Source organism: Erythrobacter sp. MTPC3 (assembly GCF_042854385.1).
Classification (GTDB): Bacteria; Pseudomonadota; Alphaproteobacteria; order Sphingomonadales; family Sphingomonadaceae; genus Erythrobacter.
Window position 1 is genome coordinate 514,282 of the sequence record NZ_BTGP01000001.1, and the last position, 43,403, is coordinate 557,684.

Annotated in this window: 49 protein-coding genes and 2 pseudogenes; 34 read left to right on the plus strand and 17 right to left on the minus strand. The window is 58.4% G+C overall.

The genetic code is table 11. From position 1 onward, the window contains the following. Positions 1 to 45: 45 nt before the first annotated feature. From ACGHU1_RS02500 to ACGHU1_RS02510, 3 genes and pseudogenes are all read right to left on the minus strand, one after another. Entirely contained in the window at positions 46 to 1,020 is a 975-nt protein-coding gene (locus ACGHU1_RS02500; protein ID WP_390583058.1) for a copper resistance protein B, read from the minus strand. Next, positions 1,017 to 2,812: pseudogene (locus ACGHU1_RS02505) on the minus strand (copper resistance system multicopper oxidase). The gene ACGHU1_RS02500 and the pseudogene ACGHU1_RS02505 overlap by 4 nt, the downstream one beginning before the upstream one ends. 11 nt (positions 2,813 to 2,823) lie before the next feature. After that, positions 2,824 to 3,096, minus strand: coding sequence for a metal-sensitive transcriptional regulator (locus tag ACGHU1_RS02510; RefSeq protein WP_390583059.1), 273 nt, complete (start codon positions 3,094 to 3,096; stop codon positions 2,824 to 2,826). Between the two features lie 469 nt (positions 3,097 to 3,565). On the opposite strand from ACGHU1_RS02510, the pseudogene ACGHU1_RS02515 reads away from it, so the two are divergent. Beyond that, positions 3,566 to 4,075: pseudogene (locus ACGHU1_RS02515) on the plus strand (DUF305 domain-containing protein). A gap of 128 nt (positions 4,076 to 4,203) precedes the next feature. On the opposite strand, the gene ACGHU1_RS02520 reads toward ACGHU1_RS02515, so the two are convergent. Next, positions 4,204 to 4,605, minus strand: coding sequence for a hypothetical protein (locus ACGHU1_RS02520; RefSeq protein ID WP_390583061.1), 402 nt, complete (start codon positions 4,603 to 4,605; stop codon positions 4,204 to 4,206). Positions 4,606 to 4,967: 362 nt separating this feature from the next. Here ACGHU1_RS02520 and ACGHU1_RS02525 point away from each other — a divergent pair, with 362 nt between their 5' ends. Continuing rightward, the gene (locus ACGHU1_RS02525) at positions 4,968 to 5,216 is read left to right on the plus strand and encodes a hypothetical protein (RefSeq protein WP_390583063.1); all 249 of its coding nucleotides are present in this window, start codon (positions 4,968 to 4,970) and stop codon (positions 5,214 to 5,216) included. On the opposite strand, the gene ACGHU1_RS02530 is transcribed toward ACGHU1_RS02525, so the two are convergent. From ACGHU1_RS02530 to ACGHU1_RS02565, 8 genes are all read right to left on the minus strand, one after another. Beyond that, positions 5,213 to 5,923: a sigma-70 family RNA polymerase sigma factor gene (locus tag ACGHU1_RS02530; protein ID WP_390583065.1), complete on the minus strand. Its 711-nt coding sequence runs from the start codon at positions 5,921 to 5,923 to the stop codon at positions 5,213 to 5,215. The genes ACGHU1_RS02525 and ACGHU1_RS02530 overlap by 4 nt on opposite strands. After that, the gene (locus ACGHU1_RS02535) at positions 5,920 to 7,965 is read right to left on the minus strand and encodes a flagellar biosynthesis protein FlhA (protein WP_390583184.1); all 2,046 of its coding nucleotides are present in this window, start codon (positions 7,963 to 7,965) and stop codon (positions 5,920 to 5,922) included. Before ACGHU1_RS02535 ends, ACGHU1_RS02530 begins: the two co-directional genes overlap by 4 nt. 80 nt (positions 7,966 to 8,045) lie before the next feature. After that, complete coding sequence (locus ACGHU1_RS02540; RefSeq protein ID WP_390583066.1) at positions 8,046 to 8,978, minus strand: lytic transglycosylase domain-containing protein; 933 nt, start codon at positions 8,976 to 8,978, stop codon at positions 8,046 to 8,048. Between the two features lie 81 nt (positions 8,979 to 9,059). Next, on the minus strand, positions 9,060 to 9,380 hold the full coding sequence (locus ACGHU1_RS02545) for a flagellar protein FlgN (protein WP_390583068.1): 321 nt from the start codon (positions 9,378 to 9,380) through the stop codon (positions 9,060 to 9,062). Next, on the minus strand, positions 9,377 to 9,673 hold the full coding sequence (locus tag ACGHU1_RS02550) for a flagellar biosynthesis anti-sigma factor FlgM (protein WP_390583070.1): 297 nt from the start codon (positions 9,671 to 9,673) through the stop codon (positions 9,377 to 9,379). Before ACGHU1_RS02550 ends, ACGHU1_RS02545 begins: the two co-directional genes overlap by 4 nt. Positions 9,674 to 9,758: 85 nt before the next feature. Beyond that, positions 9,759 to 10,268 carry a flagella basal body P-ring formation protein FlgA gene (locus ACGHU1_RS02555; protein WP_390583072.1) on the minus strand — a complete coding sequence of 170 codons (510 nt, stop codon included), beginning with the start codon at positions 10,266 to 10,268 and terminating at the stop codon, positions 9,759 to 9,761. 99 nt (positions 10,269 to 10,367) lie between these two features. Continuing rightward, the gene (locus tag ACGHU1_RS02560; RefSeq protein WP_390583073.1) at positions 10,368 to 10,778 is read right to left on the minus strand and encodes a hypothetical protein; all 411 of its coding nucleotides are present in this window, start codon (positions 10,776 to 10,778) and stop codon (positions 10,368 to 10,370) included. Further along, on the minus strand, positions 10,775 to 11,431 hold the full coding sequence (locus tag ACGHU1_RS02565) for a MotA/TolQ/ExbB proton channel family protein (protein WP_390583074.1): 657 nt from the start codon (positions 11,429 to 11,431) through the stop codon (positions 10,775 to 10,777). Before ACGHU1_RS02565 ends, ACGHU1_RS02560 begins: the two co-directional genes overlap by 4 nt. A gap of 202 nt (positions 11,432 to 11,633) precedes the next feature. Between ACGHU1_RS02565 and flgB the strand changes: the two genes are divergently transcribed. The 14 genes from flgB (at position 11,634) to ACGHU1_RS02635 (ending at position 22,353) form a co-directional block, all read left to right on the plus strand. Beyond that, positions 11,634 to 11,981 carry a flagellar basal body rod protein FlgB gene (gene flgB / locus ACGHU1_RS02570; RefSeq protein WP_390583075.1) on the plus strand — a complete coding sequence of 116 codons (348 nt, stop codon included), beginning with the start codon at positions 11,634 to 11,636 and terminating at the stop codon, positions 11,979 to 11,981. 2 nt (positions 11,982 to 11,983) lie between these two features. Beyond that, complete coding sequence (gene flgC, locus ACGHU1_RS02575) at positions 11,984 to 12,400, plus strand: flagellar basal body rod protein FlgC (RefSeq protein WP_390583185.1); 417 nt, start codon at positions 11,984 to 11,986, stop codon at positions 12,398 to 12,400. A gap of 2 nt (positions 12,401 to 12,402) precedes the next feature. Next, a complete protein-coding gene (locus ACGHU1_RS02580) occupies positions 12,403 to 12,723 on the plus strand; it encodes a flagellar hook assembly protein FlgD (protein ID WP_390583076.1) in 321 nt (106 codons plus the stop codon). A gap of 19 nt (positions 12,724 to 12,742) precedes the next feature. Further along, the gene (locus ACGHU1_RS02585) at positions 12,743 to 13,561 is read left to right on the plus strand and encodes a flagellar hook-basal body protein (protein WP_390583077.1); all 819 of its coding nucleotides are present in this window, start codon (positions 12,743 to 12,745) and stop codon (positions 13,559 to 13,561) included. Between the two features lie 5 nt (positions 13,562 to 13,566). Continuing rightward, the gene (locus ACGHU1_RS02590) at positions 13,567 to 14,307 is read left to right on the plus strand and encodes a flagellar basal body rod protein FlgF (protein ID WP_390583079.1); all 741 of its coding nucleotides are present in this window, start codon (positions 13,567 to 13,569) and stop codon (positions 14,305 to 14,307) included. Positions 14,308 to 14,330: 23 nt separating this feature from the next. Beyond that, complete coding sequence (gene flgG / locus ACGHU1_RS02595; protein WP_390583081.1) at positions 14,331 to 15,119, plus strand: flagellar basal-body rod protein FlgG; 789 nt, start codon at positions 14,331 to 14,333, stop codon at positions 15,117 to 15,119. An 8-nt stretch (positions 15,120 to 15,127) separates the two neighbouring features. Beyond that, entirely contained in the window at positions 15,128 to 15,826 is a 699-nt protein-coding gene (locus ACGHU1_RS02600) for a flagellar basal body L-ring protein FlgH (RefSeq protein WP_390583083.1), read from the plus strand. 11 nt (positions 15,827 to 15,837) lie between these two features. Then, a complete protein-coding gene (locus ACGHU1_RS02605; protein WP_390583085.1) occupies positions 15,838 to 16,935 on the plus strand; it encodes a flagellar basal body P-ring protein FlgI in 1,098 nt (365 codons plus the stop codon). Continuing rightward, positions 16,932 to 17,252: a rod-binding protein gene (locus ACGHU1_RS02610; RefSeq protein ID WP_390583087.1), complete on the plus strand. Its 321-nt coding sequence runs from the start codon at positions 16,932 to 16,934 to the stop codon at positions 17,250 to 17,252. Before ACGHU1_RS02605 ends, ACGHU1_RS02610 begins: the two co-directional genes overlap by 4 nt. Further along, positions 17,242 to 18,579 (plus strand): flagellar hook-associated protein FlgK, encoded by a 1,338-nt coding sequence (flgK, locus tag ACGHU1_RS02615; RefSeq protein WP_390583089.1) that lies wholly within the window; start codon positions 17,242 to 17,244, stop codon positions 18,577 to 18,579. The genes ACGHU1_RS02610 and flgK overlap by 11 nt, the downstream gene beginning before the upstream one ends. Before the next feature lie 3 nt (positions 18,580 to 18,582). Then, entirely contained in the window at positions 18,583 to 19,506 is a 924-nt protein-coding gene (locus ACGHU1_RS02620) for a flagellar biosynthesis protein FlgL (RefSeq protein ID WP_390583091.1), read from the plus strand. Positions 19,507 to 19,533: 27 nt separating this feature from the next. Further along, positions 19,534 to 20,397, plus strand: coding sequence for a flagellar motor stator protein MotA (motA, locus tag ACGHU1_RS02625; RefSeq protein WP_390583093.1), 864 nt, complete (start codon positions 19,534 to 19,536; stop codon positions 20,395 to 20,397). A 1-nt stretch (position 20,398) separates the two neighbouring features. Beyond that, positions 20,399 to 21,295: a flagellar motor protein MotB gene (locus tag ACGHU1_RS02630; RefSeq protein ID WP_390583095.1), complete on the plus strand. Its 897-nt coding sequence runs from the start codon at positions 20,399 to 20,401 to the stop codon at positions 21,293 to 21,295. A gap of 182 nt (positions 21,296 to 21,477) precedes the next feature. Beyond that, entirely contained in the window at positions 21,478 to 22,353 is an 876-nt protein-coding gene (locus tag ACGHU1_RS02635) for an NAD-dependent epimerase/dehydratase family protein (RefSeq protein WP_390583097.1), read from the plus strand. Positions 22,354 to 22,710: 357 nt separating this feature from the next. Here ACGHU1_RS02635 and ACGHU1_RS02640 read toward each other — a convergent pair whose 3' ends face one another. Further along, positions 22,711 to 23,529: a flagellin gene (locus ACGHU1_RS02640; protein WP_390583099.1), complete on the minus strand. Its 819-nt coding sequence runs from the start codon at positions 23,527 to 23,529 to the stop codon at positions 22,711 to 22,713. Positions 23,530 to 23,807: 278 nt separating this feature from the next. Here ACGHU1_RS02640 and ACGHU1_RS02645 point away from each other — a divergent pair, with 278 nt between their 5' ends. The 18 genes from ACGHU1_RS02645 to ACGHU1_RS02730 are packed head-to-tail and all read left to right on the plus strand — an operon-like array spanning position 23,808 to position 38,610. Then, positions 23,808 to 24,986 (plus strand): sigma-54 interaction domain-containing protein, encoded by a 1,179-nt coding sequence (locus ACGHU1_RS02645; RefSeq protein WP_390583101.1) that lies wholly within the window; start codon positions 23,808 to 23,810, stop codon positions 24,984 to 24,986. Next, a complete protein-coding gene (fliE, locus tag ACGHU1_RS02650; protein WP_390583103.1) occupies positions 24,983 to 25,339 on the plus strand; it encodes a flagellar hook-basal body complex protein FliE in 357 nt (118 codons plus the stop codon). The genes ACGHU1_RS02645 and fliE overlap by 4 nt, the downstream gene beginning before the upstream one ends. Positions 25,340 to 25,342: 3 nt before the next feature. Continuing rightward, positions 25,343 to 26,989, plus strand: coding sequence for a flagellar basal-body MS-ring/collar protein FliF (gene fliF / locus ACGHU1_RS02655; protein ID WP_390583105.1), 1,647 nt, complete (start codon positions 25,343 to 25,345; stop codon positions 26,987 to 26,989). Further along, the gene (locus ACGHU1_RS02660; protein WP_390583107.1) at positions 26,986 to 27,990 is read left to right on the plus strand and encodes a flagellar motor switch protein FliG; all 1,005 of its coding nucleotides are present in this window, start codon (positions 26,986 to 26,988) and stop codon (positions 27,988 to 27,990) included. The genes fliF and ACGHU1_RS02660 overlap by 4 nt, the downstream gene beginning before the upstream one ends. Next, positions 27,974 to 28,585, plus strand: a complete 612-nt coding sequence (locus ACGHU1_RS02665; RefSeq protein WP_390583109.1) for a FliH/SctL family protein — start codon at positions 27,974 to 27,976, stop codon at positions 28,583 to 28,585. The genes ACGHU1_RS02660 and ACGHU1_RS02665 overlap by 17 nt, the downstream gene beginning before the upstream one ends. Then, positions 28,582 to 29,928 (plus strand): FliI/YscN family ATPase, encoded by a 1,347-nt coding sequence (locus ACGHU1_RS02670; RefSeq protein WP_390583187.1) that lies wholly within the window; start codon positions 28,582 to 28,584, stop codon positions 29,926 to 29,928. The genes ACGHU1_RS02665 and ACGHU1_RS02670 overlap by 4 nt, the downstream gene beginning before the upstream one ends. Beyond that, positions 29,921 to 30,379: a hypothetical protein gene (locus tag ACGHU1_RS02675; RefSeq protein WP_390583111.1), complete on the plus strand. Its 459-nt coding sequence runs from the start codon at positions 29,921 to 29,923 to the stop codon at positions 30,377 to 30,379. Before ACGHU1_RS02670 ends, ACGHU1_RS02675 begins: the two co-directional genes overlap by 8 nt. Positions 30,380 to 30,381: 2 nt before the next feature. Then, a complete protein-coding gene (locus tag ACGHU1_RS02680) occupies positions 30,382 to 31,632 on the plus strand; it encodes a hypothetical protein (RefSeq protein WP_390583113.1) in 1,251 nt (416 codons plus the stop codon). A gap of 32 nt (positions 31,633 to 31,664) precedes the next feature. Continuing rightward, the gene (fliL, locus tag ACGHU1_RS02685; protein ID WP_390583115.1) at positions 31,665 to 32,249 is read left to right on the plus strand and encodes a flagellar basal body-associated protein FliL; all 585 of its coding nucleotides are present in this window, start codon (positions 31,665 to 31,667) and stop codon (positions 32,247 to 32,249) included. Then, entirely contained in the window at positions 32,246 to 33,139 is an 894-nt protein-coding gene (locus ACGHU1_RS02690; protein WP_390583117.1) for a FliM/FliN family flagellar motor C-terminal domain-containing protein, read from the plus strand. Before fliL ends, ACGHU1_RS02690 begins: the two co-directional genes overlap by 4 nt. Before the next feature lie 17 nt (positions 33,140 to 33,156). Further along, on the plus strand, positions 33,157 to 33,519 hold the full coding sequence (locus tag ACGHU1_RS02695; RefSeq protein WP_390583119.1) for a FliM/FliN family flagellar motor switch protein: 363 nt from the start codon (positions 33,157 to 33,159) through the stop codon (positions 33,517 to 33,519). After that, positions 33,519 to 33,815 carry a flagellar biosynthetic protein FliO gene (locus tag ACGHU1_RS02700; RefSeq protein WP_390583121.1) on the plus strand — a complete coding sequence of 99 codons (297 nt, stop codon included), beginning with the start codon at positions 33,519 to 33,521 and terminating at the stop codon, positions 33,813 to 33,815. Before ACGHU1_RS02695 ends, ACGHU1_RS02700 begins: the two co-directional genes overlap by 1 nt. Next, entirely contained in the window at positions 33,812 to 34,582 is a 771-nt protein-coding gene (gene fliP, locus ACGHU1_RS02705; protein ID WP_390583123.1) for a flagellar type III secretion system pore protein FliP, read from the plus strand. The genes ACGHU1_RS02700 and fliP overlap by 4 nt, the downstream gene beginning before the upstream one ends. 15 nt (positions 34,583 to 34,597) lie before the next feature. Beyond that, complete coding sequence (locus ACGHU1_RS02710) at positions 34,598 to 34,870, plus strand: flagellar biosynthetic protein FliQ (protein ID WP_390583125.1); 273 nt, start codon at positions 34,598 to 34,600, stop codon at positions 34,868 to 34,870. Then, positions 34,867 to 35,649, plus strand: coding sequence for a flagellar biosynthetic protein FliR (fliR, locus tag ACGHU1_RS02715; protein WP_390583127.1), 783 nt, complete (start codon positions 34,867 to 34,869; stop codon positions 35,647 to 35,649). Before ACGHU1_RS02710 ends, fliR begins: the two co-directional genes overlap by 4 nt. After that, on the plus strand, positions 35,646 to 36,779 hold the full coding sequence (locus ACGHU1_RS02720; RefSeq protein ID WP_390583129.1) for a flagellar biosynthesis protein FlhB: 1,134 nt from the start codon (positions 35,646 to 35,648) through the stop codon (positions 36,777 to 36,779). The genes fliR and ACGHU1_RS02720 overlap by 4 nt, the downstream gene beginning before the upstream one ends. 30 nt (positions 36,780 to 36,809) lie before the next feature. Continuing rightward, a complete protein-coding gene (gene fliD / locus ACGHU1_RS02725) occupies positions 36,810 to 38,243 on the plus strand; it encodes a flagellar filament capping protein FliD (protein WP_390583131.1) in 1,434 nt (477 codons plus the stop codon). Position 38,244: 1 nt separating this feature from the next. Continuing rightward, complete coding sequence (locus tag ACGHU1_RS02730; RefSeq protein ID WP_390583133.1) at positions 38,245 to 38,610, plus strand: flagellar protein FliS; 366 nt, start codon at positions 38,245 to 38,247, stop codon at positions 38,608 to 38,610. Positions 38,611 to 38,786: 176 nt separating this feature from the next. Here the strand turns inward: ACGHU1_RS02730 and ACGHU1_RS02735 are convergent, their stop codons facing one another. The 4 genes from ACGHU1_RS02735 to ACGHU1_RS02750 are packed head-to-tail and all read right to left on the minus strand — an operon-like array spanning position 38,787 to position 42,630. Next, complete coding sequence (locus ACGHU1_RS02735) at positions 38,787 to 40,172, minus strand: hypothetical protein (protein WP_390583135.1); 1,386 nt, start codon at positions 40,170 to 40,172, stop codon at positions 38,787 to 38,789. Continuing rightward, positions 40,172 to 42,010, minus strand: coding sequence for a carbamoyltransferase (locus ACGHU1_RS02740; RefSeq protein ID WP_390583137.1), 1,839 nt, complete (start codon positions 42,008 to 42,010; stop codon positions 40,172 to 40,174). Before ACGHU1_RS02740 ends, ACGHU1_RS02735 begins: the two co-directional genes overlap by 1 nt. 13 nt (positions 42,011 to 42,023) lie before the next feature. Next, positions 42,024 to 42,173 carry a DUF5989 family protein gene (locus ACGHU1_RS02745; RefSeq protein ID WP_390583139.1) on the minus strand — a complete coding sequence of 50 codons (150 nt, stop codon included), beginning with the start codon at positions 42,171 to 42,173 and terminating at the stop codon, positions 42,024 to 42,026. A gap of 10 nt (positions 42,174 to 42,183) precedes the next feature. After that, positions 42,184 to 42,630, minus strand: a complete 447-nt coding sequence (locus tag ACGHU1_RS02750) for an SxtJ family membrane protein (protein WP_390583141.1) — start codon at positions 42,628 to 42,630, stop codon at positions 42,184 to 42,186. Positions 42,631 to 43,403: the final 773 nt, after the last annotated feature.

Consider the following 43,403-nt stretch of genomic DNA (forward strand, 5'->3'; position numbering starts at 1 on the left):
GAAAGGACCGCAGGGTTTTGAAGCCTCGTAAAGCCGCGCCTTTCATCAGAACCAGAATTTCACGCCAGCCAGAAAAACAGAGCGGTCGGGATCACCGCCATCCGCCCTTGTAAAGTCGCGCGTTTCGCCGAGGTCGGTTTGATATTCCACCCCGATATAGGGCGCAAATTCGGGTACGATTTCGTATCGCAATCGCAGGCCTGCATCGACGCTGGAGAGGCCAGCGCCAATGCCGAGTTCGGGAATATCCTGCGCCGCAAAGTTCAATTCCGCGCGAGGTTGCAAGATCAGCTGCTGCGTGATGCGAAGATCATATTCCGCCTCCACGCGGGCGGTAAGATCGCCTTCATCCGACAGAAACCCGGCGACATCAATTTCAAAAAGATACGGGGCAAGTCCCTGCATTCCCAGCACAATATGGGACGTGTCAGGCTCCGACGGGCGGTAATCGTAACGCACCCCTGCCTGAAAATCGAACCACGGCCCGATCGCGCGGCTCCACAGCGCCTGGACTTCGGCATCGTCCAGCGAACCTTTAACTTCGCCCTCACCCTCGGTCTTGATCCACAGCTTATCGATGTCGCCGCCGATCCAGGCATTCGCTTCCCAAGCATAGGCATCCGGACCCTCGCCAGATTGCAGTTCCAGCCGGTCAACGTTGAAGAGTGAATTAACCGCCCCGCCCTGCTCCTTGCGAAGCTGTTCGCGGGCGGCCGCCATTTCGGCAGCGGAGAAAAGCGCGTCGGCTGCATGTTCAGGTCCGGAAAACGCCTCTGCTGGCGGGTTGGAGGTGGGGAGCGCCATATCGCCGTTCTCCATCCCCATCATATCATGTCCAGCATGGGGATCGGGTTTGTGGGCATCGCTCTCCTGCATCGCGCTCATGTCGTGACCGGCGTGAGGATCGGCAGGGGTATCCTGCTCGCCCTGCTGCGACATGTCATGACCAGAATGGTCCATCTGCTGTGCGGCGACGGGGAACGGCAGGGCGCAGGCTGCGGCTAATAGCGCGGCCCTCACGCTGCATCGTCTTTCATCGGGCGTACTTTGACCACGTTGAACATGCCTGCGTGCATGTGCATCAGCAGGTGGCAGTGGAATGCCCAGTCACCGGGCGCATCGGCGGTGAAATCGAATTTCACATATCCGCCGGGCAGAACACTGACGGTGTGCTTGCGCGGTTGATGCCCGTCCGCCCCGTTCACGATCTCGAATAGTGCCCGTGAAGGTGGATCGGGTGCGTCATCATGGTGTTGTTCACCAGTTTGACCCGCACACGCTCATCGCGTGCAAAACGGAACGGTTCGACCACTTCGGCAAATCGTTTCCCGTCAAACGACCACATATAGCGTTCCATATTGCCGGTCAGATGAATTACCAGTTCGCGGCTAGGGCTTCGGAGATCGGGATTAGGCTCCAGCGATCGCAGCTGTGTGTAGGTGAGGACGCGGTGGGGCACGTCCTCCAGGCCCAGCCCGCGATCGCCCGTCCTGTCGGCAGGATCAGGCGCAATCATATCGACGCCCGGGTTCATTTCGACACCGGGCGCGTTGGCCGGATCGCGCATGCTCATGTCGCCGTGATCCATAGGAGCCGAGCTGGAGCCAGCCATATCGCCGTGGCCCATCGCCGCGTGATCCACAGCGTCATCGCTGATGGTTGCGGCGCCCATGCCGGCCATGCCGCCCATTCCCATGTCGCGCATCGTCAGGGTCGGGCGCTCACGCAATTCGGGAACGGGCGCTTCCATTCCTAATCGCGGCGCCAGAGTGGCGCGCGCCATGCCCGAACGGTCAATGCTTTCAGCGGCCAGAGTGTATGCCTGATCATCGCGCGGGGTAACGACCACATCGTAAGTCTCCGCGACCCCGATCTGGAACTCGTCCGTTTCAACCGGCTGCACATTTTCGCCATCGGCATTGACCACAATCATCGGCAGGCCCGGAATTCGGACATTGAAAATGCTCATTGCAGAGGCGTTGATGACGCGCAGGCGCACCCGCTCTCCGGGTGTGAACAGGCCGGTCCAGTTTTCGCCGTGGCCGTGTCCGTTGATAAGATAGGTATAGGCCGCTCCCGTCACATCGGCGATGTCTGACGGCATCATGCGCATTCCCGCCCATTCCAGGCGCTGCTTGGCGGTCTGCCCTTCCCCTGAAAGCAGCCCGGCCAGCGTTTGCTGCTGGCGGTTGAAATAGTCTGGCGATTGCTTCAGCCGCCGCATGATTTCGTGCGGGTGCATAAAACTCCAGTCGGACAGCACAATAATATGCTCGCGGTCATACTCGACCGGATCAGCGCCAGCGGGATCGACCACGATCGGGCCATAATGCCCCATCGCCTCCTGCAAGCCGGAGTGGCTGTGATACCAGTATGTCCCGGACTGGATGATAGGAAATTCATACACGAACGTTTCGTGCGGTTTGATACCGGGGAAGCTGACGCCTGGCACACCGTCCATCTGAAATGGCAGCAGCAGGCCATGCCAGTGAATGGACGTGTCCTCTTCAAGGTGATTGGTCACGGCCAAACGGACATTTTGCCCCTCGCGGAGGCGAATGAGCGGTGCGGGGATCGATCCATTGACGGTCACGGCATGGCCGGTTTTCCCGCCGACAGAGAATGTCGAATTGCCAATGGAAAGGGCAATATCCTCACCAGTCAACGTCGCGCCCGTTTTCGTCGCCGGGCTGTGCGCCAGACCTGTGGGAGACGCCCAAGCAGGCATCATCGACTGGAGGCCGAATACCCCGCCGACAGCAAGGGAGCCTTTAAGCAGATTACGGCGGGTTGGATTGGTGTAAGAGTTCATGGCCATCGCGATTACCGGTTCACCTTCCCAAACAGCTCGACAAGGTCGGTAAACTTTTCACGCTGCGCCTCGGTGTCGCCGCTTTCTATCGCGTCCTGTACGCAGCAACCGGCATGGATGGAAAGCACCTTTTGCTTGGTCGCTTTCAAGGCCGCTTCCATCGCCTGCATCTGCTGAAGGATGTCAATGCAATACCGGTCCTCCTCCATCATCTTGGCGATACCGCGTGCCTGACCTTCGATGCGTTTCAGCCGGGCTATTTCTTTCTGGAACTTATCGCTCACAATTTCGTGTCCTGTAGGCAATGGTCAAAATACCCTCTAGGGGTATAGTATGAAGGAAAAGATAGATCGATTGAATATGACAACAAGGGTTGAACAGCAAAAAACTTCACCCGAACCGCGCATCGCTGTTTTCGGCGGCTTAGCCGCACTTGCAACGGAAATCTGGCAGATGCCGCTTTATCGAACCTGTCCGAAGTATACCCCTACTGGGTATCAGGCTAGCGCCAGCCTGGATTTGGCTCGCCATACTCTGCGCGCATTGGCTTTTATATGGCGCAGGACACCTAGAATCAGACAATCGAATAGACAGCGTAAACTGCAGCCATCACGAATTGGAAGGAGTAAAGCCGAGCGGTGCTACGCAGCTGTCGGTTGAAGTGACTGTTGCGCAAATAATTTATAGCAATTCGGGCGGTGAACTCGCTCTCGGCCTTGACCATCTCAACTTGAATCCGAAAGGGGCGCTTTAATGAGTTACGGAAGATTTGCGGCCATGATCCTGGCCTCGACAGTCATCATGTATGGCCTGATGTATTTGAACAGCTACGAAATCGGTCACGTGTTCTTTAGCGAGACGCGGGCATAAATGGCGCTGTATATGGGCGCGATGATGGCCATCATCATGCTCGCCTTTATGCTTGGCATGTACAAAAAGACAGGCGTGAACATCGCGATTTTCGCAGGCTCTGCTGCTGTTTTTGCTGGCTCGCTTTATCTTGTACGCAGTCAGGACACGATTGCCGATGAAGCTTGGATGAGCGCGATGATCCCCCACCACTCCATCGCTATTCTGACCAGCGAACGCGCAAATATCGAAGACGAACGTGGCCGCGATCTGGCCGATGAAATCATCAAGGCGCAGCGCCGCGAAATCGACGAAATGAAATGGCTGCTGGATGACATAGAGGCGAATGGCCGCGCGACGACAGAGGCTGAGGCCAATGCTCGCCCCGTGCCGGAATTTAAGGGCGAACTTTAAAACGATACGGCGCCGTTAGCCGGCTCGAACAACGCCTCACTCGGAAAGCGACCGTTTCGTGGGCAGACAAGAATGAAGGGCGGCCAAAACTGGCCGCCCTTCCCAATTCTCGTAGTGGTGAAAGCGCCTTACTCGCCAGCCATCGGCGTGACCGTAACTTCTTCACCGGTGTCCGAAACCGCGGTGAACGAACCATCTTCAGCAGGCTCACTTTCTGTCCAGCAAGCGCCATCGACGCCCTCGGTGGACGGCGTGAAGCAGGTTTTGCCATCGACAACCGCCCATGTCCCTTCGGCCACAATTCCACCGTCGGCGTCCATGTCCTGGAAAGTGCCATCGGCATTTACCCGTGACATGCCTTGCGGACCATCAGCACCCATAACCTCGGCCATCATCGGAGTTACAGTGCCATTCGCAGTGGTAAGCACCGCTGTTTCGATTTCTTCAGTGACTTCGGTTTCTTCGATTTCAGCTTCTTCAGCACAGGCAATAAGCGCCAAAGGTGCCGCCAGAATAATCAACTTATGCATAATAAAATCCCCCGTCAGGTTAGCGAACCCTAACGCACAGTGGAGCAAAAGAGCGGGCAATGCACATCAATTGTCTTCTGGAAGGGATTTGGCAGGGGAGGAGAGAGCTGCGTTTCTATAATAAGCGGTTCTTATTGCGAACTTTTTCCCTCTTTAGTCCGCGCGATACTCCCACCTCTACCCTCATCTGCGCCGAACCGTTTTTAAATCTCTTTAAGCCGCTGAAAATTAGCAACATAGCTTGTGCAGTACGATCCTGCTTCCATGCCTGCCTCGCGCCACAAGGCCGGACGTTGCCATTCAACTTGAGAATGTCAGAAAGCCGAGGGCAGAAACGATGGTGAGCTTAAAATACCGTCGCGATGATCGAAATGATCACGAATACCCACGTCAAGAGATCCAGCTGTTTACCAAATTGCCGCCTCGGCGCCCAGACCGAAAGCAGGCTTACTGCAAAATTGCCCGGAAATTTCTGCCAGCCGCTGACCCCACTTGGTGATCTGCGCCACCGCATCGCCTTTGGAATCATCGCTAAACCTTGCGGTTCCCATCTTGGTCTGCTGTCCGCACCTTTGGGCCAGACAACGTCCGAGAAGCTAGAGGCTATTTAGAGCTTGGCTTTAAGTTTACCCAATGCCTGCGCCCGCAATTGATGGACGCGCGGCACGCTGACCTCCAGAATTTCAGAAATCTCGGTCAGATTCAATTCTTCGACGAAGAACAATTGCAGGACGAGTTGCGATCGCTTTGGCAATTCCCCCATCGCCAAAATTAGCCGCTCGCGGTCATCCATGGCGGATAGCACCGCAAACGGATCAGGTGCTTGATCGGCAAACGCAGCGTCGCTATCGTCATAAGAGTCGTCAATCGAGGTAAGCCGCGTTTGCGAAGCCTCTACCTCGCGTAGCTCTTCCTCGCTAAATCCAAGCTTTTGCGCCAATTCTTCGGGCAGCGGCATACGGCCCAATTCAGCCTGCAATGTATCGACGGCCAAATCGTATTTCTTGCGACGCTCCACAACCCGGCGACTGTCCGGCATTGTTTTGCGTACCAGATCAAACATCGCACCCCGAACGCGCATTTTCGCATAGGCAGCAAATCCATCCTCGGTCGGTCCGGCATGACGCCGGGCAGCCTGAGTAAGCGCAATCATCCCCGACTGGACCAGATCCTCAATCTCCAAACCATCGCGGCCCATTCCGAAAATATGCCACGCCGCGCGCTGAACCATGGGCACAAATGCACGCACGCGGGCGTCTACCTCAGCGGGATCGCTATAGGCTTCGGCAGCCGCAAAAGGGGTTTGATCGTGTTTCATGCCGCAACGCTTTCTTGCTCAAGGCCTGCTTCACCCGCCGACAGTGGGGGGATTTCAAGGGCAGAGCCTGTGTCCTCACCAATCACCGCAAGAACCTCTATCGGCTGCGTCGCAGGCAGCTCATTGATCGAAAGCACCATCGCCTGCGGCACACGGCTGCGCAGGAGCGCGGCCATAGACCGGCGAACCGGCGGCTGGACCACCAATGCGACGACGCTGCCGCTGTCCTGTGTGAGAGCAGCCATACGGCCTGCGATCATGCTACCGCAGTCCGGCTCTATCAAAGGTTGTCCGGTCGCCGGGTCCGTCATCCCGCCGAGGATCGCCCCTTCGAGTTTGGCATCCAGCGTAGCCACTTTCAGCGGTGTGTCCGGCGCGCAGACCTGCCCCACCATCCAGCCGCCCAGATCAGCACGGATGTGATCCACGAGCTCCGTGAAATTCTGCGTAGTCTGCAGGCCCAGCGCCAAGCTGGAGAAAATAGGCTGCGGATGCCCGAGGCCGATGCCGTCGGCGATGAGCGCGCGGAGCAAACGGGTAAGCGCCGCAAGCGACATGGGCTCGGGATGGATTGCTTCAACCAGACCAGGCGATTTGTCCCGCAAGGCATCCAGTAAGGTGCGGACCTCTTCGGGGCCAAGCAGCGCTTCGGCGCGGACCTGAAGCAGCTGGTTGAGATGGGTCGCAATGACAGTGCTGGGGTCAACGGTTAGATACCCTTCGGCAATGGCCAGTTCGCGCTGATGCGGTTCTATCCAGAGAGCGGAACAGCCGAAGCTTGGATCGGTGGTGGCAATGCCTGAAATGGTTTTCACCGGACTGACATCGCCAGTGTCGATAGCCATGACCTTGCCGGGCAGCACTTCGGACTGGGCCAGAACCACGCCGCCCAGCATCAGGCGATAGGCGTTTGCATCAAGCTCAATCGCGTCCCGCACGCGGAACTGCGGCAGGACAAAACCGAACTGGCGCGACAATTGTTTGCGGATTCCGGTTATGCGCGAGACCAACGGCGAGCCTTTTGCTTCATCGACAAAGTGGACGAGGCCAAAACCAAGCTCGACGGAAACCAGCGTTTGATCGGTGACTTCGTCGATCCCAAACTGGTCCGGCGATTTCGACTCCACAGCCAATTCCGGTGGGGTCGGTTCGCTGGCCTTGCGCCGCAGAAAATACCACAGCCCGCCCGCAATCGCGGCTGCGGGTAGGAAAAACAATTGCGGCATATCCGGTATCAAACCAATCGCGCCCAGCACAATGGCAACAGGCAGCCAGCCGCGCGCATCGGAAAACTGACTCCCGATCTGGCCGAACAAATCCTTGCTATCCGAAACACGGGTGACGATTGCCGCGGCTGCAATCGACAGCAGCAATGCAGGCACCTGCGCGACAAGAGCATCGCCAACCGCCAGTGTTACAAAACGCTCTCCGGATTCGGCGGCGGTCAAACCGTGGCTGAACATCCCGAGCGCAAATCCGGCGATCACATTGACGCCAAGGATCAAAAGCGCCGCAATCGCATCGCCTTTCACAAATTTGGAGGCACCGTCCATCGCGCCATAAAAATCGGCCTCAACCGCGACGTCCGTGCGGCGCTGGCGGGCTTCGTCTGCGGTCATCAGGCCAGCGGCGATATCGGCATCAATCGCCATTTGTTTGCCGGGCAACGCATCGAGTACAAAACGCGCAGAAACCTCGGAGACGCGACCTGCGCCTTTGGTAATCACGACCATATTTATGATCAGCAGGATCACGAAAACGAACAATCCGACGAGGAAATTGCCTCCGACCAGAAATGCGCCAAACGCGTTGATCACCTGACCCGCGGCAGCGCCGCCTTCGTGACCGTTGACCAGCACAATCCGGGTCGAGGCGACATTGAGCGAGAGGCGGAGCAAGGTCGCGAACAGCAGCACTGACGGGAACGACGAAAAATCGAGCGGGCGCGCGGAGTTAAGTGCGGTAGTTAGCACCGCCAGCGACAGCGCGAGATTGAGCACGAAAAACGTGTCGAGCAGCGCGGTAGGGATCGGCAGGACCATCAAAGTAATCAGCGCGAGAATGCCAGCTGGCAACGCAAAGGCACCTGGCACACCGCTCAGCGATTGGTTGAAACGCGCGATCACAGTCCAAACGCTTTCAGTTGGTCATAGGCTCGGCGTGCGTGATCACCCGCAGAACCGGATGACTGGCCAACCGAGAGATTGAAACTCGCGCTGAGAAGATCGCTGATCTTTGGCAGGTTCGGCAGAGGCGAAAGCCGGGGCGCTGGAGCGCGGGCCATGGGCTGGGATGCGAAATTCCCCGAGCCAAAATCGCGTTCCGCGTGCGCGAAAGCTGATTTCGCTGACGCAGACGATCCCGCTGCGAACGCGGCTGTTTTCTGATTAGCACCAAAGCCTGAATGCTCACCCGGCATGGCCTCTTCGATCTTTGCTCGCATCAGGTCCATCACGCCTTGCAAGCTGCGTGGCGCGCCGGATTGGGTGTAGAATATGGATCGATTAGCAGCGGCAGGTTTGGGGAACAGAGTCGCCGCCGGAGCGTCAGGGTTGCTCTGCAAGGCGGATAGAAATCGGCTTGCCCCACCGCTGCCGAGGAAATGAGCCAGATACAGCTCGCCTGCATCCGGATCTCGGCCCAGCACCCCTTGAAGAACCGCGCTGTTATCCCGCGCAAGGGCGCCCGCCATTAGAGATGCGGCCTGCGGATCGTTGCGTAAAGCAAGGATTTGTCCGCGAAGCAGCGGATCGGCGACGTGCGGCCCGCGCGGACCGCTGGAAATAGCAGAGGCCTCTGCGCTGTAACCGAGGGCCGCACCGTGGCGTTGAACTGTCGAAAGCCAAGTGGAATCGATAAACTGGAACAGACCGCTTGCGCTTGAAGTGCGCGCCTTCGCGTCGGCATCAAGGCTGGATTCAACTTGCGCCTGAGCCAGCAAATAACCGAAATCGACATCGAGTTCGTCCGAGGCGCGCGCGATCGCCTGCTGCACACTGCCCGGTTTTTGCGGGGCGGCGTGGGTTGTGGCCAAAATGGGAGTCGTATCGCTCAAGGGGTTTTCCTTGCTTCAAACCGGTAGTGGTTCTGCTGCAGCAAGGGGCGTGCCAAGTGGGACGCCATCGGAATGTGACGGTTAGAAATTCGAAGCCTTTGGCAGACGATATGCGGCAGACGCCCCGGACAAGGCATCTATCCGCGCTGCTACGTTCGTAGCCAGAAGATTGCGCACACGGCGGTTGACCTCGTTCATCTGGCGTGCGGTTTCCAGGAGGCTGCGGCATTCCTCGTCGACCTGGTCGGCCGGTTCGGCGTCAATCCCATCGCACAGGGCCATTTTGGAACGGCTGGTCACCATCAGACCATCCAGATCAAGCGCGGCAAGAGATTGCCGTTCTTCTTCCAGCACGGCAACCATTTGCCGCAACTGCACGCTCAATTCATCGCGATTGCTCATTCTGCATATCCCAGCATAAGGCGCGCTGCGATCAGCGCATCGGCAATCTCTGAAGGAACGATCGGGTAGCTGCCGTCTTTCAAAGCATCGCGAATTTCGGCGACACGGGTGCTATCAACGATCGGCGAACCTGCATCAGTTGTGCCGCGCACTTCTACACTCACACCTTGCTCGGGAGCGGGTGCCGGGCGCGCATTTGGCGCAGCGTGCGGTCCGGTTTCCGGTTTCCCGCCAGCCCCGATTGCCGAGGACGCGGTAATCGCTGAAAGTCGTTGAATATCGAGCGGTGACATGGGTCTTTCCTATCCTTTTCCAAAACCTAGAACGGCGCAGTCGGCGAAAGTTTAAGCGGGCACCGACATTTTTTGGCGGGACCGGCTAGTCAGCGCGGATTTCCACGAGGCCCGGGCGGACAATAAGCGCCTGCACCGCACTAGCTTTACGATCAGCCCGGACTTTGATCCATTCGCCGACCGCGCCCGCTTCCTGAGCTTCCCCTTTTTGTTGGATGCTAAAACCCCGTCCGCGCACCGCAATGGTGACGGTTTCACCGCGCGCGATGACTTTCGTTGCTTCTTGCGGTGCTGCCTCGCGCAGCAGATTGACGTAAATCCGCCAGCCATCCGCGCCGATACACTGCACCTCAACAACGCGGCCCGGCTGCCCGTACCAATCAAGCGCCAGCGCCTGATTGCACGCCCGGAGACGCAGCCTCGGGTCAACAGGCTCGCGAGCGCCGCCAGTGCTGCCAAGAGTGCGTCCGGTAAAGCTTTCGACCAGCCTGTCGATCTGGCTAGTGTCGACAAACCGTGCATCTCTGGCGTGGGCAGCGTGGGGAAGACTTGAGAGTGTAGCGGCGGTCAGAGCAGAAGCAATCATTCGGATCATATCGCGTATCCTTTGCGAAAGAGGTGTACGCAGCGCACAGCAATTCGCGTGCCAAGTGTCCGCAATATTCCGATTACCACGACACGGGGCCGACCAAAGTCAGCGCGGCAACTCCGCCCCCTGCTCCACCGCATCAAACGCCGCCGCCGCATGGATGGTGCTGCGGTCTGATAATTGCAGGATAATTCTCGCCTGCCACCCCGCTTGCTCCGCTTGCGAGGCAAACAGGCCTGCTCGCTCCCACACTTCCTCTCGATCTCCGGGTGCATAACTGGCAAATATTGTCAGCTGGCTGCGCGGGTCATGCCCTTGCAATTCCAGCCATTCGTCAAACGCTGCAATAGCGCCGGTCTCGCGAAACAGGGCCTGAGCCTGCGCAACAAATGGTTCGGCGGGCCGGTCCGCTTCCCGTTCGCGCAAAGCGATAAAACCTGCCAGCGATGTCAGAAACAGGATTAGCGCAAGATCAGCCAGAATAACCTGCCAGGATGATGGCAATCGAACTGTCATGCCGCGTCTCTTTGGACCGCATTTTTCGTCGGGCAGGCAGGCTTCAACTGATTGACGAGCCACATGGTCAGCTCTTCGCGTTGCTTCTCTTCGGACTTGGCACGCCGTTCAATCGCGCTGGCGAGCGGGTGCCAGACCAGATGGGCGAGTAGCAACCCGTAAAGGGTCGAGACGACAGCGCTGGACACCGATGCCATCACCGCGCCCTCGCCCGCCAGATCGGTGCCGGGCAGCTGGCTAAGCGCCAGCAGGGTTCCGGCAAGCCCGAGGACCGGGCTAAGCTCGCCCGCGCGTTCGAGAGCCTGAACCGCTGTTTCGAGCGAGGCATGCCGGAGCGCACGGTGACGCTGATGCTCTGCGACCATGGCATCGGTCGACCGATGGTGGATTAACGCGGCTGTTGCATCGGCAAATTCGGGATCGGACACGGCGCCCACACTGCCTCTGAACACACCGTTTTGGCGCATTTGCTCAACGCGGCTGGCAAGCTCTGCCCGCTGCCGCGCCAGATTGAACGGACGGCGGGTGAGCCGTGCAAGATGTCGCACGGTTTCCATACTGCTGCTTCGCCCGGTCCGAACAAAAGTGACGGTCAAGGTGCCCAGCAGCACAAAGCCCGCAACGCCCACATCAATCAATTGCTGAAGATCCACTGCCCATCCTTTCTTGACCTCATCAAGAACGGCGGGCGCGTGCTGGGATTAAGGGTGGCGCTGCTTTGCCGGTTATGCGGCAAGGGATTGCCGCCGGCGCATCAGAAGACCCCTCAACCATATATTTTTCAATACTTTAGGCAAACTTGGCATGGTCATTGCTCTACGCTGTGACAAGAAACTTCTGCCGAAAGGAAGGACGATGAGCGAACGACTGTTTGGCATTCACGGTGCAGCGTTAGAACTGCGTTCGCAGCGCATGGGATTGCTGACTAGCAATATCGCCAACGCTGCAACGCCAGGATACAAAGCGCGTGATATCGACTTCGCATCGGCTCTCGCCGCGCGCACGAATGGCGCCGCCACCGATCAGGCCTTGGCCGCCAACACCCTTTATCGCATCCCAACAATGGACGCCGCCGATGGCAACACGGTGGAACTCGCAAACGAACAGCTCGCCTTTGCTGAAAACGCCGTCGCCTATTCGGCCACTCTGTCTTTTGTGCAGAGCAAGGTCGATTCGGTGAAACGCGCGCTGAAGGGCGAATGAACATGCCGCAAAGCAATTCCGGCCAGATGAACATCTTCACTCTCGCGCAGCGCGGAATGTCAGCGCAGATGGTGCGCATGAACGCGGCGGCATCCAACCTTGCCAATGCCGGTTCTGTCGCTGGCAGTGCGGAAGACGCATACCGCCCGCTACGCCCGACATTCGAGGCGGAGCTGGACCGCGCCTCCGGCCTCACCGGCGTGCGCGTTACCAGCGTCACCCCGTCAGACATCGAAGCCATTCGCCGGCACGATCCGGACCACCCGCTCGCCGATGAAAATGGCGATGTGTGGGAGGCCCCGGTCGATGAAACGGGCGAGATGATCGAAATTATGGAAAGCGCACGGCAATATCAAAACCTTGTCGAGGCGCTCCAGACAGCCAAGCAATTGATGCTTGAAACCATGCGGAGCAAATGACCATGAGCGATAGTTTTTCCCCTCTCACCCCTGGCGCGGCGAACGCGCTGAATGCACTCAACGCCCCCGGCAACGCGCCCGCCAGCAATGGTGAAAATGCGCTGGGTCAAAGCGATTTCCTGCGCCTGCTGACCGTTCAATTGCAGCAGCAGGACCCGCTTGAGCCGGTCGATAACAAAGAGATGCTGGCACAAATGGCGCAGTTCTCAGGCCTCGCCGCGACCACCGAAACCAACGCATCTCTGGGAGAGATTTCAGCAAAACTCGACGCGCTGATCGAAGCGCAACGTCAGGCCATTATCCCGGCCCAGCCATCCACCTAACCTCAAGAGGACATGAATTATGAGCAACTTTTACACATCGCTTAATGGGCTCAAAAATGCCGAGACAGACCTCGGCGTTATCGCCCACAACATTGCTAACGCGGAAACCACCGGGTTCAAGAAATCGAGCACGCAATTTGCCGATATCATGACCAATGGCTCTGCTGCCGATCCGCGCCTTTCAATAGGTATCGGTGCGACTGTCAGTTCGATCGACCAGAATTTCTCGCTCGGATCGCTGGAACAGACCGGGCGCAGCCTTGATCTGGCGCTGGACGGCGATGGCTTCTTCGCCACGCGGAACGCGGAAAGCAATGAGACAACCTTCACCCGCAACGGCAATATTCAGATCAATTCGGCCGGCAATCTGACCGATGCGTCAGGCAACCGTCTACAGGTGTTCGAAACGGACACTGCGGGCAATGTGATTAGCACCGCCGCAACCATCGACGGTGTGGTGCCGATCACCAACGCTGCCGGAGCCGATCTGGCAGGCGTAACAGTCCAGAAAAACGGCGTTGTCTTTGCATCCTATGCCGATGGCACCAGCGATGCGATTGGCCGCGTGGCCGTGGCCAATTTCACGTCGCCAAACGGACTAAAGTCAATCGGGCAGACCAAATGGGAAGCAACCGGACTATCGGGTGCGCCAAACTTTAACTTGCCAGGCATCGGCAATGCCGGACAATTGTTCTCCGGCGCGCTGGAACGCTCAAATGTCGATCTCGCGGAGGAAATGGTTTCGCTCATCACGGCGCAGCGCAATTTCCAGGCCAACGCCAAAGCGATCGACACCGCCACCCAAATTTCGCAGACCATCATTAACCTGCGAACCTGATCGCTATGGACCGCCTGATATACACCGCCCTTTCGGGAATGGATGCGGCCATGAACCGGCAGCGCGCAGTGGCGAACAATCTCGCCAATGTCAGCACGCCCGGTTTCCGCGCCGAAGAATTCTCGGTCGAACCCGTGACCATCAAGGGCGAGGCGATGCAAACGCGCAGCCTCGCCCAGGGGCTGGTTCGTGGGGCCAATATGGAAGGCGGCACAGTGACCCAAACGGGCCAGCCGCTCGATATCGCAGTGGCGGGCAACGCCTTGCTCGCGCTGCAGGCTGGCGACGGGTCCGAAGTGTATTCACGCCGCGGCGACCTGAACGTATCCGCCACCGGCGTGTTGCAAAATGGCGATGGTTTGCCGGTCATCGGCGAAGCAGGGCCAATCACTCTGCCTACCGGATCGCAAATCAGTATCAGCGATGATGGCGGCATATTCCTGCGTGATCCCGCCACGCCAGAGGCCCCGCCCGAACAGATTGCCCGCATCAAACTCGCCAATCCCGATGGCAGCGCAATTGTGAAGGATATTGACGGGTTTCTGCGCGTGCCGGGCGGAGGCATCCTCCCCGCCGATCCGACAGCGCGCGTAATGACCGGCGCAATCGAAGGGTCAAACGTCGATACCGCGACCACACTGGTGCAAATGATCGAGGCCCAACGCAGCTTTGAACAGCGTACCAAAATCATCTCCACCGCAGAAGACATCGATCAGGCAGGTGCCCGGTTGATGAGCTTGCGCTGAGCCATTCTTAAGGGAGCCAAACTATGTCCACATCCGCCCTACACGTCGCCCGCACCGGGCTTGAGGCGCAAGATACGCGTATGCGTGTCATCGCCAACAATCTCGCCAATATCGGCACAACCGGCTTCAAACGCGACCGTGCCGATTTCGAAACGCTGGCCTATCAGGATACGCGGGTCGCAGGACAGCGATCCACCAATGAAACCGCCTATGCCGTCGGACTCAATCTCGGCAACGGTGTGGCGGTGCAAGGCACCAGCCGGATCGAAACGCAGGGCACGCTGAACACCACGGGAAATGCCTTCGACCTCGCATTGAACGGTCCCGGCCTGTTTCAGGTTGAACTGCCGGGCGGCCGCCTCGCCTTTACCCGGGCAGGCAATTTCACACTCAGCGCAGAAGGCCAGCTGGTCACGGCGCAAGGATACGCCGTCCAGCCCGCAATCCAGATACCGCAAGGGGCGCAATCCGTCACCGTCGCACCCGACGGCACCGTCTCTGCCACGCTTGCAGGGGATGCCGCGCCGGCTGAACTGGGTCAAATCACCATTGCAAGTTTCCCCAACCCCGCCGGACTGCAAGCCATCGGCGACAACTTTCTGGTCGAAACCGCAGGCAGCGGCGCAGCCGAAATCGGCGCAGGCGGCATCGAAGGGCGAGGTTCGATCCGGCAAGGCGCACTAGAGGCGAGCAACGTCAATGTCGTCGAAGAGCTTGTCGAGATGATCGAGGCGCAGCGCGCTTACGAGATTAATTCCAAAATGATCAGCAGCGTCGATGAGATGCTGCGCAACGCCAACCAGACGCTGTGAGAAATTTTATGATGGCCCGAAACACTTTTATTCTGCGCGGCCTATCCGCACTCGGATGTCTTACCGCTCTGGCCGCTTGCGGGTCCGACGGCGTTCGCCCGCTCGAAGGGTTTGGCCCGCCTCCAGTGGCCGCAGCGGCGCAATCTTTCGAACCGGAACCGGCCGCTTTCAGCGACGGCGCAATCTACCGCGCCAGCGCAGGCTATGCCGCACTTCACGAAGGGCTTCGTGCCCGCAATGTCGGCGATATCGTCACCATCGTGCTGGTCGAAAACATCCTCAGCAACAAGAGCACATCATCGCAAACTGCGCGCGGCGGATCGGCGTCTTTGACCCCGCCCACCTCCGGCCCGCTGTCCTTTCTGAACCCCAATGCCCTTAAAGCTGCGGCGGACTCGTCGTTCAAAGGAACGGGCAATGCCGCCCAGCGCAGCACTTTGAACGGGGCCATCGCGGTCACCATTACGGAAGTGCGTCCCAACGGGACCGCGCGCGTTATTGGAGAAAAGCACATGGCGCTTAGCCAGGGAAAAGAATTCGTGCAGTTCGCCGGTATGGTGCGCCTCGCCGACATCGACGGCGATAACCGCCTGCTGTCCACTCAGGTTGCCGATGCACAGATCCTATACTCCGGCAAAGGCGCAATCCAGCGGGCGAGTAAGCCCGGCTGGCTGTCCAGCTTCTTCGCCAAAATTTCACCGTTTTGAGGGGACAAGCCATGCACAAACTTCTCTTCATCATCATCGCAAGCTTTGCCCTGCTGGCACCGCAAGGTGCACATGCGGAACGTATTCGCGACCTTGGATCATTTCAGGGTCTGCGGGCCAACCAGCTTACCGGATACGGCGTGGTCGTTGGACTGCAAGGAACAGGTGACGATAATTTTGAATATCTCACCGAGGCGATGCGCGGCATTTCGGGCCGTCTGGGTTTGCAATTGCCGCCTGGCGTTTCACCCGGTCTCAGAAACGCAGCGGCTGTGATCGTCACCGCTGAACTACCGCCATTTGCGAAACCGGGCCAACGGATCGACATCACGGTATCCACCCTTGGGCGGGCGAAAAGCCTGCGCGGCGGCGCACTTATCCTCACTTCACTGGTCGGTGCAGACGGGCAGGTTTACGCCATGGCTCAAGGCAATGTTGCAGTGGGCGGTCTGGGCGTATCGGGCCGCGATGGATCGCAGCTGACCGTGAACGTTCCGACAGTGGGCCGGATCGCAGACGGAGCCAGCGTGGAACGCGCGGTCGCCACCGGTTTCGACCGCGAAGGTCGTCTGCGTTACAACCTGCATCAGGCCGATTTTCTCACCGCCAGCCGTGTACGCGATGCCGTGAACCGAAGCTTCCCCGGCTCGGCAACTATCGTGGACGGGGTGACGCTCGAGTTTGTGCTGCCGTTTGGCAACAATGAACGATCCGCCATGCTGGCCCAGATCGAAATGATTGACATTGTTCCGGCACCTCAGGCTGCGCGCGTTATTGTGAACAGCCGCACGGGCACCGTCGTCATCAATCAGGCTGTGCGGCTCCAACCTGCCGCGATCAGTCATGGCAAACTGACAATCCGCATTGATGAAGCCCCTCAAGTCGTGCAGCCAGCACCGCTTTCTGACGGGGTCACTGCGGTTGAAGAATCTAGTGTAATCTCGGTTGAGGACCAGTCCAGCAATGTCATCGCAATGCCGGGCGCTGCCTCGCTTTCGGAAATTGTCGATGCGCTGAACCTGCTCGGAGTTGGCGCATCCGATCTGGTTGTGATCCTTGAAGCGTTAAAACAAGCCGGCGCATTGCAAGCCGAAATGGTGATCCTGTGACCGGTCCGGCGGTCTCTTTCCCCGTTTCCGGCGACGCCGCGAAACCTGCGCTATCGCCCGAGCGACTTGAACTGCGCGAGGCTGCACAGGCTTTTGAGGCTATCTTTGTGCGCCGCCTGCTCGCCTCTGCCCGCGCCAGCTCAATTGCCGACCAGACGCCATTCACCGGGCCAGGTCTGCAGCAATTTGAAACCATGCGTGACGAACAGGTGGCGAAAATCGCCGCAGATACCGGAGCTTTCGGGCTTGCCGACCAGATCGAGCGGCAGCTTGCATCAATGGTCGATCAGAGACGGGTGAGCGGCGATGGCGTCTGACCTCATACAGATTGGAAAAAGCGGCACTCTAGCCGCGCGTTCGGCGCTAGATCTTACCGCGCAGAACATCGCCAATGCCAACAACGAAGACTATTCGCGCCGGACAGTTGGCCTTGCCGAAGTAACTGCAACCGGCAGTATCGCATTTTATTCGAACAGCGCGCTTTCCGGCGTGCGGGTGGATCAGGTGCGCCGCAGCGACTCCCTGTTCCTGCAAAATCAGGCGCGCAGCACCAGCAGCGATTTGGCGCGGGCCAATGCCGAACTTTCGGGTCTGCGCAATGCCGAAGCCTCAATTGAGCAATCCTCGCTGTACCCCGCCATCGTGGAATTTGAAGCCTCGCTTTCCGCACTGCGTTCTGACCCTCTGGATGGGTCACTGCGCGCCGCTGTGCTCGAAAACGGGCGTACGCTCGCGCAGACACTCCAGATCGCTGACGGCGCTCTCGATCTGGCAGGCGAACAGATCCGTTTTGAGGCTGGCACTAACGTAGATTCCGCCAATCTTGCCGCAGCCGAGTTGGTGCGTATCAACACAGCGATCGTCCGTACGCAGCCCGGCACTTCCAGTCATGCGACATTGCTTGACCAGCGCGATGCGCAACTGCGCGATCTTGCGAGCCTGGTCGGCATTTCTGTCAGCTATGAACCCAGCGGCGCGGCCAATGTTCAATTAGGCGATGCTTCCGGCCCCGCTCTCGTTCAGGGAACGCAGGCCGGAACGCTGGCGCTTACAAGCCTAGCCGATGGCACAATCGGCCTCGCGTTGAACGGTGCAGCCGTCAGCCCGGCCAGCGGTGCTCTGGCAGGGCAGGTCCAGGCATTGGTAGCGCAGCGCGATATCGGCATTGAACTGGACGGGTTGGCCGCGCAATTGATCAGCGAGGTTAACAATGCGCAGGCAAATGGGGCCGCGCTTGATGGTTCTACAGGACAGCCGTTTTTCAGCGGGAGCGATGCGAGCGACATCGCCGTCGCCATTACCACCGGCAATGCTCTGGCGACAGCGCCTGCCGGATCGCCAGCAAACAGCCGCGATGCCGCCAATCTTGATGCATTGCGAAGCGCGCTCGCCAATGGCGGGCCGGCATCTGAGGCGGACCGCATCCTGTTCGAACTGGCCAATGCCGTATCCAGCCGCAGCACCACGCGCGATGCACTTGGCTCCATTGCAGAAACAGCTCAACTGGCCCTCTCGCGGGAAACCGCCGTCGATCTTGATGCCGAGGCGGCCAACTTGATCCGGTTCCAGCAAGCGTTTCAGGCCTCGGGCCGCGTGATCCAAGTCGCCAGCGACATCTTCGACACCATTCTGGGGATCCGTTGAGCCATGCCGTTTGATCCCGTCACCAATTCTACCGCGGCTTTCTTCCGCCGGTCGCAAGTGCAGATGGATGCGCTGCGAGCAGAGGCAGAGTCGCTTCAGCTTCAGGTTTCGACCGGCCAGCGGTTGGAACGGTCATCCGACGATCCGGTCGCCTCCTCGCGGCTGCGCGGATTGGCGCGGGCGGACCGGCTGGCCGAAGTTGAGGCGGGTAATTCATCTCGCGCGAAAGAGGAAATCATCGGGGCTTCCAACCGCATGGAAGACATCAGCAACGCTTTGATTCGCGCCCGCGAATTGACCGTGCAAGCTGCCAGTGATTCCACTTCGCAGGAGAGCCGGATCGCCATTGCGAACGAGCTTGAGGCATTGCGCGAAACAGTTTTTACTAGCTTGAACGCGGTCGGCAGCACTGGACGTTACCTATTTGGCGGTGACAGCACATCGGCGGCTTACACTCTCGATGCAGCTGACAATGCAATCTACACAGGCGGCAGCGAAAGCGGGGCATTGGCGATTGCAGACGGCGTGAATGTCGAACGCGGCATCACCGGCCCCGCCATCACTGAATTCACGTTTGATGGCGCACCTGCGGACACGCTGGCATTCCTGCGCACCGTGGCGGAGGGCGTGCGCGGCGGCGCGGCCGATCCGGCGCAGTTTGCGCGCGAAGCAATGGCTGGACTGGATTCGGCCCTCGACACTCTCAATCGCGGGCAAACGGTTCTCGGCGTGCGTCTTGCTTGGATCGATACCGTCGACCAATCCCAGCAATTGCGAGCCGAAGCCCGCGCACAGGAAGGCGGCGAGATTGGCGGGACCGACTTGGCCAGCGCGATAACCCAATTGCAGCAGACCTTGACAGTACTCGAAGCGAGCCAGGCCAGCTTTGTGCGCCTCGCCTCGCTCAGCCTGTTTGATCAGATTTAGCGCCTTCGGGCCGAAAGGACACGAGCAATGTTTGCAGCAGCCGGGATAGTCATCCTGCTTATCATGGTGTTCGGCGGGTTTGTGCTCGCGGGCGGTTCGCTCGGGCCGATCCTAGTCGCGCTACCGTTCGAGATTATGATCATTGGCGGCGCAGCCATCGGCGCAATGGTGATCGGTAATTCCCTGCACGAACTGAAACTGATCGGCGGCGGCTTTGCAAAAGTGTTCAAAGGGCCGAAATATTCCAACGAAGATCACATCGATGCCATCGCGCTGTCGAGCAAGCTGATGAAAGTGCTGCGCTCCGATGGAGCGGTGGCGTTAGAAAGCCATGTGACCGAGCCGGAAAATTCCGCGATCTTTTCCGAATACCCCAACCTTCAATCCGACCCGGTTGTGGTCAACCTCATCTGCGACGCATTGACCCTGATGGTCGTCTCCAGCGGCACATTGGAAACCCACGCGGTCGAGGATGTCATGGACAGCGCTATCAAAGCGCAGTTGCATGAAATGGATGAGCCTGCCCATGCGCTTCAGACCTTGTCTGATGGCCTGCCCGCACTTGGGATCGTGGCCGCCGTCTTGGGAGTGATCAAGACGATGGGTTCGATCAATGAACCGCCCGAAGTGCTGGGCAAGATGATCGGCGCAGCGCTGGTGGGCACGTTTTTGGGCGTGCTGCTGGCCTATGGTTTGGTCGGCCCGATGGCGGGGCGGCTGAAACAGGTCAATGCGCACGACGCGCAGATTTTCCACTCAATCAAACAGGTCATCATCGCGAGCCTCCACGGCTATCCCCAGCCGCTCGTGCTGGAGGCTGCGCGCAGCGGATTGCCGCCTGCGCACCGGCCCAAGCTGACCGAAATGCTCGATATGATGCGGGGCAAATAAGATGGCGACCGCGCCTGTACCCACCGCCGATCAAGACGCCCCGCCCGCCGCCTTGGCACCGATTATCGTGAAGAAAATTACCATACAGGAAGCCGGCCACCATGGCGGAGCTTGGAAGGTCGCCTATGCCGATTTCGTCACCGCGATGATGGCGTTCTTCCTGCTCTTGTGGCTGCTTGGCGCGACTACAGAGGACCAGCGCAAAGGCCTCGCCGATTACTTCACGCCGACCCTCGTCAAATTGAAAGAACAAAGCGCCGGGTCGGACGGAATGCTGGGCGGGTCGTCCATCGTGGATGCGGACAATTACCCCAACGCCGCCGGACAAACCGGAAATCAGGCCATCACCATCCCGCGCTCCGCCACCGGAGGCGCGCATAAAGACGGCGCGCCGTCCGCTGCGGAAAAGGCCGCTCAGGCCGAAGCGCGCAGGCGGGCGATGAAGGAAATGATCGAGCGGAAACTGCAAGAGAAAGAGCGGCTGCGCAAACTCATCCGGCAGGTCCGCGTGATGCGCACGCCGGAGGGTGTCAGGATTGATCTGGTCGATGATGCCGATTTTTCGATGTTCGCGCTGGGCACAACCGTACTCGTCCCCGAGGCGCGTGAGCTGATCGGAGTTATCGCCGAGACGCTGGGATCGGGTGGCCCCACAAACGGCGCCGCGCTAATCGTGCGCGGGCATACCGATGCGCTGAAATGGAAACCGGGCGTGAAGGCAAACAACTGGTCGCTAAGCGCAGGCCGCGCCGAAGCCACCCGCCAGGAGCTGATGCGCCAAGGCCTACCCGAGCTACGCTTTGCCCGCATCGAGGGCGTAGCGGACAGGGAATTGCTGGTAAAAGACAACCCGGCCGATCCCAGGAACCGGCGCATTTCGGTGTTGATTTTGGATTAGGGGATTGGGGGATTTAGGATATCGGAAAAAAGGTCCCCCTCGCTGGTTCATTCCCCTGATTGTCGACTGTCAGCAGGCGACCCAATTGCGGTCGCTCGCAGTATGGTCGCAAACGTGCCGCATTGGTTGTACTTGACCCCTAATTGCGGCAACGTAAATCCCAAGAAAAGGGTAAGAGATCGATGAAAGCTCTGGTCATTGGTGGAACTCGCTTCATCGGTGCCCATGTGGTTCGGGCACTTAATGAAGCTGGAGCCGAAGTCACAGTCTTTCATCGCGGCAAAACCGCAAATCCATTATTGCCGGATGTAACACACTTCACCGATCCTCTTGCAGCGTATCCCATCACGAAATTTCCCGCTTCGCTCCAGACCGATTGGGACGTAGTGGTGCATATGGTCGCGATGGGTGAGGCTGACGGGAGGGCTGCAGCCGCGCACTTTGCCGGTCGGGCGGGCAGACTTGTGATGGTCTCGAGTGCCGACGTATATCTTGCCTATGGTCGTCTGACCAAACGAGAGCCGGGCCCCGTTGAACCGATGCCACTGACCGAAGCATCGGCGCTTAGGACGATCATGTTTCCCTACCGGGGATACGAGGAGATGCTGGGCGCGTGGGCGCACAATTACGAAAAGATTTTGGCAGAACAAGCCATTCGGGCAGCGACTGATCTCGATTGGACTATCTTGCGCTTACCGAAGGTCTATGGCCCGGAAGACAACAGCGATCTTTCGACTGTTTATGGCTTTAGAGCCAACCCAGAATGGCGGTGGACGCACGGTCATGTGGAGAATGTTGCAGCAGCGATCACATTGGCCGCACGACATCCCGGCGCGCGTTGCTCCATCTTCAATGTTGGCGAGGCAAATACGCCAACAATGGGTGAACGGCTTTCATGGTTACCCAAGAGACAGCCGGGCGAGGCAATTCCACCACCTTTCGAATACCAACAGCAATACGCGGTGAAAACATCGAAGATCAGGGAGGAACTTGGCTACGCCGACGTAGTCGATGAGAAGCTATCGATGATCCAGCTCGCCTCTTCAGTTGCGGGCTGAGCTACGATCGCGCCATAGCCGACCTTCTGGAATCCACCCCAATTGCGGTCTTCCCGTTGGTAAGGGCCAATTTCCGATTGAAGTCATTCCAATTACAGCGTTCTGACACGGCCTAGGGAGCGTTGAAGCTGTCCTACGAGCCCGTACCGCCGGCGGCCACGATCAGGCACTTGATGGCTGAAACGAGGCCATGTCGTGTCTCGGCCAAGCAGTCGGCACGCGCCGCCGCTGCTGACGCTTCCCGGGCGGCTCCACCAAATACAAGCAGACATGGAAGCTTCGCCTAAACCACAAAACCCGGCATCCCTTTTCAGGGATACCGGGCCTCGGAGGTCTCCAGTTAAGGAGAATTGCGTTTTAACGCAGCAGTGAGAGTACGTTCTGGCTGCTCTGGTTGGCCTGTGCCAGCATCGCGGTGGATGCCTGGCTCAGGATCTGGGACTTGGCGAGAGCGGTAGTCTCGGCCGAGTAGTCCGTGTCCATAATGCGCGACCGAGCGTCAGACAGGTTGGTCGAATTCGTGGTCAGGTTGCTGATCGCGGATTCGAGGCGGTTCTGACCGGCACCGAGCGAGGCGCGGGTTGCGCTCACTTCATCCAGCGCGCTGTCGACGTTCGTAATGGTGGTCGTTGCAAGCGCCGCCGTGTTCACATCGAGCGCAGTCGCGCTGATATTTGTGCCATCAATGGCAGAGCTGGTGAGCGTGACGGTTTCGGTCGCGCTGGTAGCGATGTCGACTGTAACGTCGGTGCCAGCCGTGGTGCTGAACAGAGTGACGCCATTAAATTCGGTGTTCGCGAGAATATCGCCAATCTGCGCCTGCAGCTCGTCAACTTCCGCATCCATATATCCGCGGTCGGTCGCATCATAAGTGCCGGTGCGTGATTGCACCGCCAGTTCACGCACGCGCTGCAGCATGTTGGTAACCTCGTCCAAAGCGCCCTCTGCTGTCTGCGCAAGAGCGATGCCATCATTCGAGTTGCGAATGCCTTGGTTCATCGCGCGGATGTCGCTTGTCATGGTGGTCGCAATGGCGAGGCCTGCCGCGTCGTCTTTTGCGCCGTTGATGCGCTGACCAGTGGAAAGGCGCTCCATCGCGACGCCCATCATACGGTTGGCTTCACCCGATGCGTTCGCTGCTTTGAGGGCGCTGATATTGGTGTTGATTACAGTCATGTGTGGTCTCCTGAATTGTTACCGCAGCCCGTTTCGAGTTGCGGCTGCCACAAACCAGAACGGGGGCTCGCCAAAATGTTTAAGCGGCAATCGGGGCCGAAGCCGGATCAGGGGTTAGGTATTCATACGAAGGCTTAAATTACCGCAGCTTTAGACGTTGAAGGCCGATCTCGCTCCCCACGACTTGTGGTTAACAGGGGGCACTGATGAGCCAGCATTTTACAACTCAGAATGCGCAAAAAAAACATGCACTGCTTTTCAATAGGGTCGCGCCTGTCATGGCGAACCCGGCGAAAACAGGCGGATTGCACTGGATCGATGCAGACGAAGGCGATGTGCCGCACCGCCGCGATGACCGCGTTGTGATTGCTGCGCAGGCCGACACACCTGCTTTGACACGGATGGGCCCAGCCAAGGTGCATCTCACATACAATCTCGATGATCTCGCGTCAGCGAGCGCAGCTTTGCTGGCTAGCTCTGCCGCAGCCGGAATGCCGATTGCCGGCGATAACGAAACACTCGCGCTGCTCGCGCTGGCAGAGCAAGTTGCAGCCAGCACGATCCCGGTTCTGGTTGAGGGGCCGACGGGCACTGGCAAAGAAGTTCTCGCACGCTACCTGCACAACACCAGCCCGCGCTGCAGCGGACCGTTTATCGCTGTCAATTGCGCAGCCATGCCCGAAGCCATGCTGGAGGCCCTGTTATTCGGCCACCGCAAAGGCGCGTTCACCGGAGCGAGCGAAGCGCATGAGGGGTTCTTCCGTGCAGCCGACGGGGGCACGCTGCTGCTCGACGAGATCGGTGAAATGCCAATCGCGCTCCAATCGAAATTGCTACGCGCCCTGCAGGAAGGCGAAGTGGTGCCTCTGGGCGCGACCAAACCTGTTCCGGTTGATGTGCGCATTATCGCCTGCACCAACCGCGAACTGCCGCACGAAGTTGAACAGGGCCGTTTCCGCGAAGATTTGTATTACAGGCTGAATGTCTTCCCACTGACGCTGCGGGCTTTGCGGGAGCGGCCCGGAGATATTGCGCCGCTGGCGTTTGGCATGTTGCTGCGCCACAGCGAGGCGGATCGGGGTCCACGCTGGATCGCATCCGATGCTCTTGCTCAGCTGAAGCGCCATCCGTGGCCCGGCAATGTGCGCGAGCTGGAAAATGTCATGCGCCGCGCCATCCTGCTCGCCGGTGATGCGCCTTCGATTGAGGCGGAGCATATCCGGTTTGATCGGCCTGCGCGGATGGTTGAGCACGCGGAAACGCTGATCGCAGACGACAAAAGCCTGTCAGATATTGCTTTTCGCAGCGAAGCGAATGCGATCCTGCGCACCCTGGATGAATGCGGCGGCAAGCGCGGCGCGACCGCGCGCAAGCTGGGCATTTCGGAACGCACATTGCGCTATCGCCTCGCTGATATGCGCGATGCCGGTCTGGCCGTTGCTGGGGCCGCATCATGAACCCCGTAGGATCAGGTGCAGGCGTGCAGGACATCATTGCACTGCGTCAGCAGATACTGGATCGCAGCGACACGCTCAAATCGCTTCGCACGCCGGACGGCGGCGCAGCAGCCAAACCGGCGCAGGCCGGACAGCCGGACTTTGCCGGGACGCTCAAATCCGCCGTTCAAGAGGTGAACGCCGCGCAGTCCCGTTCAAGCGAACTCGCCGCCGCTTATGAACGCGGTGAAGTGACCGATATCGCTCAGGTGATGCTCGCGCGTCAGGAATCAGGCGTCGCGTTCGAGGCAACCTTGCAAGTCCGCAACAAGCTGCTGTCAGCCTACCAAGACATCATGCGGATGGGGGCCTGATAAATGGCCGAAGCCCAAACTTCTGATTTGCCCATAAAATCCGGACCCACGCTGGAGCGTCTGACCGATGGCGGTCTGGGCGGCAAATTTGGTGCATTTATAGATCAACCCGCGCTGCGCAAAAGCTTGCCCGCGCTGGCGGGGCTTGGCGCGATTGGTCTGGCGGGCGCGCTTTATCTTGGCCTATCATCCGGACCTCAGCGAGTTTTGTATTCATCGCTTTCCGACGGCGAGCGCGCGCAAGTGGTCGAAACTCTCGAAACGGGCGGTGTGTCATTCGACATTGACGGCGCGACCGGCACCTTGATGGTGGCGGAAGATGATCTTTACCGCGCCCGCATGCTGGTCGCGAGCAATGGCGCGTTGGCCGTTCCTGAAACCGGCAGCGATATGCTGAACAATATTCCGCTCGGCGCAAGCCGCACCTTGGAAGGGGAGCGTATGCGTCTCGCGCGCGAACGCGAACTGACCACGACGATTGCCGAAATTGATGGAATAGAAGCTGTGCGCGTGCATCTGGCCACGCCAGAACGCAGCGTGTTTGTGCGCGAAAATTCGGCGCCGAGTGCATCGGTCATGCTGCGGCTCGCGCGGGGTCACAATCTCGACAAAAGTCAGGTTGATGCCATCGTGAACCTGGTGGCGGGGTCTGTGCCCGACTTGTCATCTGCGGATGTCCGCGTGGTCGACCAAAACGGGCAATTGCTTTCGGAAACCGGCAAAGATGACGGTAGCGGGCTGACATTGCAGCGCGAGTTTGAAGGCAAATTCCGGGATCAATTAAGTAAGCTGCTTATCCCGATGCTGGGCGCGGGCAATTTCTCGACCGAAGTTCAGGTTGCACTCGATATGCAGGAAAGCACTTCGGCGCGGGAAAGCTACGACAAAGAAGGAGCACTGCGTAACGAGGCGGAAACGCTTTCGGTGCGCGGGGCCGGTCAGCAGGTTGGCGGCGTTCCAGGTGTGCTCGCCAACACTCCCCCGGAGCCTGCCGAGCTTGTCAACGAGGCGCCAGCGGGTGGAGAGGCTGAGCAAGCCAACGAAGCCAGCGACACAGAAAGCAGCGCGCAGCGTAGTTACGCGCTGGGCCGCGAAGTCGCCGTTACCAGCACACGGCCCGGCGGCATTGCGCGGCTATCTGTCGCAGTTGCCGTCAGCGAAGAAGCTTTGCAAAAAATCGCGCCCGCCGATGAAGCGAAGCTACAGCAATTGATTGAAACCGCCGTCGGCGCGGATCCTGATCGCGGTGACACTGTCACTGTTTTGGTTGGCGCTTTCCCGCCTGCGGTAATCGCGGATCTACCGTTCTACGAAACGCGCTGGTTTTCGATGGCGCTTCGATATGGCGGCGGTCTGATCGCCTTGCTGCTGGTCTTGCTGTTGGGCGTAAGACCGCTGCTTGCGATCCTGCGCGGCGATAAGAAGGGCGCTTCAGAAGGTGCAGCTGACGAAGCGGAGCAAGACCTCGATCCTGAAACAGGCGAAATCATCGCAGCGCCGGTGGCTGGATCACAGGCCCAGCTGGCCGCGCCGGAGAATCTGAGAGAACAGGTCGCGCTCGCCCGCCGATTGGCGACAGAACAGCCTGACCGCGCCGTTTCTGCGCTTCAACGTATGCTAATCAGCCCCCAAAACGGCGGCGCGCGATGACCAGCTATTCCCCGCTCACTACGGCAGAATGCGCCGCCGTTTTCCTGATGCTGCTCGAAGATCAGGAAGCCGCGGGCTTACTTGGGCAGTTGCAGCCGGACGAACTGCAGCTGGTGGGAACAACGATGTGCGCGCTTGGCGAGATTGCTCCGGGCAAGGTCGCCGATGCGATCGCCGGCTTTGTCGCGGAGGCAGAAATCGAAGGTCTGCCTTTGGATGATCGGCAGCAAAGGGTCAGCGCGCTGATTTCGCAAGCGGTTGGCCCTGTGAAAGGCGAAAGCCTGATGCAGCGCATCGCGCCCGATGCCATGCCGCGCAGTATCGAAATCGCCCGCTGGTTGTCTCCCGCCATCCTGTTCAGCCTGATTGAGGAAGAACAACCTCAGGTAATCGCCATCCTGCTGTTGATGCTGGAGGCTGAAACCGCCGCGCAAATTCTCGCAAGCCTTGGCGAGGAAGTCCGTCCACGCGTGGTTGAACGGATCGCGCGCATGGGCCAAATCTCTAGCGATACTGTCAGTATGCTCGACCAACTGCTCGCCGAACGTATTGCCAACCGGTTTGGTACCGCCGCGCTTACTCTGGGAGGCGCGCGCGAGGCCGCCAATCTTATTAATCTCGCCGCCCCCGATGTGGGTCAGCAAGTCCTGCCCGCAATTGAGAAACGCGATGCGGACCTTGCGCGCGCTATCGAAGCGGAAATGTTCACGTTTGAAATGCTGCTCGAACTGGATGCCAAGGACATGGCCCGCCTACTTCGAGACGTCGATAACCAGCATCTCGTCACCGCGCTTAAAGGACTGGATGAGGAAGGGCAGGAACCCTTCTTTGCCGCCATGTCGAGCCGCGCCGCCGATGGTGTCCGCGACGAGATCGAACTTCTGCCGAAACTGCGCCGCAGCGATGTAACGGACGCCCAAAAAACAATCATCGATCTCGCCCGCAAGCTAGCGGATGATGGCGAAATTTCAATCGGGGCGAGCGATGGCGAATTTGTCTGACCTCTCCGCCGAAACCGCACCCCCGCCAATCCCCGATTGGATTGGCAACCTTGAGGCAAGCCAGGGTTTCATCCCCCACTCCGGCTTGCCTCATTTCCCTTCCACGCAGCAAACCGTGCCAAACCCCGCAGAAACACAAGCGGATGCGATTGCAGACGCATTCTCGCGGGGCGAAGCGGCTGGCCGCGTTGCAGCAAACGAAGAACAGCAACAGCAAAACCGCGATAGGCAGGTGCTTTCGTTGGCCTTCACGCAGTTAGATGAAGCCGCGCAAGATGTGTTGCGGCAGCAGCTGGCCGAAATGGTCGTGCGCCTTTGCACGCAGGTAATCGAACCGCATTTGATTGAGCGCGCCGCGCTGGAACAAAGATGCGCTGAGGCCGTCGCAATGCTCGCAGAAGCACCAGCAAAATGCCGTCTTCACCTGAACCCTGATGACATTGATTTACTAGACGAAACATTTGCAGCCCAATGGGCAATTGAGCCTGATGCCGATCTGAAACGCGGGGCATTACGATTGGAAGGGCCGGATGGATTGGTCCGCGACGGCCCCGATACATGGCGCAGCGCCATTATTCAGGCCCTCCGACCATGATGGGACTGCTCGAACACGAGTTGCGCAAAATGGAAAACGCGCGGATCAACATTGATCCTGTGCGATTTGGCCGCGTCATTTCATGCGACGGCGGCCTGATCGAAGTGTCCGGATTGCCCGCGCCGATTGGCACCCTGTGCCGGATCGAAGCCGATAGTGGAGAAGCTGGCGAAGACGCCGAATGCACCGCCGAAATTATCGGTTTTCGCGCCGGGCGCAGCATTATGATGCTGCTCGGCGATACAGTCCTGCTCCATCCGGGCGCAAAGGTGCGCGCAACGGGTGAACCGGGCATGGTACATCTGGGAGACGCTCTGCTGGGGCGCGCTCTGGATGGCAGCGGGCGTCCGATTGACGGCAAAGCGAGGCCGCGTTGCAATACATTCTGGCCGCTTGGCGGACGGCGGGAGCTCGCGCTTGAGCGTAGCTCTGTCGCTGAACCATTTGATTGCGGTGTGCGGGCAATGAACGCGCTGACCACGATGGGTATCGGGCAGAGGCTCGGTATTCTCGCCGGTTCTGGCGTCGGTAAATCCGTGCTGATTGATATGATCGCAGGCGGATCGCAGGCCGATGTCAAAGTCATCGCCCTGATCGGAGAGCGCGCCCGCGAGGTTTCCGATTTCGTGCGCCGCCATATGCACGGGCCAGATGCGGAGCGCACTGTCCTGATTGCGGTTCCTGCCGACAATGCGCCCAATTTGCGGCTACGCGGTGCGCAGTTCGCCTGCGCAATCGCAGAATATTTCCGCAACCGGGGGCGGCGTGTGCTGCTCATCATGGACAGCTTGACACGTGTTGCCCATGCGGCCCGAGAGATTGGCTTTTTGTTGGGTGAGCCCGGCGCAGCGCGCGGTTATCCCCCGTCCGCGCTCGCCGCGATCACGCGGCTGGTTGAGCGCGCAGGCAATTCGGCCACCAGCGGCGGCGCTATCACCGGGCTCTACACTGTGCTGGCCGATGGTGATGATCAGGATGATCCGGTCGTCGATACCGCGCGTGCAATTCTAGACGGGCATATCGTGCTGTCCCGCGATCTCGCGCAGCAGGGGCACTTTCCCGCGATTGACGTTCCCGCCTCGCTCAGCCGCGTCATGGACCCGTTGATCGCGCCGGAACACCGGACAGCGGCGCGCGCACTGCGCTCGCTTATCTCGAACTATCAGGCCAATCGCGATCTGGTGCTGATGGGAGCCTACCGCGAGGGTGCCGATCCCCAGCTCGATACCGCAATGGCGCTCAAGCCGCATCTTGATGCATTTTTGCGGCAAGACGCCGATGACGTGATCGGGCTTGGACCCTCTATTGCATCGCTTTTGGAGCTGATGGGCGATCATGGTTGATCAGGCGAAGCTTGCCATGTTTGGCCGGTTGAAGCGTCTTCGCACGGTCCAGCGCCGTCTGGCGTTGGCGGCCCTTGCTGGCGCGCAGAGTGAAGATCGCAGGCTAACCAATCTTGCGAAGCGCAGCGAAACGATGGCTTCCGATTATTCGGCGCTGAACCATCAGATGACCGCCGATGATCTGGCCGCCCGCGCCCACTTCGGCAGCCAGATTGCGGCGCTTGCGCGCTCTGCAGAGGCAATGGGCGATCAAGCCCGCGCAGCCACCGAAGCGGCAACCGACAATTTTGCTCAGGCCAATCGCAGCCTTGAGACCGCCAGCCAACGATATCGCGAAGCACGAGTGCTTGCCATTTCCAAAGCGGAGCAACGCATAGCCTCCACAGCCACTAGTTTGGCACGAAGGTTGCAGAACGAAGAAGACACCGCAACTGGCCAAACCGGGGAATAACCTTGAACATTTTTGCACTTGATGGAGCGCGCGGCCCGATACCTCCCAATTCCGGAGAGGCTGCATCAATTTTACCCCAAGATATCGATACAAAATCGTTTTTCTCAATGCTTTTAAGCGATGCGGAGGGTGAAGAACCAAGCGGCGAAGCACAGCCTGATCCGCTTGGCTCGCCCGTTCCCGTTGGACCAGACGGCAGTCTTTTGCCGGATCGTGCCGCACTCATTGAGCTAAGCGGCAAATCCTTGCCGCCCGCGTTGATGGACGGATTGCCGGTATTTCAGGATGCCCGCCAAGCGCCTGAAACCACGGTTACGATACCGAGCGAGCAATCGCCTGATCCAGCCAAACCGGACCTCCAGTTCAATGCGCGTCCCGGACCCGAAAATCGCCATCCTGACGCTCACAAACCTGCAAGAAACTTTCCGCAAAAATTTGCAAGCGGGGCTGCATCTACCGAAGCGGCTGCCGTGCTCAAAACCGCCGCGCCGCAAAGTAACGAGATTGCCGTACCCTCACCCCTGAATGCCGCAGAGCCTTCCGAAGCGCAAAACAGCACGAACGCCGCCGCGACCCCAAGGTTCGTCATGCCAAGCGATCAATCAACGCAGCAGCGAGCCATGCCGGAAGCGGCAAAGCAGCTGGCGCAAGCGAACGCAGCAGCAAGCTCACGTGCAGCAGAACCGGCCCCAATTGCCCCTGCCCGCGCCGAAAGCGCGCCTCATCATTCCGTGGAAATCGCGCTGACAGCTTCAACGCCGGCACCCAACTCCCCTTCCCCAGCATCCCCCACCTCCGCGTTGATCGACACGGCGCGGCCATTGGAAACCCTGATCGACAATCTTGTGCAGGCACGTGAAAACGGCCGGGCTGCGCGCGGCGATATGATCCTGAGGCATGCAGAATTCGGTGCTGTTGCGCTGCATATCGACCGATCGGATGCGGACGTGAAGGCGGTGGTGAGCAGCCGCGATCCCGGCTTTGCACCCGCCGCGCAAGCCGCCCTCGCCGAGCGGGCGCAAGCAGTACAGCACGTGCAGAATGCATCGCAAACTGAACAATCCCAAACCTCTGGGCATGGGCGCGACGGACCATGGTCGCATAATGGCGAACACGGCGAACACGGCGGACGTGGAGAACGCGGTGAGCAAGAACAACAGTCCGATCCGCGCCGCAGCCAGGACGGGATGATCGATCAACCACATCACGAACAACATCCCCAGTCTCCAAGTGAGCGCGGCACGTTCGCCTGACTTGGCATAGAAACAAAACGGACTTTTGAAACATGGCAAAATCGAAACCAGAAGAAACCGAAGATGCAAAACCCAAAGGCGGGAAGGTCAAGATTTTGATCGCCGCTGTCGTGCTACTCGGCCTGGGGTCAGGGGGCACCTATGGCGCATTTGCGGCGGGCCTGATCGGATCGGCTGAGGAAAAAGCAGATCCAGATCTGCCGAAACTCGTCGCAAAGGGAGAGGATGATCCTTACGCGCCTCCATCCGACGACAAAGGCTCCGGCGCTGGCATAGTGCACGGCGAAGGCGGAAGCGATTACCGCACACTCTATTACAATTTTGAGCAGAGCTTCACATCCAACCTCAAGGATTCGTCGGGCCTGATCCAGTTAAGCCTCGCCGCCTCGACCCGCCATGACGGTCGCGTCATCCAATGGCTCGAAGCGCATGAACTTGCGGTGCGATCGGCGATACTTGTGGTTCTCGCTTCAACGCCGGAAGACGATGTCTACACCGTCGAGGGCAAGAAACGGCTGAAGGACAATCTGGCTAAAGCCATCAATGAAGTGCTGACCGAGCAAGAAGGCTTCGGCGGCGTCGATGCTGTCCACTTCCAGACATTTCTGATCCAATGAAAAGCGATCAGGAATTTACGGCCGAACGGCCCGCTGCGCAGCATTGCGCCGAACTGTTGGCCTTTGCGCAAAAGCAAGGCGACGATGGCGAAGAGGCGCAAGATTTCATCGCCGCAGTTTGCCGGGCGCTACCGGATCGCATGCAATCGTTGTTGATTGGCAAACGGCTGCGCATTTCATCCGAACCCGGCAAACCTCTTACGGGGAAAACCGTATTGCAGGCAGTCAATACGAACCATGCGAATTATATCATTACCTCCGATACCGGGCTGCCGGGCGCGCTGTTGTCGATTGACCTGCCCACCAGCGTTTCTCTGACAGACCGGCTGTTTGGCGGCGACGGTGATCTGGAAGGTAGCGTTCCGGAAAGCCTGCCCATGTCAGCTGCGATTGCACTGAAGCGAGTGGCTGATGCGGCAGGTCAGGCGCTGTGTGCAGCGGCAGAGATGCAAAACGCCGCCATTTCTGTCGAACATAACGTCGATCTCAGACGCCATCCGCCATTCGCACACACAGACAGCTGTGTCTCATGGACAATCAAAGCCGAACAGGAAGGCACAGAGCCTTGGAGCATGCGGCTGGCTTTGGTGGATAGCGATCTCAAACTCCTTTGTGCAGGTGCGATCTGTGCGGGAAGCCCCGCCCCTAAAGCAGAGCCGGAAGTTACTTCAGGCAGCGCCCCTTTCTGCGATATTCCGCTGCCGCTCCATGCGGTGCTGGCAGAGATGCAAATGCCCCTTTCTCGTCTTACCAATCTGTCTCCGGGCGACGTTCTGCCCATCGCCCCTGCACGGAAAATACCGCTGCGGCTGGGCGACGAGACCATCGCGCACGGGGCCATTGGCACGATCGATGAACGGATCGCGCTGCGCCTCTCAGACATTTCATGATCGAAGGTAACCGGATAATGACTACGCAACCCAACACCTTTCAGATACTCGGCAATGTAACGGTCTGTGTGAGCGTCGAACTTGGCCGCACACAAATGCTCTTGCGCGATGTTCTGGCTCTTGGCGAAGACAGCGTCGTACCGCTCGACCGGCTAACGGATGAGCTGCTCGATGTGATGGTCAATGGACGCCAAATCGCCAAGGCCGAGGTCACGACGCAGGGCAACAAGTTCGCTTTGCGCATTGTGGAGCTGTTGTCCGACGCTGACAGCGCAGGAGCCATCGCGTGGCCAGCGCAGGAAAGCGCAGAGGCTTCATCCCCAAAAGCATCTAAAGCGGCTCCCGCAACGGCTGCCGAACCCGGCGCGAAGGCAACCTGATGATTTGGTATCTTGCCAAAATGGCTTTGCTGTTGCCGATCCTTGGTCTGCTGATCTGGGGTAGCTTAAAACTGACAAAGATGATGCAGCAGCGCCTTTCCAGAGGCGAAAGCAATCAGCGGTCCATCCGGCTGGTGGAAACGTGTTTCCTCGGCCCCGGCATGCGGGTCGCTGTGATTGAATTTCGCGGCCGGGAAATCCTGCTCGGATGCACAAAACAGGGCCTCACCCGCCTGGGCGAAGTCGCCGCGCCGATGCCAAAACCTGCGCCTATTGAGCTGGAGAACAGACCATGATCCGGCGCCCGTTTCTGGTCGCGGCAATCGCCGCTCTGACCGCCGTAGCGATGCTCTTACCCGATACTGCACAGGCGCAGCCGGGTCTGGGCGATGCGGTAGAGCGTGCCTTTAGCGATGCGGCGGGCGGCGAAGACCAGCCGCTATCGCTGTCTTTGCAAATCTTGCTGCTCATGGGCTTGCTGACGATGCTGCCCGCGCTGGTTCTGATGATGACCAGTTTCACCCGAATTTTGATTGTGCTGTCGATTCTACGTCAGGCGCTCGGCCTGCAACAAAGCCCGCCCAATCAGGTTCTAGTCGGCCTATCGTTGTTTCTGTCCTTCTTTATCATGGCGCCCACTTTGGCCGATGTGAACACCGCCGCCATCATCCCCTACGCCGCAGGGACTATTGGCGCAGAGCAAGGCATCACGATTGCTGGCGATCAATTTCACAGTTTCATGCTGCGCCAGACGCGCGAGGCCAATCTTGCGATGTTTGCCGATATTGCCGGGGTCAGCGCGTTCAATTCCCCTCAGGATATTCCGCTCTCGATCCTGCTGCCGTCATTCGTCACCAGCGAACTGCAAACGGCGTTCCAAATCGGATTTATGCTGTTCCTGCCGTTCCTTGTGATCGACCTTGTGGTGGCCAGCATCCTGATGTCACTTGGCATGATGATGCTCAGCCCGACGATCGTGTCGTTGCCGTTCAAATTGCTGCTGTTCGTGCTGGTCGATGGCTGGGCCCTGCTGATGGGCTCCCTCGCGCTTAGCTTTGCCTGACTCGAGGGAAATTTCATGAACGATGACGCATCCCTGCTCGCCCTGACCGACCGAATGCTCTGGACAACCGCACTGGTCGCTGGCCCAATCCTGCTGGCCGCGCTTGCCGTAGGTCTGGTGGTCGGAATTATCCAAGCTGCGACTTCGGTAAATGAGCAGACCCTCACATTTGTGCCAAAACTGGCCGTAATCGCGGTTGTGCTCGTGTTCATGGGCGGTCCGATGATGATGATCCTCAGCGATTTCCTTGGCGAGATCTTCGAGCAGATCGGCATGATCGCGCGGTGAATTTCGCAATCCTCGGATTTGGCGCGGTAGAGCAGGAGCTGTGGACGCTGCTGTTCCTGTCCGTCCGCTGCGGCGCGGCGATGATGGCTGCTCCGCTATTCGGCGCGATGGGTGTGCCAGCACAATTGCGCGCGTTTCTGGGCGTGGCGATTGCGTTCTTCATCCACACATGGGTGCCGCTGCCGCCCATGCCTGACCTGCTTTCGGTAGGCGGGATTATTGCTCTCTTACAGGAAGCCGTGATCGGTTTTGCGCTTGGATTTGTGTTGCAGATCAGCTTTGCCGTGCCTCTGATCGCGGCGGAGCAGATCGCGGGCACGATGGGCCTCGCCATTGCCACCGCGATTGATCCCAATAGCGGCGCACAATCCGGCGTGGTCGGATCGTATTTCAGTATGATGCTGACCTTTATCTTCCTCGCACTCGGCGCGCATTTGCTTTGGCTGGAGCTGGTTATCGAAAGCTACCGGGCGCTTCCGCCTGGCGATGCTTTGTTCTCGGCTACCTCGGCCAAGTCGATTGTAGATTTCGGCGGATTAGCGTTTTTGACAGCGGCAGTGATTGCACTACCGGTGATCCTGGTTTTGCTGCTGGTTCAGCTTGCCACCGGCGTTCTCAGCCGTTCTGCTCCGTCGCTAAACCTGTTCGCGCTGGGCCTGCCAGCAGGCGTCATGGCAGGCCTCGCCGCTCTGATCGCCGCACTGCCGATTTTGACGGAACAATTCGCTGAACTGTCTGAAATGGCCATTCTCCAAACCGCCGAGTTGATCAGCCGATGAGCGAGCAGGGCGCAGGCGAAAAGACTTACGAACCTACCGAAAAGCGCAAGCGCGATGCCTCCAAAAAAGGCGACGTTCTGCGCTCTAAAGAACTTGGTACGGCGGTCGCCATTTTCGTCGGCGGCGCGTGGCTCGTATTTGGCGGCCCGTGGTTGCTGGAGGCTATCAAATCGGTCGCGCGCCAGAGTTTTCGCTTTGATCGCGGTGCGTTGGAAAATTTCACACCCGAAGCGGTATTTCTGACGGCCATGCATACTATTCTTCCGCCCATTCTGATTTTCGGCACAGTCATCCTGGTTGCAACCGCCATATCGCAATTGCTGATCGGGGACGGCCGTTTCGAAACCGACAATCTCAAACCCAAAGGATCGCGGATAAATCCTGGCTCGGGTTTGAAACGCATGTTCGGCACGCAGGGCCTGATCGAGCTTGGCAAAGGCTTGCTCAAAGTCGCGCTGCTTGGCGGCATTGCATGGTGGTGGGGCAGCCGCAATCTGGCAGGCCTGCTTGGTCTCGGGCGGGGCGAATTGCTGGTTCAGCTCGCGTCGGCATGGGATGCGGCGGTGTCGCTTGTTTTGTTGCTCGCGCTCGGCCTTGCGATTATCGCCATGATCGATTGGCCGATCCAGTTTGTGCGCCGGACCAACCGACTGAAGATGACGCATCAGGAAATGCGAGACGAAAATAAGCAATCGGAAGGCTCGCCTGAAAACCGCGCCGCCCAGCGCCAACGTCAGCGCGAGATTGCCCGCGGCGGTGTGAAGAGAGCGATGGACGAAGCGCAGTTCCTGCTGACCAACCCGAGCCATTTTGCAGTCGCCATGACCTACGATCCCGCCCTCGCCCCCGCCCCGGTCGTGCTGGCCAAGGGACGCGATGAAAAGGCGTTGGCCATGCGTGAACTTGCGATGGAACGCGGCCTGCCCGTGCTCGAATATCCCGCGCTAGCCCGCTCGATTTACTTCACGACACGCGATCATCAAGTCGTGCGGGAGGAGCTGTATATCGCCATCGCGGCGCTGATAGCGTTCGTGCACTCCATCAAACGCGGAGAGCATCCACCACGCCCAAATGTCGAGGTGCCTGTCGCGCTGCGTTTTGACGCAAAAGGGAAAACCTCCGTGCCTTAAAACCTCGCGCACGGTGCCGTTCTAAAAAGCATGGATAGTTCAGTTTCTTCAGTTGTCAGCCGATTGGGCGCAGGTAGCGGGCTGGATATGGTCCAACTCGCCAATGATCTGGCCGAGGTTCGCTATGCCTCGCAAATCCAGCGGCTTGAAACCCGTAACGAGCGGCTGGAGGCGCAGATTTCCTCGGCATCGGTACTGCGTAACCAATTGACCCAGTTGGCGGGAGCTTTGGGTGACAGGATACGCAACGGCGACCTCGCACCTGCCCCCATTATTGGTGCCCCGTCGGTCGCAACTCCATCGGTTGTCCCGGGCACCAGCCCCAGTGGCAGCTACGATCTGGAAGTGACACAGCTCGCCGCCAGCCAGACGCTGGCGCTCAATGCCTATTCAAGCGGTTCCGATCTCGTCGGCGAGGGAACACTGACGCTGCGTTTTGGCGCGGTAAATGGTGCGACCTTCTCAGAGGAAACGGCGCAGCCTGCGGTGGAGATCGCCGTGGCTGCCGATGACACCCTCGAAACGCTGGCTGGTAAGATCAACGCGGCAGACAGAGGAGTGACAGCCTATGTTGCCAATGGCACAAACGGCGCGCAATTGGTGCTGAAAGGCGCAGATGGCGAACAAAATGGTTTTGTCATCGAAGCAGAGAGCACCGCGCCCCTACCTTCTGCAACAACGGGTGATTTGTCGTATCTGGCATGGGACCCGTCCAGCGACAGCGGCCAGTTACGGCAGGGCGCCCAAGATGCGCTGTTCAGCCTCGACACGATAGCGATGAGAAGCGCCAGCAACCGTATTACTGATTTACCCGAAGGGCTGACGCTGGATTTGACGGGCACCAATCCCGGCGCGCCGACGACAATCTCATTTGCTGATCGTTCAGGCCAGATCAGCGGCGTTATGAACGACTTTGTGGCCGCATTGAACGACATCACAGGCGAACTTCAGGCAAGTGCGGCCGCGCTGGGCGGTGAGCTGGGCAATGATCCGGGTGCCCGCGCACTGAAACGTGCACTTTCGGGTCTTAGCAGCGTGGTTGTGATGCCCAACGCGGGTGTTGGCGAGCCGAGCACGCTGGGTGATCTTGGTCTTTCGGTGAACCGCAACGGCAGCTTTGCGCTCAATGATGAACGTTTGAACGAGACGCTTTCAGCCAATCCCGATGGTGCGGCTGCGATGTTCACAACCGGGCTTTTCGGAGTGTTTGCGACCATCGACGGTCTGGCCCGCAGCATGTCGGTTGCGGGTGATCCGGGATCGCTGGCCGGATCGGTTGCGCGATACACTGATCAGATTGAAAGGAACGATGAAAAGCTGGCAAAAATCTCCGATCAACAAGAAGTCCTGCGTGAACGCATGGTCAAACAGTTTGCCGCTGCCGACCGCAACATTTCGCAGTCCAATTCAACACTAAGTTTCATCCGGTCGCAAATCGCGATCTGGAAGCAGCCGGACAATTAACATGATCGCGCGTTTCTCAGACCCATCCGAAACATACCGGCGGATCGAATTGGACGCCCGGGTCGAGGGCGCCGACGGAGCCGGACTGACCCGTGTTTGTCTAGAAAAAGCAATCGGCGAATTGAGCCGCGCGGGCCCTGCTAACCGCACGGGCAATCGCGCGGTCCGAAACGAGGCTTTAACCAAAGCCTCTGCCGCCATCGCCGCGTTGATCAAAGGTGTCGATCAAGCCAACCCTTTGCGCGAACCCTTGCTGCATCTCTACGAATCAGCGATTCACGCAGTTCGCGGAGCTTTGAGCGATTATCGGCAGGACGTTATCGACAGAGTAGGAACCGATTTGGATGACATTCTTAAAATTCTATAAGCGTTCGTAATCAGACCATTTTGGGGGGATTGTTTTGCAACTTATCGGAGCATCTTCCTTTTCTGTCTTTGATCTCGGACGACTGGTTCGTGATGATAGGAACATTGCGGGCCAAGATCCGCCTGTTCAAAGAGAAACGTCCTGATTTCCAGCGCGGTTCGCAGCAGGTCGCTTGTCTATTTTTCCGTATTCTGCAATGAATCTATCCATCCATCCACGGCCGCCGCGGCCACTGCAGCGCCTTCCGAGCTGAAGTGCGCATCAGGCGCATATAGCGATGTCGGATCGCTCGACTGTTCAAACACGTCGGTCAGGTCAATTACATCAATCTGCTGCCGCGACGCCGCATTCAGCACATCAGAACGAAGCCCGTCATAAACGAAAGACTTATCGAATAACCCGCGAAAGCGCGCGTCCATCGGAATATAAACGAGAGCCAAACGCCCTCCCCAGCCTTCCGTAACTTGCTTTGTCCGCGCCAGCACATCTTCGTAAACTGGCTGATCGCGCGTGACACGTGGGTAATCCAGACCAAGAAGTCCCCAAACCTCGTTCAAGGCGAAGATATTTCTTATGAATGACGATTTTGAAAAGACGGTTCCAGCCGAAACGTCGTCCTGCCACCATTCGCTAAGGATGGCTTCAGATCGCCGAATTTGCTCCTCCGAAAGGTTCGGATCACCAAAATCAACGTCCGGGTTTAGCCCTTGTTTCAGCCACGGCATTTCCGCTTCACGCGCAAGGTTCTGCCAATCATTGCCTTCAAAAAAAGCCATCACGACATAATCCGGCTCAAAAGCTGCACCGTATCGGCCAATAAGAGCAAGTTCGAGCAGCGGCCCGCCGGAGCGCATTCCAATGCTGGCAGTCTGCGGTTGAAGCGCGCGCAATCGGCCGCCGAAAGTGTCCGGGTTCGGCTGGCAATGCCCTTCAACAAAAGAGTCGCCTACCAGCATCACGTCCAGCGGTTGCGCGTAAACCGCGTCGTCATTGTTAAAGCCATACCGGTCGGCCGTGTAGTACAACGGCTTTCCATCGTACGAGCAGAGCAAGACTTCTTTGCCGGGAAGCCCGCCAAGAACGGCCTGGTCCAACTGTTCTGCGCCAAGTTCGCTGCTTAACCGCTTGGTCGAATACATCGGCGGGATGCTGTCACGCCCCCGAGCGGCCTCACTCCCGTCAGCCGTGCTCCCGCTGAGCATCCCAACCATACTGAACATCGCCATCACCAGCCGAGCGTTCAGAAACACCTCTACCAGCAGCAATGTAAAGAGGATCGCGGATGAGGCGAGACCCAAATTCGCGCTCTTGCGTGCGGGCAAATAGACACCCGCTGCAACCAAAGCCAAAGCGATCGCCCCCGGTGCTGCGATGTAGCGCAAAAATCGCGGAACATCAGCGCCGTAAGACGAAAAATTTATGAGGCCATAGGCAGCTATCGCGGTAAAGTAGAGAGCCGGCAAAATGCACAGCAGCGCGGCAAGAGAACGGCTGGGCGACGCCGGTGTTTCCCCGGAGGCTGCTGGGCTCGACGCCTGTTTGCTGGTGGTCATAGCGGTCATCAGTCCAGCTTGAACTGGTTCTTATAATCTTGCGCTAGGGCCGGGTCCTGCTGATCTTTGGTCAACACGCAGTTGCCGACCGCTAAATAATCAAGCCCTGTCCCCATAAAGCAACGAAAAGCATCTTCTGGAGTGCACACGATAGGTTCCCCGCGCACATTGAAGCTTGTGTTGATCACAACCGGACAATCGGTGCGTTTCTCAAACGCGTCCAGCAAATCCCAATAGCGCGGGTTAGTCTCGTGATGGACAGTCTGGATACGCGCGGAATAATCGACATGAGTGATTGCAGGAATACTGGACCGGGCAACATTCAGCTTGTCGATCCCGAACAGGCTTTGCTCTTCATCGGTCATTTCCAGCCGGCGATCTTCGGCCACATCGCCGACGATCAGCATATAAGGGCTGTCGCTATCGTGATCGAACCAGTCCGAGACGTTTTCGCGCTTCACAGAAGGCGCAAACGGGCGGAAACTTTCCCGGTATTTTACCTTCAAATTGAGAGTTCGCTGCATATTGGGTGAGCGTGGATCACCCAATATGGATCGTCCACCCAGCGCGCGCGGTCCGAATTCCATCCGCCCCTGCATCCAGCCGACCGCATGCCCATCTGCCAGCGCGTCAGCTGTCCGTTCAATCATATCTGGCTCAGCAATTACGTCGAATTTCGCGCCAATAGCTTGCAGACGGCTTTCAATATCAGTCTGCTCAAACGACGGGCCCAGATAAGAGCCTGCCATCGTGTCTCCGCCATCCTCGCGCACGGTGCGAGGTTTACCGTGGAACTGGTGCCATGCTGACAGAGCCGCGCCCAGCGCCCCGCCCGCGTCGCCAGCCGCAGGTTGAATCCAAATGTTGTCGAATATCCCTTCGCGCAGGAGTTTGCCGTTCGCCACGCAATTGAGCGCGACGCCGCCTGCAAGGCACAAATTGCGCTCGCCCGTGTCGGCCTGAATTGACTTTGCCAGGCGCAAAACGATCATCTCAGTGACCTTTTGCACAGAGGCCGCCAAATCCATTTCACGCTGCGTCAATTCATCTTCGGGTTTGCGCGGCGGGCCGCCGAACAGCCGATCAAAGGCCTTGGACGTCATCGTTAAACCACTGGTGTAATTGAAGTATTTCTGATCCATATGAAACGTGCCGTCTTCGTTTACGTGGATCAGATTATCGAGGATTTTTTGGACATACCGGGGGGTTCCATACGGCGCGAGCCCCATGACTTTGTATTCGCCAGAATTAACCCGAAAACCGGTGTAATAAGTGAATGCGGAATACAGCAGTCCCAGAGAATGCGGGAAATGCAGCTCTTTTCGGATTTCAAAATTGTTGCCTGACCCATGACCAAGCGAGGTTGTGCACCATTCGCCAACACCGTCCATCGTCAGGACAGCGGCGCTTTTGAAGGGTGATGGATAAAATGCGCTGGCAGCATGTGACTGGTGATGCTCGGTAAACAAAAGCGATGCGTTCCAGGCGTCCCCGCCCGACAGTTTTTGCAATTCATCTTGCAGCATCTTCTTCTGAAAAAGCTTGTCCTTGATCCACAAAGGGATCGCCAACCGGAATGAGCTGAAACCGCGCGGGGCCGTTGCAAAATAGGATTCAAGCAGGCGCTCAAATTTCAGGAACGGTTTTTCATAAAAGACGACATGGTCGATCCCGGCGAGCGTGCAGCCCGCTTCCGATAGGCAATATTCGACCGCTGAGCTGGGAAAGCGTGGATCGTGTTTGCGGCGGCTGAACCGCTCCTCCTGAGCCGCAGCGACGATCACTCCATCTTCGATTAGCGCAGCAGCGCTGTCGTGATAAAACGCGGACAAGCCGAGGATACGCATGAAGCGGCAGTCCTTAGAAAATTGTGTAGATGAAAGGTGTGATTGCCGTGCCTTGCGTTAGCACGATAAGCAGCCCGAACAGGAACATGATGGCCACGATTGGCGCCATCCATATCTTTTTTCTGGCTTTCAAAAATGCCCAAAGTTCTTTGACGAGATCCATATCCTGCCCTTCAAAATTGATTTTTCATGGTTTCGGGAGGCGGCCCCGCAGGATCACGTTCGATCCAGTGCGTGGAAGCATCGCTTGGACGTTTCATTCGGAGAGCATCGCGGCCAAACAGCTTCATGCCGAGCCCGATGGGCACGAACAAAAGAAGATACATCAGCCCCATGACAATGGGGTTTACGATGCTCGCCAACAACAAACCCAATTTCATCCAGAACTTGTTGAGCGGGGCGAGAAGAATTGGCCGCAGCACTGCAAAGACGACTAAAAGTGCGCCGGGAAGCATGAACGCAATCGTGCTTGTCAGACCGGCTTCAAAAAAGGCCCATCTGACCAATCCAATGGCGATTAGAATGCCGCCAACCGTTAGCCCAAAACCACGGTCTGAAGAGCCTTCGATTTCTTGATGATCTTCGAATCTATCATGTGCAAATTTTGCCACAGCTGCCACCTCATGCCCTTTGAGCATTCTCTTGTTCGAGCCTGGTGGCAGGATTGTAATCCTTGCCAATGGACTGGATGGAAGCTGCCGCTTTTCTGGACATCAGCCCAAAACTCCAGCAGCCATTCCAAATCAACGGTTTCACCAAGGCGACCAGTGAACCGAATTAATCATAGGCTCGCACGATACTCCACCGACAGACTATAGAAGTACTCTCGCAAGGACACAGGAATTCAGTATCGCATCAAATCCAAGTGGAGTTAACTCTTTGGAGTTACGATGAATCAGGCTGGCAAGCTAATCAACGCATCCCAAACTGCAGGTTCTGACCCAGCGCGCGATAGCGGGCTGGACCGTGCCCGAGATAGCGACAATCACAGGCCATCCCTTCAAGGATGTCAGTTCGATCCTCGATAGCACGTATCATCAAAGGGGTAGCGCGCTGGGGTAAGCCGCCATTAGGAAGCTCTAAAGGAGAACGGACTTTCCCGACCGCCTTGGACGTTTAGAGCGACGATCTGGAGAAAATCGCGTTATATCAATCGTTGAAATGGTAGCGGAGGAGGGACACGCATTTCCTATATAAGTAATTGTTATTAAGAATTTTTCCCCTATCTAGCCTGGGCGATACCCCCAACTGTACCCCCACCTGCGACGAACCGTTTCTAAATCTCGCCAAGCCGCTTGAGATTGGCAGCATAGCTTATGAGAAATATCATCCCACTCCTATGTCAGCTTCGCGCCCCAGTCTAAGACATAGCCAGTCGAGATCTTAGTCACCG

Excerpts from the sequence above, each read along its gene's own strand:
- fliF (WP_390583105.1), top strand. The coding sequence starts at position 25,343 with ATGGCCGAAGCCCAAACTTCTGATTTGCCCATAAAATCCGGACCCACG.
- ACGHU1_RS02720 (WP_390583129.1), top strand. The coding sequence starts at position 35,646 with ATGAGCGAGCAGGGCGCAGGCGAAAAGACTTACGAACCTACCGAAAAG.
- ACGHU1_RS02645 (WP_390583101.1), top strand. The coding sequence starts at position 23,808 with ATGGCGAACCCGGCGAAAACAGGCGGATTGCACTGGATCGATGCAGAC.
- ACGHU1_RS02560 (WP_390583073.1), bottom strand. The coding sequence starts at position 10,778 with ATGACAGTTCGATTGCCATCATCCTGGCAGGTTATTCTGGCTGATCTT.
- fliP (WP_390583123.1), top strand. The coding sequence starts at position 33,812 with ATGATCCGGCGCCCGTTTCTGGTCGCGGCAATCGCCGCTCTGACCGCC.
- ACGHU1_RS02550 (WP_390583070.1), bottom strand. The coding sequence starts at position 9,673 with ATGTCACCGCTCGATATTCAACGACTTTCAGCGATTACCGCGTCCTCG.
- motA (WP_390583093.1), top strand. The coding sequence starts at position 19,534 with ATGTTTGCAGCAGCCGGGATAGTCATCCTGCTTATCATGGTGTTCGGC.
- ACGHU1_RS02620 (WP_390583091.1), top strand. The coding sequence starts at position 18,583 with ATGCCGTTTGATCCCGTCACCAATTCTACCGCGGCTTTCTTCCGCCGG.
- ACGHU1_RS02530 (WP_390583065.1), bottom strand. The coding sequence starts at position 5,923 with ATGAAACACGATCAAACCCCTTTTGCGGCTGCCGAAGCCTATAGCGAT.
- ACGHU1_RS02545 (WP_390583068.1), bottom strand. The coding sequence starts at position 9,380 with ATGAGCAATCGCGATGAATTGAGCGTGCAGTTGCGGCAAATGGTTGCC.
- ACGHU1_RS02590 (WP_390583079.1), top strand. The coding sequence starts at position 13,567 with ATGGACCGCCTGATATACACCGCCCTTTCGGGAATGGATGCGGCCATG.
- ACGHU1_RS02745 (WP_390583139.1), bottom strand. The coding sequence starts at position 42,173 with ATGGATCTCGTCAAAGAACTTTGGGCATTTTTGAAAGCCAGAAAAAAG.
- ACGHU1_RS02740 (WP_390583137.1), bottom strand. The coding sequence starts at position 42,010 with ATGCGTATCCTCGGCTTGTCCGCGTTTTATCACGACAGCGCTGCTGCG.
- fliD (WP_390583131.1), top strand. The coding sequence starts at position 36,810 with ATGGATAGTTCAGTTTCTTCAGTTGTCAGCCGATTGGGCGCAGGTAGC.
- fliE (WP_390583103.1), top strand. The coding sequence starts at position 24,983 with ATGAACCCCGTAGGATCAGGTGCAGGCGTGCAGGACATCATTGCACTG.
- ACGHU1_RS02520 (WP_390583061.1), bottom strand. The coding sequence starts at position 4,605 with ATGCATAAGTTGATTATTCTGGCGGCACCTTTGGCGCTTATTGCCTGT.
- flgC (WP_390583185.1), top strand. The coding sequence starts at position 11,984 with ATGCCGCAAAGCAATTCCGGCCAGATGAACATCTTCACTCTCGCGCAG.
- ACGHU1_RS02525 (WP_390583063.1), top strand. The coding sequence starts at position 4,968 with ATGATCGAAATGATCACGAATACCCACGTCAAGAGATCCAGCTGTTTA.
- ACGHU1_RS02555 (WP_390583072.1), bottom strand. The coding sequence starts at position 10,268 with ATGATCCGAATGATTGCTTCTGCTCTGACCGCCGCTACACTCTCAAGT.
- ACGHU1_RS02660 (WP_390583107.1), top strand. The coding sequence starts at position 26,986 with ATGACCAGCTATTCCCCGCTCACTACGGCAGAATGCGCCGCCGTTTTC.
- ACGHU1_RS02635 (WP_390583097.1), top strand. The coding sequence starts at position 21,478 with ATGAAAGCTCTGGTCATTGGTGGAACTCGCTTCATCGGTGCCCATGTG.
- ACGHU1_RS02585 (WP_390583077.1), top strand. The coding sequence starts at position 12,743 with ATGAGCAACTTTTACACATCGCTTAATGGGCTCAAAAATGCCGAGACA.
- ACGHU1_RS02605 (WP_390583085.1), top strand. The coding sequence starts at position 15,838 with ATGCACAAACTTCTCTTCATCATCATCGCAAGCTTTGCCCTGCTGGCA.
- ACGHU1_RS02535 (WP_390583184.1), bottom strand. The coding sequence starts at position 7,965 with ATGGTCCTGCCGATCCCTACCGCGCTGCTCGACACGTTTTTCGTGCTC.
- flgG (WP_390583081.1), top strand. The coding sequence starts at position 14,331 with ATGTCCACATCCGCCCTACACGTCGCCCGCACCGGGCTTGAGGCGCAA.
- fliL (WP_390583115.1), top strand. The coding sequence starts at position 31,665 with ATGGCAAAATCGAAACCAGAAGAAACCGAAGATGCAAAACCCAAAGGC.
- ACGHU1_RS02580 (WP_390583076.1), top strand. The coding sequence starts at position 12,403 with ATGAGCGATAGTTTTTCCCCTCTCACCCCTGGCGCGGCGAACGCGCTG.
- ACGHU1_RS02600 (WP_390583083.1), top strand. The coding sequence starts at position 15,128 with ATGATGGCCCGAAACACTTTTATTCTGCGCGGCCTATCCGCACTCGGA.
- ACGHU1_RS02695 (WP_390583119.1), top strand. The coding sequence starts at position 33,157 with ATGACTACGCAACCCAACACCTTTCAGATACTCGGCAATGTAACGGTC.
- ACGHU1_RS02675 (WP_390583111.1), top strand. The coding sequence starts at position 29,921 with ATGGTTGATCAGGCGAAGCTTGCCATGTTTGGCCGGTTGAAGCGTCTT.
- ACGHU1_RS02670 (WP_390583187.1), top strand. The coding sequence starts at position 28,582 with ATGATGGGACTGCTCGAACACGAGTTGCGCAAAATGGAAAACGCGCGG.
- ACGHU1_RS02700 (WP_390583121.1), top strand. The coding sequence starts at position 33,519 with ATGATTTGGTATCTTGCCAAAATGGCTTTGCTGTTGCCGATCCTTGGT.
- flgB (WP_390583075.1), top strand. The coding sequence starts at position 11,634 with ATGAGCGAACGACTGTTTGGCATTCACGGTGCAGCGTTAGAACTGCGT.
- ACGHU1_RS02735 (WP_390583135.1), bottom strand. The coding sequence starts at position 40,172 with ATGACCGCTATGACCACCAGCAAACAGGCGTCGAGCCCAGCAGCCTCC.
- ACGHU1_RS02730 (WP_390583133.1), top strand. The coding sequence starts at position 38,245 with ATGATCGCGCGTTTCTCAGACCCATCCGAAACATACCGGCGGATCGAA.
- ACGHU1_RS02630 (WP_390583095.1), top strand. The coding sequence starts at position 20,399 with ATGGCGACCGCGCCTGTACCCACCGCCGATCAAGACGCCCCGCCCGCC.
- ACGHU1_RS02665 (WP_390583109.1), top strand. The coding sequence starts at position 27,974 with ATGGCGAATTTGTCTGACCTCTCCGCCGAAACCGCACCCCCGCCAATC.
- ACGHU1_RS02690 (WP_390583117.1), top strand. The coding sequence starts at position 32,246 with ATGAAAAGCGATCAGGAATTTACGGCCGAACGGCCCGCTGCGCAGCAT.
- ACGHU1_RS02640 (WP_390583099.1), bottom strand. The coding sequence starts at position 23,529 with ATGACTGTAATCAACACCAATATCAGCGCCCTCAAAGCAGCGAACGCA.
- flgK (WP_390583089.1), top strand. The coding sequence starts at position 17,242 with ATGGCGTCTGACCTCATACAGATTGGAAAAAGCGGCACTCTAGCCGCG.
- ACGHU1_RS02710 (WP_390583125.1), top strand. The coding sequence starts at position 34,598 with ATGAACGATGACGCATCCCTGCTCGCCCTGACCGACCGAATGCTCTGG.